48 protein-coding genes, 1 tRNA gene and 2 rRNA genes (1 of these 51 running past the window's edge) are annotated in these 57671 nt (G+C 56.6%); 25 read left to right on the top strand and 26 right to left on the bottom strand.

Annotated features, from left to right (window positions below):
- Nucleotides 1–673 carry the 5' portion of a nicotinate phosphoribosyltransferase gene (locus tag HMPREF9241_RS08350; RefSeq protein WP_006681849.1) on the bottom strand. It extends 668 nt beyond the left edge of the window, so the window shows 673 of its 1341 coding nt (coding positions 1–673); the start codon lies at nt 671–673; its stop codon lies off the left edge, out of view.
- Nucleotides 674–754: 81 nt separating this feature from the next.
- On the opposite strand from HMPREF9241_RS08350, the gene clpS reads away from it, so the two are divergent.
- Genes clpS through HMPREF9241_RS08330 form a run of 4 tightly spaced genes read left to right on the top strand, consistent with a single transcriptional unit; the run spans nt 755 to nt 3263 of the window.
- Nucleotides 755–1042: an ATP-dependent Clp protease adapter ClpS gene (gene clpS / locus HMPREF9241_RS08345; RefSeq protein ID WP_006681848.1), complete on the top strand. Its 288-nt coding sequence runs from the start codon at nt 755–757 to the stop codon at nt 1040–1042.
- Nucleotides 1039–1614, top strand: coding sequence for a DUF2017 family protein (locus HMPREF9241_RS08340; RefSeq protein ID WP_006681847.1), 576 nt, complete (start codon nt 1039–1041; stop codon nt 1612–1614). The genes clpS and HMPREF9241_RS08340 overlap by 4 nt, the downstream gene beginning before the upstream one ends.
- A gap of 9 nt (nt 1615–1623) precedes the next feature.
- Nucleotides 1624–2460, top strand: a complete 837-nt coding sequence (gene murI / locus HMPREF9241_RS08335; protein ID WP_006681846.1) for a glutamate racemase — start codon at nt 1624–1626, stop codon at nt 2458–2460.
- Nucleotides 2457–3263 carry an MBL fold metallo-hydrolase gene (locus HMPREF9241_RS08330; protein ID WP_006681845.1) on the top strand — a complete coding sequence of 269 codons (807 nt, stop codon included), beginning with the start codon at nt 2457–2459 and terminating at the stop codon, nt 3261–3263. The genes murI and HMPREF9241_RS08330 overlap by 4 nt, the downstream gene beginning before the upstream one ends.
- An 18-nt stretch (nt 3264–3281) precedes the next feature.
- On the opposite strand, the gene HMPREF9241_RS08325 is transcribed toward HMPREF9241_RS08330, so the two are convergent.
- Nucleotides 3282–4214, bottom strand: coding sequence for a LysR family transcriptional regulator (locus HMPREF9241_RS08325; RefSeq protein ID WP_006681844.1), 933 nt, complete (start codon nt 4212–4214; stop codon nt 3282–3284).
- Between the two features lie 140 nt (nt 4215–4354).
- Here HMPREF9241_RS08325 and HMPREF9241_RS08320 point away from each other — a divergent pair, with 140 nt between their 5' ends.
- On the top strand, nt 4355–4483 hold the full coding sequence (locus HMPREF9241_RS08320; RefSeq protein ID WP_006681843.1) for a hypothetical protein: 129 nt from the start codon (nt 4355–4357) through the stop codon (nt 4481–4483).
- A gap of 123 nt (nt 4484–4606) precedes the next feature.
- Here HMPREF9241_RS08320 and rdgB read toward each other — a convergent pair whose 3' ends face one another.
- The gene (gene rdgB, locus HMPREF9241_RS08315; RefSeq protein WP_006681842.1) at nt 4607–5230 is read right to left on the bottom strand and encodes an RdgB/HAM1 family non-canonical purine NTP pyrophosphatase; all 624 of its coding nucleotides are present in this window, start codon (nt 5228–5230) and stop codon (nt 4607–4609) included.
- Nucleotides 5230–5997, bottom strand: a complete 768-nt coding sequence (rph, locus tag HMPREF9241_RS08310; RefSeq protein WP_006681841.1) for a ribonuclease PH — start codon at nt 5995–5997, stop codon at nt 5230–5232. The genes rdgB and rph overlap by 1 nt, the downstream gene beginning before the upstream one ends.
- Nucleotides 5998–6052: 55 nt before the next feature.
- Here rph and nudC point away from each other — a divergent pair, with 55 nt between their 5' ends.
- Nucleotides 6053–7060, top strand: coding sequence for an NAD(+) diphosphatase (gene nudC / locus HMPREF9241_RS08305; RefSeq protein ID WP_006681840.1), 1008 nt, complete (start codon nt 6053–6055; stop codon nt 7058–7060).
- Nucleotides 7061–7100: 40 nt separating this feature from the next.
- A complete protein-coding gene (locus tag HMPREF9241_RS08300; RefSeq protein WP_006681839.1) occupies nt 7101–9137 on the top strand; it encodes an ATP-dependent DNA helicase UvrD2 in 2037 nt (678 codons plus the stop codon).
- A 15-nt stretch (nt 9138–9152) separates the two neighbouring features.
- Here HMPREF9241_RS08300 and HMPREF9241_RS08295 read toward each other — a convergent pair whose 3' ends face one another.
- Together HMPREF9241_RS08295 and HMPREF9241_RS08285 are read right to left on the bottom strand one after the other, a co-directional pair.
- Nucleotides 9153–9983, bottom strand: a complete 831-nt coding sequence (locus HMPREF9241_RS08295) for a hypothetical protein (RefSeq protein ID WP_131367672.1) — start codon at nt 9981–9983, stop codon at nt 9153–9155.
- A 218-nt stretch (nt 9984–10201) separates the two neighbouring features.
- Nucleotides 10202–11734: a zinc-dependent metalloprotease gene (locus tag HMPREF9241_RS08285; protein ID WP_006681837.1), complete on the bottom strand. Its 1533-nt coding sequence runs from the start codon at nt 11732–11734 to the stop codon at nt 10202–10204.
- Between the two features lie 132 nt (nt 11735–11866).
- Here HMPREF9241_RS08285 and HMPREF9241_RS08280 point away from each other — a divergent pair, with 132 nt between their 5' ends.
- On the top strand, nt 11867–13078 hold the full coding sequence (locus HMPREF9241_RS08280) for a YlbL family protein (RefSeq protein WP_243440797.1): 1212 nt from the start codon (nt 11867–11869) through the stop codon (nt 13076–13078).
- A gap of 16 nt (nt 13079–13094) precedes the next feature.
- Here the strand turns inward: HMPREF9241_RS08280 and HMPREF9241_RS08275 are convergent, their stop codons facing one another.
- Complete coding sequence (locus HMPREF9241_RS08275; protein ID WP_006681835.1) at nt 13095–13661, bottom strand: PPA1309 family protein; 567 nt, start codon at nt 13659–13661, stop codon at nt 13095–13097.
- A 194-nt stretch (nt 13662–13855) separates the two neighbouring features.
- Between HMPREF9241_RS08275 and HMPREF9241_RS08270 the strand changes: the two genes are divergently transcribed.
- From HMPREF9241_RS08270 to HMPREF9241_RS08820, 3 genes are all read left to right on the top strand, one after another.
- Nucleotides 13856–16903: a UPF0182 family protein gene (locus HMPREF9241_RS08270; RefSeq protein WP_050998837.1), complete on the top strand. Its 3048-nt coding sequence runs from the start codon at nt 13856–13858 to the stop codon at nt 16901–16903.
- Nucleotides 16904–17024: 121 nt separating this feature from the next.
- Nucleotides 17025–17098 (top strand) — tRNA-Met (locus HMPREF9241_RS08265).
- Nucleotides 17099–17276: 178 nt separating this feature from the next.
- Nucleotides 17277–17564: an antirestriction protein ArdA gene (locus HMPREF9241_RS08820; protein ID WP_131367671.1), complete on the top strand. Its 288-nt coding sequence runs from the start codon at nt 17277–17279 to the stop codon at nt 17562–17564.
- 50 nt (nt 17565–17614) lie between these two features.
- On the opposite strand, the gene HMPREF9241_RS08255 is transcribed toward HMPREF9241_RS08820, so the two are convergent.
- The 4 genes from HMPREF9241_RS08255 to HMPREF9241_RS08240 all read right to left on the bottom strand — a co-directional run bounded on the left by HMPREF9241_RS08255 (nt 17615) and on the right by HMPREF9241_RS08240 (nt 22124).
- On the bottom strand, nt 17615–19045 hold the full coding sequence (locus tag HMPREF9241_RS08255; protein ID WP_006681832.1) for a hypothetical protein: 1431 nt from the start codon (nt 19043–19045) through the stop codon (nt 17615–17617).
- A gap of 347 nt (nt 19046–19392) precedes the next feature.
- Complete coding sequence (locus tag HMPREF9241_RS08250) at nt 19393–19737, bottom strand: hypothetical protein (RefSeq protein ID WP_006681831.1); 345 nt, start codon at nt 19735–19737, stop codon at nt 19393–19395.
- 48 nt (nt 19738–19785) lie between these two features.
- Nucleotides 19786–21465, bottom strand: a complete 1680-nt coding sequence (locus HMPREF9241_RS08245) for a Rep family protein (RefSeq protein WP_165544439.1) — start codon at nt 21463–21465, stop codon at nt 19786–19788.
- Nucleotides 21466–21887: 422 nt separating this feature from the next.
- Entirely contained in the window at nt 21888–22124 is a 237-nt protein-coding gene (locus tag HMPREF9241_RS08240) for a helix-turn-helix transcriptional regulator (protein ID WP_006681829.1), read from the bottom strand.
- Nucleotides 22125–22387: 263 nt separating this feature from the next.
- Between HMPREF9241_RS08240 and HMPREF9241_RS08235 the strand changes: the two genes are divergently transcribed.
- Nucleotides 22388–23557 (top strand): tyrosine-type recombinase/integrase, encoded by a 1170-nt coding sequence (locus HMPREF9241_RS08235; RefSeq protein WP_040318745.1) that lies wholly within the window; start codon nt 22388–22390, stop codon nt 23555–23557.
- A gap of 160 nt (nt 23558–23717) precedes the next feature.
- On the opposite strand, the gene HMPREF9241_RS08230 is transcribed toward HMPREF9241_RS08235, so the two are convergent.
- Complete coding sequence (locus HMPREF9241_RS08230; RefSeq protein ID WP_040318744.1) at nt 23718–24020, bottom strand: hypothetical protein; 303 nt, start codon at nt 24018–24020, stop codon at nt 23718–23720.
- Between the two features lie 32 nt (nt 24021–24052).
- Between HMPREF9241_RS08230 and HMPREF9241_RS08225 the strand changes: the two genes are divergently transcribed.
- Nucleotides 24053–24868 carry a sulfite exporter TauE/SafE family protein gene (locus HMPREF9241_RS08225; protein ID WP_006681826.1) on the top strand — a complete coding sequence of 272 codons (816 nt, stop codon included), beginning with the start codon at nt 24053–24055 and terminating at the stop codon, nt 24866–24868.
- Nucleotides 24869–24998: 130 nt separating this feature from the next.
- Here HMPREF9241_RS08225 and HMPREF9241_RS08220 read toward each other — a convergent pair whose 3' ends face one another.
- The 9 genes from HMPREF9241_RS08220 to HMPREF9241_RS08185 all read right to left on the bottom strand — a co-directional run bounded on the left by HMPREF9241_RS08220 (nt 24999) and on the right by HMPREF9241_RS08185 (nt 31695).
- A complete protein-coding gene (locus HMPREF9241_RS08220) occupies nt 24999–25415 on the bottom strand; it encodes a rhodanese-like domain-containing protein (RefSeq protein WP_050998834.1) in 417 nt (138 codons plus the stop codon).
- A 237-nt stretch (nt 25416–25652) separates the two neighbouring features.
- A complete protein-coding gene (fumC, locus tag HMPREF9241_RS08215; RefSeq protein ID WP_006681824.1) occupies nt 25653–27059 on the bottom strand; it encodes a class II fumarate hydratase in 1407 nt (468 codons plus the stop codon).
- 48 nt (nt 27060–27107) lie between these two features.
- Nucleotides 27108–27704, bottom strand: a complete 597-nt coding sequence (locus HMPREF9241_RS09730; RefSeq protein ID WP_006681823.1) for an MFS transporter — start codon at nt 27702–27704, stop codon at nt 27108–27110.
- The gene (locus tag HMPREF9241_RS09725; RefSeq protein WP_006681822.1) at nt 27673–28458 is read right to left on the bottom strand and encodes an MFS transporter; all 786 of its coding nucleotides are present in this window, start codon (nt 28456–28458) and stop codon (nt 27673–27675) included. The genes HMPREF9241_RS09730 and HMPREF9241_RS09725 overlap by 32 nt, the downstream gene beginning before the upstream one ends.
- On the bottom strand, nt 28401–28931 hold the full coding sequence (locus HMPREF9241_RS08205) for a dihydrofolate reductase (protein WP_006681821.1): 531 nt from the start codon (nt 28929–28931) through the stop codon (nt 28401–28403). Before HMPREF9241_RS08205 ends, HMPREF9241_RS09725 begins: the two co-directional genes overlap by 58 nt.
- Nucleotides 28928–29686: a thymidylate synthase gene (locus tag HMPREF9241_RS08200; protein WP_050998836.1), complete on the bottom strand. Its 759-nt coding sequence runs from the start codon at nt 29684–29686 to the stop codon at nt 28928–28930. The genes HMPREF9241_RS08205 and HMPREF9241_RS08200 overlap by 4 nt, the downstream gene beginning before the upstream one ends.
- Before the next feature lie 210 nt (nt 29687–29896).
- Entirely contained in the window at nt 29897–30646 is a 750-nt protein-coding gene (locus tag HMPREF9241_RS08195) for a hypothetical protein (protein WP_006681819.1), read from the bottom strand.
- A gap of 1 nt (nt 30647) precedes the next feature.
- Nucleotides 30648–31094, bottom strand: coding sequence for an OsmC family protein (locus HMPREF9241_RS08190; protein WP_006681818.1), 447 nt, complete (start codon nt 31092–31094; stop codon nt 30648–30650).
- A gap of 121 nt (nt 31095–31215) precedes the next feature.
- Nucleotides 31216–31695, bottom strand: a complete 480-nt coding sequence (locus HMPREF9241_RS08185; RefSeq protein WP_006681817.1) for a DUF2505 domain-containing protein — start codon at nt 31693–31695, stop codon at nt 31216–31218.
- Nucleotides 31696–31739: 44 nt separating this feature from the next.
- On the opposite strand from HMPREF9241_RS08185, the gene HMPREF9241_RS08180 reads away from it, so the two are divergent.
- Nucleotides 31740–33200, top strand: coding sequence for a sensor histidine kinase (locus HMPREF9241_RS08180; RefSeq protein ID WP_006681816.1), 1461 nt, complete (start codon nt 31740–31742; stop codon nt 33198–33200).
- Nucleotides 33201–33292: 92 nt separating this feature from the next.
- On the opposite strand, the gene HMPREF9241_RS08175 is transcribed toward HMPREF9241_RS08180, so the two are convergent.
- Nucleotides 33293–33541, bottom strand: coding sequence for a WhiB family transcriptional regulator (locus HMPREF9241_RS08175; protein WP_006681815.1), 249 nt, complete (start codon nt 33539–33541; stop codon nt 33293–33295).
- A gap of 117 nt (nt 33542–33658) precedes the next feature.
- Nucleotides 33659–36826 (bottom strand): FtsK/SpoIIIE domain-containing protein, encoded by a 3168-nt coding sequence (locus HMPREF9241_RS08170; RefSeq protein WP_006681814.1) that lies wholly within the window; start codon nt 36824–36826, stop codon nt 33659–33661.
- Nucleotides 36827–36965: 139 nt separating this feature from the next.
- Here HMPREF9241_RS08170 and HMPREF9241_RS08165 point away from each other — a divergent pair, with 139 nt between their 5' ends.
- Nucleotides 36966–39524 (top strand): NAD-dependent DNA ligase LigA, encoded by a 2559-nt coding sequence (locus HMPREF9241_RS08165; RefSeq protein WP_006681813.1) that lies wholly within the window; start codon nt 36966–36968, stop codon nt 39522–39524.
- 41 nt (nt 39525–39565) lie between these two features.
- Here HMPREF9241_RS08165 and HMPREF9241_RS08160 read toward each other — a convergent pair whose 3' ends face one another.
- Nucleotides 39566–40783, bottom strand: a complete 1218-nt coding sequence (locus HMPREF9241_RS08160) for a phospholipase D-like domain-containing protein (RefSeq protein WP_424133819.1) — start codon at nt 40781–40783, stop codon at nt 39566–39568.
- Between the two features lie 129 nt (nt 40784–40912).
- Between HMPREF9241_RS08160 and gatC the strand changes: the two genes are divergently transcribed.
- The 6 genes from gatC to HMPREF9241_RS08130 all read left to right on the top strand — a co-directional run bounded on the left by gatC (nt 40913) and on the right by HMPREF9241_RS08130 (nt 48680).
- Nucleotides 40913–41209, top strand: coding sequence for an Asp-tRNA(Asn)/Glu-tRNA(Gln) amidotransferase subunit GatC (gene gatC, locus HMPREF9241_RS08155; RefSeq protein ID WP_040318742.1), 297 nt, complete (start codon nt 40913–40915; stop codon nt 41207–41209).
- On the top strand, nt 41209–42714 hold the full coding sequence (gatA, locus tag HMPREF9241_RS08150) for an Asp-tRNA(Asn)/Glu-tRNA(Gln) amidotransferase subunit GatA (RefSeq protein ID WP_006681810.1): 1506 nt from the start codon (nt 41209–41211) through the stop codon (nt 42712–42714). The genes gatC and gatA overlap by 1 nt, the downstream gene beginning before the upstream one ends.
- A complete protein-coding gene (gene gatB / locus HMPREF9241_RS08145; RefSeq protein ID WP_006681809.1) occupies nt 42714–44210 on the top strand; it encodes an Asp-tRNA(Asn)/Glu-tRNA(Gln) amidotransferase subunit GatB in 1497 nt (498 codons plus the stop codon). Before gatA ends, gatB begins: the two co-directional genes overlap by 1 nt.
- A 343-nt stretch (nt 44211–44553) precedes the next feature.
- Nucleotides 44554–46122 (top strand): sugar ABC transporter ATP-binding protein, encoded by a 1569-nt coding sequence (locus HMPREF9241_RS08140; RefSeq protein ID WP_006681808.1) that lies wholly within the window; start codon nt 44554–44556, stop codon nt 46120–46122.
- Nucleotides 46123–46139: 17 nt separating this feature from the next.
- A complete protein-coding gene (locus HMPREF9241_RS08135; protein ID WP_006681807.1) occupies nt 46140–47396 on the top strand; it encodes an ABC transporter permease subunit in 1257 nt (418 codons plus the stop codon).
- 156 nt (nt 47397–47552) lie between these two features.
- On the top strand, nt 47553–48680 hold the full coding sequence (locus HMPREF9241_RS08130; protein ID WP_006681806.1) for a substrate-binding domain-containing protein: 1128 nt from the start codon (nt 47553–47555) through the stop codon (nt 48678–48680).
- Nucleotides 48681–48862: 182 nt separating this feature from the next.
- On the opposite strand, the gene HMPREF9241_RS08125 is transcribed toward HMPREF9241_RS08130, so the two are convergent.
- Together HMPREF9241_RS08125 and HMPREF9241_RS08120 are read right to left on the bottom strand one after the other, a co-directional pair.
- The gene (locus HMPREF9241_RS08125; RefSeq protein WP_006681805.1) at nt 48863–49612 is read right to left on the bottom strand and encodes an ATP-binding cassette domain-containing protein; all 750 of its coding nucleotides are present in this window, start codon (nt 49610–49612) and stop codon (nt 48863–48865) included.
- Entirely contained in the window at nt 49609–50796 is a 1188-nt protein-coding gene (locus tag HMPREF9241_RS08120; RefSeq protein ID WP_040318749.1) for an ROK family transcriptional regulator, read from the bottom strand. The genes HMPREF9241_RS08125 and HMPREF9241_RS08120 overlap by 4 nt, the downstream gene beginning before the upstream one ends.
- A gap of 151 nt (nt 50797–50947) precedes the next feature.
- Here HMPREF9241_RS08120 and HMPREF9241_RS08115 point away from each other — a divergent pair, with 151 nt between their 5' ends.
- The 4 genes from HMPREF9241_RS08115 to HMPREF9241_RS09510 all read left to right on the top strand — a co-directional run.
- A complete protein-coding gene (locus HMPREF9241_RS08115; RefSeq protein ID WP_006681803.1) occupies nt 50948–52150 on the top strand; it encodes a sugar ABC transporter permease in 1203 nt (400 codons plus the stop codon).
- Nucleotides 52151–52471: 321 nt separating this feature from the next.
- On the top strand, nt 52472–53896 hold the full coding sequence (locus tag HMPREF9241_RS08110) for an NAD(P)-dependent malic enzyme (RefSeq protein WP_006681802.1): 1425 nt from the start codon (nt 52472–52474) through the stop codon (nt 53894–53896).
- Nucleotides 53897–54522: 626 nt separating this feature from the next.
- Nucleotides 54523–56065 (top strand): 16S ribosomal RNA (locus HMPREF9241_RS08105).
- A 334-nt stretch (nt 56066–56399) separates the two neighbouring features.
- Nucleotides 56400–57671: ribosomal RNA gene (locus tag HMPREF9241_RS09510) — 23S ribosomal RNA — on the top strand; the annotation flags it as partial.

The raw sequence follows: 57671 nt of genomic DNA, 5'->3' as shown, positions 1-57671 counted from the left end.
TCGATGGGCCAAGCAGTGCAATCTGAGCGTCGAATGCTTCGCGTTCCGAATCGTGCAGGAGTGTGAAAGAGTGGGCTGCGGTGCCAATCGCGCGGATTCCGTAGCGCTTGGCTGCTTCCAGATCGCTGGTTCCAGCAAAGCCGCCGATGATTGCTGCGCGCGCTGCGGAAACAGCGGCTCGTTCGTGGCCTCGTCGAGCTCCCATATCCATGCACGGGCGACCGTGGGCGGCGATTGTCATACGTGACGCGGCCGACGCGATCGCGCAGTCATGGTTCAGGATCGACAGAAGAAGCGTCTCGAGCATCGTGCACTCGGCGAAGGTTCCCTCGACGGTCAGCAGAGGAGAGCCTGGGAAATAGCATTCGCCTTCGGCGTAGCCACGAATCGAACCGGTGAAGTGGAAATTCTTCAGATAATCAAGTGCGTCATCGGAGACGATTTTCTCGGCGTGAAGCCAATCGATCTGAGCGGGCTCGAATTCGAAGCGTTCGAGCGCTTCGAGAATGCGACCAATACCTGCGACAACACCGAAGCGTCGGGTTGCGGGAAGACGACGCCCGAAAACCTCGAAAGTGGATGTGCGCCATGCGGTGCCGGCTTTCAAAGCAGCATCAAACATGGTCAGTTCATACATGTCCGTCAGCAGTGACGTTGAAATTGATGAGGGCATATGACAAACCTAGCGCGATATACCACAAGTTCGCGTGTTGAAACCACACCATGGTACGAAATCGTTGCTTAGGCTTGAAACATGCCAACGACTTCATCGACGCCACTTGAACGCCCGGCCCCCACCTTAGCTGGGCTCGCGCAGTGGCGTACTGTCGTTTGGGACGACCCGGTCAATCTGATGTCGTATGTGACCAACGTGTTTGTCCGTCACTTCGGCTATTCGCACGATCGCGCTGATTCCCTGATGCGTGAGGTCCACGTGCTCGGCAAAGCAACCGTATCTACGGGACTTCGCGAACGCATGGAAGCCGATGTTGTGGCGATGCACGGGTACGGTTTGCACGCGACGTTGGAACTTGACTCGTGATTGGTCCTTTTGTATACGAGGCCGGCGCTTTCAGCGCCGAATTGCACCCCCCGTATTCGACGTTGATTGCGCAGCTGATGCGTGAGATTCTTGTTGTCCTTGATGATCCAGGGGATATGCCAGCGTTCGTTGCGGCGGCAACCTCGTTGGAGAATCATCGCGAGGCTCCAGAAGAACACTCCCTGGACTATTTACTTCCAGCGATGAGCTCTGACCCTCAGGACGCAACGGGTTTGCGTGCGCTGACGGAAGATTTTTTGCGGGCAGAAAAGTCTGCTCGACTGCGTAAAGTGTGCGCGCATATTGAGCGCGCCGAAGCCCTCGGTATTCAAGAAGTCAGTTTCGATGCTGACGAGGTCTGGGATTGGCTTGGTGCGCTTAATGATGTTCGTCTCGGACTTGCCGGTGAACTTCAGATCGCTTCCGATGATGACGTGGAGCAAATCGCGAAGATTGCAAGCGAAAAACCGAATGGGACCCGTCAGCAGTCGGCAAGCGCTATCTACATGCTCCTTACCTGGTGGCAAGACTCACTGGTGTTAGCCCTGAATTCCCAAGGCGGTAGCAACTAGGGTCAAAGCATGGATAACGCGCCTATCGGTATTTTTGATTCTGGCCTCGGTGGCCTGACCGTCGCGCGTGCCGTCATTGATAAATTGCCGGACGAGGAAATCCTCTACCTCGGCGACACCGCCCACACCCCCTACGGGCCTCGTGCAATTGCAGAAGCGCGTCGCTTCACATTGGAATGCTTGGATGAACTCGCTTTCCGTGGTGTGAAAGCGCTGGTGATCGCCTGTAATACGGCAACGGCTGCAGCCCTTTCAGATGCGCGCGAACGCTACTGGATTGACGCGCATATCCCCGTCATTGAGGTCATCACTCCGGCCGCCAAGCAGGCTGTCGCGACCACGAGGAATCGTCGTATTGGCGTGATTGGTACGCAGGCAACCATCCAGTCGGAAGCATATCGAAACGCGCTTGCGGCCGTTCCAGGTCTCCATGTCTCACAGCAGGCGTGCCCTGATTTTGTTCCCTTTGTTGAGCGTGGTGTGACAACCGGAGTTGAACTGGAAGCTGTCGCGCGCGAGTATCTTCAGCCACTCAAGGACGATGGCGTCGACACTCTTATCCTGGGATGCACGCACTACCCGTTGTTGACCGGCGTTATCGGCCGTGTCATGGGCGAAGGAGTGTCCCTTGTGACCTCGTCAGAAGCGACTGCCAACGTGACGTACAACGAACTGACCGACCGCGATCTCTTACATGAACCATGGGCGGAAGGTGACGGTCCCCATCACCAGTTCATGACAACCGACTCCGGCGATACGTTCCCACGTCTGGCCCGACGTTTTCTTGGCCCCGAAGTTGGCAACGTGCAAGAAATCTCGATTGCGTCAGGAGCCAGTGCCCAATGAAACTGACAACGATCGGGTGCACCGGTTCCATGTCCGGTCCGAAGTCTCCGGCCTCGTGCTACTTGGTTCAAGCGAACGGCGTTGATCCGAGCACCGGTGAGGATCGCGTGTGGAACGTGGTTCTCGAGATGGGCCCCGGTTCTTTCGGTGCTCTCTGGCGTTGGATTAGCCCCCGCGATATTGATGCGGTGGTCCTTTCGCACTGCCACGCTGACCATATGGCTGACATCATCTCGCTACAGGTGTACCGCAAGTGGGGCCCCGGCTCTGATTTGCCTCCGCTGATGGTTGTCGGTCCCGAAGGTCTGTTGGAACGTATCCGCCAGATCGACGGCGTCGTCGAAGAAGAGCTGTATGCGAACGAATTCAATATTCGAACCGTTGAAGATGGCCAGTCCTATCAGATTGGTCCGATGACTCTGACATCGTTCAAGGGTATCCACACAATTCCCTCGTTCGGAACGCGCATTGAGGGGCCGAGTCAGTCAGATCCGTCGACCGCGGTGTCGATGTTCTTTACCGGCGATACGGATGAAAGCCCTCGTATCGATGCTGGAGCTATGAATGTGGATCTTCTTCTGAGTGAAGTTGGTTTCACTCGTGAAGATTCAGTTCGTGGAATCCACATGGATGGGGTGCGCGCAGGTAGCTTTGCGACGCGAGCACATGTTGGTCGACTGGTTGCGACGCACATTCAACCGTGGACAGAAACTGAACAGGTGCTTGCTGAACTGCGTCAGACCTGGTCTGGTCCCGTTGATTTCGCCTGCCTTGGATCTTCGTTCGTGGTGGGTGACACGTAGCGCTCATCGCTGGGACTGCTACTGAGTGGTCTCGTATGTGTTGCCACGCCAGTCATTGTGGTGGGTTGCAACCCACTGGAAGAGGGCAGCAAGGACCTGGCCGGTTGCAGTGTTCGGTGAATCTTCTCCGTTGCGGTGACGCACCAAAATGCGCCTGAAGCCCAGTGCTGGCAGAGTTGTGACACGCATACCTCCCAGTGCAATTCCTTGGATAGCCATGTAGGGCATGATCGTTGAGCCTTTACCGGCGCGAACAAGGGCGTGCGCCGCCTCGTAGTTGATGTACGAGTAGGGCACCCAGTGGATGTGTGACGTTGCAGCTGCCACACGTTGCATGGGGAGTGCGCCGATCGTGTCCGGTGCGACCCGGAGCCATTGGACGTCGGCAAGGTCGCGTTCGGATCCCACTAGCGGGGCGTTGGAGGGGCTGACCAGTACCCAGGGTTCGTCGATAAATTGGACATCGGTGAAGCCGCGTGGCGCGTTGCCGGGGGCGGTGTCACGTTCCAGCATGAGCAGGTCGAACTTGCCTGAACGCATCTTCGTCATGCCCGGGCCTTCGCCGGATTCATCGATGTGGATTTCGACGCCGGGAAGCTCTTGTTCCAGCTGGGAGGTGAGGGGGAGGAGGACGTTACGAATAACCGTGTGAAAAGCGCCGATGTGTACGACACCGGTCAGGTGTCCGGCGATGGGGCGAAGATTTCGGGCAATGTCGTTAAGGTTATTCTCGATGCGTTCGGCGCCGTTGACAAGAATGCGCCCTGCGGGGGTAAGAAGAGCGCCGGCTGGGTTGCGATCGACGAGGTCCAGACCGACTTCTTCCTCGAGTTTTTTGATTTGTTGTGACACCGCTGATGCAGAGACCCCCAGGTAGTCTGACGCGGCGACGATTCCACCTTCTCGGTGAACTTCAAGAAGAACTTGGAGTCGTTTTGGATCGAGATGCATCGGAGCTCCTATTGCTTAAGTAAAACTTAAATTACAAAAAAGAATAGTTCAATTGAACTGTATGTGAGTGGCGTGCATACTTATATGTATCGAGTCGTGAACAGTGAGGCATACGACACAGAGTTGAATGGAGAAACGTCATGATGTCATTGGTCCGTCGTCAGCTAGACCGCTTCCGTTCCTATGTCACTCGCTATCGCAGACAGCAGCGTGATGAACTGCAGTTCTGCATGGATCGCCCGATTTACGGCAATCTGGTCGCCCGCTGAATCCGGCTTGGTGATAAACACCGCTCTCGCTAGCGTGACAACTTAATAGACAAGAGAGGCGATGCCACCGGTGGCATCGCCTCTCTTGTCATGCCTGCTTACTGAAACAAGGATGAATTGAGATCACTGGCTCTGTTGGAGCGCATCGACAACCGCGGGAGTGAGGGCGCGGAATGCAATGCCTCGATGGCTGATCGCATTCTTCTGCTGGGGCGTCATTTCCGCTGTCGTCACGTTAAAGCCATCGGCAACGAAGATCGGGTCGTAGCCAAATCCGCCACTACCACGGCGCTCGTGAAGCAAAGTACCACGAACCTCTCCGCGCTGAACGAACTCGCGCCCGTCAGGCAGAACCAATACAGCAGCAGAGACGAATGCGGCACCTCGTAGCGCATCAGGCACATCGGCCAACTGAGCAAGGAGCAAATCGAGGTTTGCTGCATCGTCACCGTGGTGGCCACACCAGCGAGCAGAGAAAATGCCGGGCGCTCCACCCAGAATGTCAACGCACAAACCGGAATCGTCCGCGATCGCCGGCAACCCGGTCAGCTTCACCAAAGAACGAGCTTTGATCAGAGAGTTTTCTTCGAAAGATGCACCGTCTTCTACCGGTTCGGGCGCATCAAAGTCACTCATCTTGGCAATGATCCCGGCCTCGTACCCTGCGTATGCGGGGGCCAGAATTGCTTCCAACTCCGCGATTTTGTGGGCGTTGCCGGTGGCGAAAACCAGTTTGGGGGTCGTCATCAGAGGGTGACCGTCTCAAGTTCGCCAGCGGTCAAACAACGACGTTGCAGATCGGCCAGTTGCGCGTTGCCGATCGCTGCCAGGTCAAGCAGGTCTCCCAGTTCATCACGGTTGAAGGGCGCGTGCTCGGCAGTGCCCTGAATCTCGATGAAGTTGCCGTTGCCGGTCTGAACGATGTTCATGTCAGTTTCTGCGCGGACGTCTTCAACGTAGGGGAGGTCGAGCATCGGGGTGCTGTCGATAATGCCAACGGAGATCGCCGACACGGAGTCGGTCAGCACGGACGTGCCAGCCTTGGGTGTGATGAGACCTTTTTCGGTGCCCCAGCGGACCGCTTCAGCCAGCGCAACGTAGGCGCCGGTCACGGACGCGGTGCGAGTGCCACCGTCTGCACGCAGAACGTCGCAGTCGAGGACAATTGTGTTTTCGCCCAGAGCTGTCACGTCAATGATTGCGCGCAGGCTTCGACCAATGAGGCGTGAGATTTCCTGTGTGCGTCCACCGACCTTGCCCTTGATGGATTCGCGCTGTGAGCGTTCAGCGGTTGCGCGTGGCAGCATCGAGTATTCGGCGGTGACCCAACCTTCTCCGCTCCCTTTACGCCAGCGCGGAACACCCTCTGTCAGCGAGGCGACGCAGAGGACGCGAGTATTTCCGAACTCGACAAGGACGGAGCCTTCACCGACGCCCGCCCAACCGCGGGTCATGGAAATGGGACGGAGCTGGTCGAATGAGCGCCCATCGGCGCGAGATACATCATGAGTCATGCCTCCAGCCTAGTTCACTTCGCGAAGCGAACCCCAGGAGGGTTAGCGTTGAGGTATGACACTTCACCTTCCCCTTGTCCGGCTAACTCCTCGCGCCCTGGTTTCCGTGCGTGAGAATGTCAGCCCACGCGCGCTCCTTGAACGCGGCGTAAAGGCTTTGGGTGCAGGGGTGAGTGAAGAGGATCGCGCAGGGCTGTCGTCCGTCCGCGCAGTTGTAGTAAAGCCAAATGGCGCGATCGGCGTTATTCCAGTTCGTGATGCCTGTGCAGAGATTGAGTTGGCAACGATTTCCACCCCGGTCGCCCTCTCTCTGATCGACGAGGCCGCCCCCGCCTATTTCGTCGGTGCCACTGATGATGGGGCGGGGCAGATTGTGCTCTGCCTTGACAATGACGCTGAGCTTCCGGGCGTGCAGTGGGTTCACCTGCGATGGGGCGGGCATATGTTGAGTGCTTCGGATTCTGGGGTTGCGATAGTGGGTGTGTCTCTTGCTACTTGGCATGCCTCCTACCGTTTCTGCGCTCGTTGTGGGAAGCCTGTTCGCTCGATTCTGAGTGGCTGGGCGACGGAGTGTTCCGGGTGTGGGCACGTGGAATATCCGCGACAGGACCCGGCAGTTATTGTGCGCATCGACGATGATGAGGATCGTGTGTTGCTTGCGCACAATACGGCGTGGCGCACCACAATGTGTTCTCTGATCGCCGGCTTTGTCGAGGCCGGAGAATCGCCTGAACATGCAGTTATTCGCGAGGTTAAAGAAGAAGTTGGTCTGGATGTGGCCAGCGTTGAATATCAGGCGACGCAACCGTGGCCGTTCCCTCGTTCGCAGATGATTGGGTACACCGCGCGAGTAGCTGTTAGAACACCGGTTGTGCCGATTCCCGATGGGGAAGAGATCGAATGGGCGCGGTTCTTTAGCCGGAGTGAATTGCGCGATGCTCTTCACAGCGGTGAAGTGAGTGCGCCGGGCCCAACATCCATTGCGTATGCCCTGCTTGTGGATTGGTACGGAAGCGACTTGCCTGAGAGCCCAAGCTCGCTTGACCCGCTTCGGCGCCCATGATGCACATTGGTTTCTCCATGGTCAGTGGGACAATCGTTCTATGAATTTGCCAGACCCGAATGCTCTTCTTGACGCGCTTGACCCGGATCAGCGCGCTGTTGCCCTGCAAGTGAAAGGGCCATTGGCTGTTCTTGCTGGCGCAGGGACAGGGAAAACGCGTGCGATCACCTATCGCATTGCGTACGGTGTGGCAACGGGTGCGTTCACGCCACATTCGGTTCTTGCAGTGACGTTCACGCGTCGCGCTGCTTTTGAAATGGGGCAAAGACTTACCCAGCTTGGCGTTCCCGGAGTTCCTGCTCGAACCTTCCATTCGGCTGCACTCAGTCAGCTGAAATTCTTCTGGCCAACAGCAATTGGTGGTCAGATTCCAGAGCTCATCCCCAGTAAATCATCGCTTGTTTATCCCGTGATGTCCCGCCTTGGAATAGCGCAGGGAAATGTTGAATTCCGCGATGTTGTTGCCGAAATTGAATGGGCGAAAGTGTCGATGGTTAACGCAGAGCGCTACGGCGAAGTAGTGCGCGACGGACACCCTGTTCCAGATGGCTTAAGCGCTGATGAGATGGCAACGATACTTCGCCTGTATGAGGACGCTAAGCGCGAACGTGGTGCGATCGATTTTGAAGACGTCCTTATTTTGATGGCCGCCATCATGCAGGATCGTCCTGACGTTGCTAGGCAAGTGCGTAACCAGTACCAGAACTTCGTGGTTGATGAATTCCAGGATGTGTCACGCCTGCAACAGTCGTTGTTGGATCTATGGATCGGTGATCGTCACGACGTGTGTGTCGTTGGCGATGTTGCCCAGACAATTTATTCATTTGCAGGTGCTCAATCATCATTTCTTGTCGATTTCCCAAAGAAATTCAAGGGCGCGCACGTCCTTGAACTGACCAGAGATTATCGGTCGACCCCTCAAATTGTTGATGTCGCTAACTCGGTCATGCTGGGGGCAGGAAAAACCAGTGGCGCTGTCACGCTCAGCTCTCAACGACCTTCGGGTGCGCATGTTGAATTCGCAAGCTATTCGTCAGATAGGGAAGAAGCTGAAGCCATCGCGTCGAAGATTCAAGAGCTCATACATTGTGGAACACCTGCCCACGATATCGCTGTCCTCCTTCGTATCAACGCTCAATCCGAACTCTACGAAGAAGTGTTTTCAGCGCGTCAGATCCCGATTGCTCTTCAAGACGAGACCCCATTCTTTGATAGAGAATCAGTTCGCCGTGCAGTCAGCCATCTGATCGCGGTGTCGAAGTCTGGCCAGGATTCCCCTGGCTCTCTGCGCGACCACATAGAAGAACACTTGGGAGCCATCGGCTGGACGCCTCAAGCTCCCAATGGAGCAAATGCGCTTGAACGCTGGAATAACCTCAATACGCTGATCGCATTGGCTACTGATTCATCTGCTCCGGATCTTGCTGGGTTCATTGAAGAGCTCACGCACAAGCGCAAGGCAGCAGAAGAGCCAAATAAAGAGGGCGTGGAAGTCATGACTCTTCACTCGGCGAAGGGGCTGGAATGGTCAGCTGTTTTTATGCCGGGGCTCAGCGAAGGTCTGCTCCCTATTTCCTACGCTCAGACCCCCGAAGCAATCGAAGAAGAACGTCGCCTTCTCTACGTTGGTATCACTCGTGCGCGGGACATTCTTGAAGTGTCGTGGGCGCGAAGCCGGCGTGATGGGGATCGTTCGAAGCGTAAACGTAGTCGTCTGCTGAACAGCGTGTGGCCACATAGCCCCTCGATAAAGACGAAGAAGCCCGCTCACGCTCACGCATCATCATCGAAGCAAGCGACACGCGAGTTCCAAGCAACAGCGTCGAAAGAGACCCTCGATCTTTTCGAAGCCCTCCGCTCGTGGCGAAGTGATGTTGCAAAGCTCGCTGGTAAGCCTCCCTATACGGTTTTTTCGGATGTCACGCTTCGTGAGCTTGCGACAAGGCGTCCGAAGAACCATCGTGAGCTTCTTGGGATTTCCGGCATCGGCGAGATCAAAGCAGATGCGTTCGGATCATCCGTTTTAGCGATCCTGGACGGCGAAACAGTTGAAGTGACTAAGGACGATCTTCTTTAATACGTTCTCTTCGTACTATCGATCGGAAGTACGCTCGCTTAGACTGTTCTCCTTACACCCGCAGTTCGCTTCAGGTACAGCTTGTCGTATTGAGAAGCCACCGTGAGCATCAATATGGTGAATGCTCGATGTCATCAGGTGATCATTCCCCATAAAAGTCTGGATAAACCTGGCAATCGACCAGGCTGCGCCATGGGTGGCAAGAGGGGTGGGAGCAACCAATGGCGTCCGCATCGCTGTCTTACGGTGATCAAGAAAATCAGGATCTCTAGCGTTTTCTTGGGAGAGTAAACATGCTCCACACGCACTGAGTCCTGGGATGACAAGAGGCCCGACGTCATAGCCGTCTTCCAGTTCAGTGACCAGAAGGTGGGGGATATCTTCTTTCACGAGCATCCAGGAGTCTTCGAACGCGGGAAACCGCTGAGAGGACACAATCGTTAAAGCCTCATTTTGACCATGAGTATGAGGTACATAGCGGGGGAGTAAGTCATAGCGATTTGATAGTGACCGTTTCAGCGGCAACCCTAGAAAGCCTTCACCAATCACCCTGGCAATCCGGTCATCAACCCGACGTGGTTGCAGAGGAATGACCTCAAGATAGAAGTCATTTTTCACCAGATCCAAAACTCGCGCGGATACGTCATCGAAGACGGTGAACGTCAACGCGAGGTGTTGGGGCAGAGTGACATCTTCTAAGAATCCAGCGTGTTGCAGGCGCATCCGAAGACGAATCGGCAAAGTGCTCGGCAAAGGATCATCTTGATCGGCATCCAAAGACACAGAATGTTGACTGCACGCGATCAAGGCATTGATCTGACGATCATGCAGGCCACGAAGGACCATGTGGTGACCGTGATCTGTTCCAACCTGGACCGAATGATCCCCAACCCTCAACACCGTGACACCGGGCTTCAACTTCATCGCACACCTCTTCGTGAGAACTCGATGGCGATGAGTATGCCAGCCTTCAACCCGGCTCAGCGTTTATCCACAGGCCGAGCGTGCTCGCGCGAAAAAGTTATCCACAAGCATCAGCGCGGAGGTGATGAGGGGCTTCATCGTTAGGCCTGAGTATCCCCCGAAGAAGGATCAGAATCCTTGTCTTCAGAACCGTCAGCAGAATCATTGAACTGATCCTCGGCCTGATCGTCCGGAGCAAATCCTGCCCGCGCCAACGTTTCACTCTCGGGATCACTCTCCGGAGAAAGCCCTTCAGCCCACCCCATCGTGCCGTCCAACAGGGCATTGAGAGCAGCATCGATATCCGCGTCTTGTTCACGAGCCGCCTGGCGGATCGTCAAGAAGGTGTCGGGAGAATCAAGCTCTGCCTGCGTCGGCACCATGTCAGGATGTGACCAGAGGGCGTCGCGAGCTTCCCTCCCACCGTCGGCTGCGACAAGACTGAAGATCGATGCGGCGCCTCGTGCACGACGCGGACGCATCTGCAATCCGATCAACTGACCCAGCACCTGCTCGGCTGGGCCGCCGGTAGCGCGACGACGACGGATCATTTCGCGCAACTGATCGGCGTGAGGAAGATACGGGGCGGTCGCTTGAGCCGTCACAACTTCAACCCAGCCTTCGATCAGCGCAAGCATCGTTTCAAGACGCTCCAAACTACGCTTCTGCTCGGGCGAAATATTCATCGCAAACACGCCACCCGACAGGGCTTCCTCGATCGACTGCTGATCCGTCGGATCCAACGTGCGGGCAACATCAGAAAGAGCTTCCATGTCGATCTCGATATGAGTCGCGTAGTTTTCGACGGCTCGCATCAGATCGCCCTCAAGCCACGGAACTGAAGCAAAAAGACGACGATGAGCGCACTCGCGAACAGCAACGAACTGTAGAACCTCTTCGAAAGGAATATCCAGCCCGTCTGCGAAATCCTCAACGTTCGACACCACCAAACCAGTTGTCGGCTTCGTCAAGAGGGGAATACCCACGTCATTCGTGCCGAACGTTTCGCGCGCAAGCGCGGTCAGTGCCATTCCAAGCTGGGAAGAAAACATCATTGTCGCCAACTTCGGAGTCAGGCTCTTCATTTGGCTTGCCATAGAGGCAAAGCTCTCAGGAAGAAGCGAAGGATCGCCTGAGATCCCGCCCATCTGGTTTTCAATCACAGACGTGAGCGCACGAGAAACATTCAGCGCAATTGGTTCGCAGATTCGTTTCCACTGCTCAAGGGTGACCTCGGTCCACTCAATGCGACTCCACGCCGCGCGCTCGACCTGTCCGGGGGCAAAATCGGTGACAGTATCAAGCCACAAGTCAGCAACGCTCAACGCTTGACGTGCGCGTCCCGCCTGGGCTGCACTCACAGCTGGATCGCCCGCAGAGTAGATTTGTTGGCGTGCAGAATCATTCACGATTCGCCAATCAACGGGACCCGTGGACGTATTCATAAAGAACTGCATCTGCTTCAATGCGGCGTTCAAAGTGTTTGGATTCTGAACCTCCGGAGGCAACATTGAAGGATCGAACCCTTGTGCGTTCAGCGCCCGCATTGCTTCTTCCGCTGCGTTGGCGCCGAGCATATTGCGCAGAAAGTCTTCGAATGGATTGTCCTGGGGGAACGTTTCGTCCTCGTTCATACTGCGAGCCTACCCGCGCCACCTGTAGAATCGCGCGATGAACCATGGGCGTGCGCTGAAAGAGGAATTGGAAAACACTGAAATAGGCATCCCAGCGTGCCCTCGGGGCAAACCATGGGCGACAATGATCCGGTGAGTATTGATGAACAGCAGGATCACAGCCTCCTAACCGGCGAGCTTGAAGACGCCACGGTGCGGTCAGAAAACACGGACGACACCCCCAGCCAGCGGGTAAAGAAATGGGTGCCGAGTCGTCCCACCATCGCCGCGGTCGCCGGTGGCGTGATTCTAGGAGTCGCACTATTCGCTCTACCAATGCCGTATGTGCTGGAATCGCCGGGACCGACGTTCAACGTCGTTGGGTCATATCGAGGCACCGACCTGATCACAATCTCCGGCACCGACCCTGATTCGGGACAGTCCGTCGCTGTTGAACCTTCGACGGAAAGTGAGGACGGTGTCGGACAGCTTCGGATGGTGACAGTGTCTCAACGAGGTGGGCCGAGCGCCCGTTTGAATCTTGCTGAGCTGATCATGGGCTACTTCGATTCGAAGTCCGTCCTTGTTCCCTACGAAGAGGCATATCCCTCAGATGTCAGCCAAGAAGAGGTTGACCAAGCCCAATCAGCGATGATGTCGAATTCGCAGTCGACCGCGGAAGTTGCGGCTCTGGAATCGCTTGGCTGGGACGTGCCCGCATCAGTGCGTGTCGTCCAAGCGGTCAAAGGAACAAACGCAGAGGGTAGCGTTCAATCGGGTGACTTGCTTGTGTCACTCACTGATGCCCAAGGAGTCGTCCATCCGATTGATCGAGCCTCAACTGTTTTTGCGCTGGTCAAGACTATCCCCGCTGGCACAACACTGACATTGACCGTTGAACGCAACGGGGAACAGGTCGATATTCCGATCACGACGGTGGCCGCTCCCGAAGGACAGCAAGGCTCCCGCCTAGGCGTTTACCTGTCTGTTGAAGCCACGTTTCCGCTTGATATTCAGTTCAATCTGAAAGACGTGGGCGGTCCCAGCGCAGGCATGATGTTTGCGCTTGGAATTATCGACCGCATGACCCCTGGTGCCCTCGCAGGAACTGAGAGCATTGCCGGAACAGGGACTGTGTCCTACGACGGTGAAGTGGGTGCGATCGGTGGCATCGTGCAGAAGATGTGGGGAGCCAAGCGCGACGGGGCTTCGTGGTTCCTTGCCCCCTCTTCGAACTGCGATGAAGTTGTCGGAAACGTCCCCGAAGGCCTCAGTGTCGTCTCTGTCTCGACCCTGTCAGAAGCCAGAAGTGCCGTAGAAACAATCGCGGCCGGCCAGGGGGATACCCTGCCGACCTGCGAGTGATGTTTGGAAATAGCCGTCAGTCGACGTCCGGTTCGAGTGATGCGAGAAGAGCGTCGACGAGGTTCGGAATAAGGTTTGTTCCCTGACCAACCTTGTCGTCGGAGTCGAATGCTTTCGTGCGCAGAGCACACCAGGATTCGCCGGTGCGAAGCGCGCCAACAGCAAGACGAACATCCGCGCGTGACGGGTGGTTCGAAATGAACTGGATGGCTTCTTCGGGATCTTCGGGAGCCTGATCTTCAACCTCCGGGGGTACGACAAGACGCTCAACCGTAATCGCAGCACCAGCAACCTGCTCTGGCCAGCCAAGATGTCCGAGCACCTCTTCGAGGTCGTCTTCCCGAAGATCTTCCTGAATCACGGCAGACAGGTGTTCTTCGCTCCCATCCCACCCCTTGCGGATCTGCTGAGCAATATCCTCGGGCAAGTCCGGCTGGGCAAGAAGCTGGGACGTGTGGACAAGCGCATAGAGCGAGGGGGCATGATCCCAACCGATTCGTGCAGCGCTACGTTCAATGTCGACAACAACATTCGCAAGTGCAATCTGACGCGCGCTCGGCATCTGAGGTTCTTCGATAGTCATGGAATGTATGTTCTCACGTCAAACACGCAAAGGTGTCACCGAATTGTGAGTTCTGATGAATGCCAGTCAAGGCTAGCGTTCCAACAGGAGCCTCGTCGCGCACTCTCACGCGCACCGCGGGTAGGATGAGGGCACGATAATCAACGTAGAGGAGTGACGCTGTGAGCGCCTTTCCCATGCCCGAACCTCAGTCAATGAAGCCACAGAGGGGAGGGAACAACACTGACCGTCCGCGTTTGGGCCCAATGACTCTGACGCTGCTGATTCTGGTTGGAATTGGCGCGATCATCTATGCGGCCTCAGTCGTATGGACCGAGATCCTCTGGTTCCGCCAGATGCATTCAGTGCGTATCGTGCTGACCCAATGGATTGCTCACGCCGGCCTCTTCGTCTTTGGTTTCCTTGTCGCGGCCGGCCTGATTCTCTGGTCGCTCAACTACGCGTATAAGCACCGCGAAGCCTCCACGCGAGGTCAAGCGTCCGCAACCCTTCGCGAATACCAGAAGGCACTGGACCCGGTTCGTCGTATCGCGTTCTGGGCGGTCGCGCTGTTCCTCGGTTTCACGAACGGTGCCAATCTCGCGAATGATTGGCAGACGGTTCTGCAATTCGTGAATCAGACGCCCTTCGGGAAGACGGATCCTCAGTTTGGTTTCGATATCGCCTTCTTCGTCTTCACAATGCCGATGCTGAACCTAGTCGTCGGATTCCTGCTGAAAATCTCGATCCTCTGCTTGATTGCAGCATTCGTTGTCTCCTACGTGTACGGCACCGTTCGCCTGCTTCCGCGTCCTCACGCGTCAAAGCCCGCTCGTCTACAGACGGGAGTCTTCGCTGCACTGGTTTCTTTCTTCATTGGAGCGAACTATTGGCTCGGCCGCTATGACCTGCTTACTCAAGACGGCGCCAATATTGATGGCGCCCTCTACTCCGACATTCACGCAACGCTTCCAGCTCATTCGATCCTGGCCGTTATCTCGTTCCTGATAGCTCTGCTTTTCCTTGTCGCAGCGTTCAGGGGCTCCTGGCGTCTGCCCACGATCGGTGTCGCCGTGACCGTGATTTCTGGCGTCATCATTGGTGGCGCGTACCCCGCGCTCATCCAGCAGTTCCGCGTCACCCCGAACGAACGAGCCCTGGAATCTGAATACATTCAGCACAACATTGATGCCACCCTCGCAGCATACGGCCTCGATGATCTGGAATACACCAACTATGACGCCGCAACCAGCGCTCAGCCCGGACAGCTGCGCGAAGACTCTGAATCAACGTCGCAGATTCGTCTGCTTGACCCGCAGGTGATCACGAAGACCGTCCAGCAACTGCAACAGTCGCGTCCCTACTACGGTTTCGATTCGGGAATGTCCGTGGACCGTTACACGGTCGGTGATGAGCGTCGAGACACGGTCATCGCAGTGCGCGAAATGAACCTCGCCGGTTTGTCTGCGGAACAACAGACCTGGGTGAATACGCACACCGTATATACGCACGGCTACGGTGTTGTCGCCGCCTACGGTAATTCACTGAACTCTGATGGCCTGCCCTCATACTGGGAGCAGTCGGTGCCCTCAGTCGGCGAAATGGGGGACTACGAAGAACGCGTTTACTTCTCCCCGAACGCCCCCTATTACTCGATCGTCGGTGCTCCGGAAGGGAGCGATCCGCAAGAACTCGACTACCCGGATGACAACGTCCAAGGCGGTCAGGTTGCCACAACCTTCACTGGCGACGGTGGCCCAAGCGTCGGCAACGTTTGGAACAAGCTCCTCTACTCGATCAAGTTTGGTTCCACCGACATCTTCTTCTCGTCTCAGACCAACTCTGCTTCGCAGATCCTCTACAACCGTGATCCGTTGGACCGCGTCGCAAAGGTTGCCCCGTTCCTGACTTTGGAACAGGAAGCCTACCCGGCTGTCGTCGACATGGATGGGGACCCGTCAACCGAGAAGCGCCTGGTGTGGATTGTTGATGCCTACACGACAACAGACTCCTACCCCTACTCGCAACACCAGTCCCTGTCCAGCTCAACCGTTGACTCCCGATCCTCGCAGGTTGGCGAATATGTGCGCGCAGAGACGATTAACTACATGCGCAACTCAGTGAAGGCTGTCGTTGACGCATACGACGGGTCCGTTCACCTCTACCAGTGGGATCAGGAAGACCCGATCCTCTCGACGTGGATGAAGATCTACCCGGATCGTGTCGAACCCCTGAGTGGAATCAGCGGTGACTTGATGAGTCACATGCGCTACCCGGAGGACATGTTTAAGGTCCAGCGTGAGCTTCTTACCAGCTACCACGTCACCAATGCATCCGACTTTTACGCCGGTGGTGACCGTTGGCGCCTCGCCGAAGAAACATCAACCGCAGTGTCCGCATCCTCGAACGCATCGCAGTCGGGCGGAGTTTCTTCCGGAGTGACGGCTCAGCCTGCCTATTACCTGACAATGCAGATGCCGACCCAGGAAACCGCGGAGTTCTCACTGACCTCCGTGTTTGTTCCCGGTGGTGAATCCAAACGTGAAGCAATGGCAGGCTTCCTCGCCGTCGACTCAGAGACAGGGAACGAGGCCGGAAAGATCCGCGATGGGTATGGAAAGCTCCGGTTGCTAGCCTTGCCGTCATCGACTACCGTGCCCGGCCCAGGCCAGGTGCAGAACGCATACGACTCGAATGAGACTATCGCGCGCCAGCTCAACTTGTTGAATCAAGCGGATTCGCAGGTTATTCGAGGCAATCTCTTGACTCTGCCCGTTGGTGGCGGTCTGCTTTACGTCCAGCCTGTCTACGTCCAGGGCACCGGCTCAGCGTCCTACCCGGTTCTGCGTTCAGTCCTGACTGCCTTCGGTAATCAGGTCGGTTTCGCGCCGACTCTAGAAGAATCCTTGGATCAGACCTTCGGCGGTGACTCGGCCGCGACAGTCGCGAACAACGCAGGTGGAGAAACCGCAGAAGGTGACGATACTTCAAACACCGTCACCCAAACTGCTCAACAGCGCTTGAATCAAGCACTGACCGACGCCTCAGCGGCCATGCAAGCCGGCCAAACAGCCTTGAGTAGCGGAGATTGGAGTGCGTACGGCGAATCCCAGAAGAAGCTCAATGACGCATTGGCGCGAGCCCTTGCCGCACAAGAAGAACTTGGACAGTCCACTGGCGTCACATCCGGCTCCACCGATACGCCACAATCCGGTTCGCCCCTCGGCTCTCCGGGCGCTGACGCAACGCAGTCAAACGGCTGATCTTCCCCCGCGCACTCAGCCCTATCCTTGACGAAACCCGGGCGGTGAGCTTCTACGAGACGAAGCTCACCGCCCTCCGTTTGAAGCTCTGTCGCGAGCACGCTAGGGTAGTAACTACCGACGCGGGGTGGAGCAGTTCGGTAGCTCGCCGGGCTCATAACCCGGAGGTCGTCAGTTCAAATCTGGCCCCCGCTACGAGAAAAGCCCGGTATCTCAACGAAAAGTCGCTGAGATACCGGGCTTTGTTTTGTTCTGACGAGGCCGATTCCCTACCTTATTCCCTATGTTTCATCCCAGGCCGCTGTCGCGTCCCGAGTGAGGCTCTGGAGGTCGTCTCGTCCATGTGCGGGCTTTTCCGAGTGCCCAGCCCGAGATGGCCTCCACCTACTCGGAGGTCGATATGAACGAAAACATACAGGAAGCGCTCGAACTCTGGATTGATAGTGGCATGGCAGAGCCGGGGCGCTTCGAGGACGCCTATCAAGGCTACTGGTCCTCGTTTGGCGAGTACCTCGCTGAGGAGATCAAGTACATGCAGCGCGACTGGCCTGAGGAGGCGGTGAGGTATTTTGATTGGGACCTCTACGAGTGCGATCAACTGCACTCGTACACCGTGTGTGATGCCCCTAACGGGGGTGTGTACGTGTTTCTCGACCTGTGATGTGAGAGACCCCCTAGCCAGGTGGCTAGGGGGTCATCTTTTCGCCGGGCTCACAGGCTGTAGCCGTCGCCCTCGCGCTCGGTGTCCTGCCCGTCGCTCGGAGCAAGGTTCGCAACAACATCGCGAACGTTATGCTCGACTCTCCGTTGACGGTGCTCATGACGCTTGAGATCACGCTCGCGCACCGGATCCTTGTAAGTCGTCATCGACTTCATCTGCTCACCGAAGCCGGAAGACTTCGCAAAGGTGAGATACACCTGCCGCTTGGCCTCAATGAGCGCCTTCACGGCGGGATCGTTGATCTCCTTGACCAGGGAACTAGCGAACAACTCGACACCATCAGCGAAGAACCTGCGAGCCTGTTCCCCCGAGAGGGGGCGGGCGGTCTTGACAGAGACGAGGTGTTGCTCTGCCTCCTGCGCCGCAGTCTGCGCCCTGAGGGCCTGCTCGCGTGCGGCCTGCTGGAGGCGCTGGACCTCAGCCCGACCCTGGGCGAGACCCTCCTCATGACCTTGCTCGTAGCCCTCGTGTCGGCCTTCATCGCGAGCAGTTGCGCGGTCTTTCTCGACCTGTTTGCGAGCGAGACTGACCCGGTACTCTTCACGCTCAAGGTCCTCACCGTCGCGGATCAACTCCTCACGATCGGCCTTGAGTTGCTCGCGCTTCTCGTCGAGATCACGACGTTCGTCCCTCAATGCGCCGTACGTCGCCTTCGTCGCAGTCTTGTCGTGTCGGAGAGCATCGACCTCACGCTCGACCGGCCAACCGCGTTCGACCATGTACGCCTTGAGATCATCTTGATAGCGCTCAAGTTTCTCGCGCCCTGTGACCATTTTCCCGTCCTCACCGCGCACGTCACGGTGCGCAGCATACGCGCGCGACCACTCAGGACGCAGGTTGCCTTCATGCTTTGGGTCATCGGCGAACGTGTCCGCGAGAAGCTGGATGTGTGGCGTCGTCTCCGAATGCTGAATGTCGAACCCGAGGATCGCGCCGAACCCGCCGGGGACGACGTTGTTTCCGAGGAAACGCACAACGTCCGTAAAGTAGCGCTGGGCTTCGTCGCGATCGCGTGCGATCCAACGGGAACGGCCCTTACCATAGAAGTCGGGAACCTCCCGACACATGCTCTTCGGAAGGTGAGCGACGAACATCGAAGTCGTCACCGTGCCGCCCCGCATCTTGCCCTTCTTGTCCGGCTTGTCCTCACGCAACGGTGAACTCAAACGATCCACCCTCGATTGCCCGTAATCGAGTACCTGCTGCATCGAGGTTGCTCGAACAAACTTGCCCGTGCCGTCGTTGACGAACGCGCGGTCAAGAACCTCATCTTCAACGACGATATTCGTGTTCTCACGTGCCCAATACTCGACCGCCTTTGGGTCGAGCTCGCGCATCATTTCATGGACAATCGCGCGCCGTTCCCCAACGGGTTTCGTGTGCGTGACCCGAAAGCCGGTGCGTCCTGTTGCGTCGCTCATTTTCTTCGCCTCACTCGTTCATGTTGTTCTCTCGTTTGTCGTCGCGTTGGCGGTGCGAGCGGGGACCCCTGCTCCCTGCGGTCGCTTGCCCCTTCTCGCGCCTCCACCGCATCCGTGTGCCAAATCTTCGGGTCCCCGGTCGCGTTGCTCCCTGCCCAAAGATTTGCCCCACGGGTCACACAGCTGTAACCACGGGACCCTCGCTTTCGCTCCCCGTGTTTACACCTGTGTATTAACCCCCTAAGACACTTACGCTTCGCTCCAGTGTCCGGGGGCTGCTCCGCAGGGGCGGTACCACCCTTCAATACCTCGCTCGCTCGGTCTTTCCGGGTGGTACCAGAGGCCGGTCACCACTGTGCCGGTGGCACATCGGTTCCCGGCTGATCGTCGCCCTCGTCCGAGCCCCACCGGGACTCGTTCTCGTGCTCCTCGGGAACGTCGTTTTCGGTGCTGTTCGCATCGAAAACACGACGCAGTTCATCGGCGATTACCGGGTCATCCAGGGTACGGATGACGGCCTGAATCGCCTCTGTCGTTTCCGCAAAAACGAGGGTTGCAACGGCCTCTCCGAGGGCCTGTTTTGCGGAAAGCAATTCATCCGCGCGTGCACGCTTGAGTTGATTGCGGAGCGTCCGGGCGCGGGTGTTCGCCTGCTCCAATTCCTTCTCGATCTCGGCTGATGTCTTGGTCATGATTTTGTTCCTTTCGTTGGGTTGGTTGGTGGTCTGATTGTGGAACGGCTAGAGGTCCCACTGGTTCTTTGGACGAGGAAGTGTTGCCCGTGGTTTGCCGTCGATATACTCAATCCCCACCTTCGGGATGAGGTCGAGTTGTCCGGCGGCCGCGAGCTCGGCCTTCTTCGCCGCGAGCATCTCCCGCTCGCGCTGCTCCCGGGCCAGCTCATTGGCCTTGCGCCGCTCCTCAGCAGCCTTGTACTCGGCGGCCCTCCGGTCGGCCTCGATGATGTCTAGTGCCTGATGAGCAACAGCCCACGTCCGGGCGTTTGCCTCGGCTCGTTCGCCCGCCTCAATCTCCTCTGGCGTGGGCTCCGGCTCAATGATCTTTTGTCCGGCAGTTGCGAACTCACTCAAGATGTCGTCGACACTCACGGACTCGTCGTCCGAGCCGGTTAGCCGGGCGCGTTGTTCCAGGATCGGCGCGACGGTGCGCGCCTCGATCTGGCGAATCGCGGACTCCCGTTCGGCGGCATCGGTGATCGCCTGGCAGCGGCGGTTCAAGAGTTCGAGGTTGTGGCGTAGCCGCTCATGGCGTTCGTACTGGTCGTACTCGCGGGTGCCGTTGAGAAAGCCGAGGTTCACGTAGATCGAGAACTCACCCTCCTGCACCGGGATGATGAGGGGAAAACGGCGGTATGCCTGATCCTTGTTCTCCGAGGTCTGGACGACCTTGACCCCCATCCTGTTTGTGTAGGCGTATTCCCCAGCAAGGCCGTTGAGAAACGTCTTGTAATCGTCAGGCCCGGTGACGATGTTGACCCGGTTAACCAACTGTGTGTGAGAACCCTTGACGTTGACGATGACCTTCTCCGAGGCGTCGCGGTACGGACCCAGGACCCGGAACAACAGACCCCGGTCTCGACGACAAGCGTCAAGCATGGTCGAAGCTCGAAAATCCGACCAGATGATGACCTCCTCGCCGTCGTAGTCTTCAAATGAAACGTTCGACCCGCCCACGGTGAAGTAGGGCTTCTCCGCCGTCGGGTTGAGGGACCGAGCGAGGGCATGAGCGAGGAGGTCTTTGCCTACACCACCAGGCCCAAAAACATAAAAGTTCACGACCTCCAGGGGAGGGGCCAAACTGGCCAGATAGTCGGCCCGCAGGCCCTTGAGGTGGCTCATCACCCCCGGCGCTGACCAGAGTTCAAGGTCGTGCTTACGCACGTGATCGAGGCTCCACTCACCACCGGCAACCTTGAGAGCGGCCTCCTTGCGACGACGCTGAAGCGCCTTGCCCAGACCCTTCTCCTGGCGGGCTATCTTGTGCTCCTCCAGATCGGTACGCCAGTCCCAACCCTTCGAGGCGTGAACCTCCGAGTCGTCATAAAGATGCTTGCCTGCTGCCTGCTGCTTGGGGTTCTCGTGGGTGAGGTATTCAACAAGGTCGAGAAACGCCGACGGGGGCTTTGGCTCCACACACTGCGGTGGCACTCCAAACGCACGGGCGACCTGAGCAATTGACGCAAAAGAACTGCGTTGGATCACAACGTGGACATGCGGGGCTTTAGGTGACCCCTGGACGAGGGCGGAGTTCTTTGCGACCTCGGCAGACGTGTACACATCCTTGTCGTGCAGAATCCAGGCGAAACGCTTCACACCCTTCTTCGCGAGCGCCTTTCCCACCTGCTCCGTGGTGATAAGGGTCTGGCCTGTGGACGGATGGCTCAGGTTCTGCGTAATCATAAAAACACGACCCCCTGGCTCATTCGCGTAAGCCCACGGCCCCCCGTCTCGATAGGGATCCTCATCGGTACCGACGAGACCGAGGAACCGCAGTGCCTCGGGTGTGGATTCAGAGTAGTCGTTCCAGTCGTTTTTGGTCGTTTCACTCCCAAAAACGACTGAACCGACTGCGCGGGACACAAGCCCAGTGTCCCGCGCATTATCGTTGGAATTACAGGGAAAAGTAGGGGCCGAAGAACCCGGAACGACTAAAACGACCGGGTTTTTTGGTTGCTCTGAAATGCCCTCAAACCCCTGTTTTTCGTTCCACTCCGCCGTCGAAAGACAGTCGTTTTCACACGAGGGCGTGCCCCCTTCGGGGGCAAGCGTCGGGGCCGAAGGCCCCTCCCTCGTGGGGGAGAAGGTGGTGATGGTCGGGGAAGTCATCGCTGGCCTCCCGTCGTCTCGACACGAGTAGCCCGAAGGAACGCATCGAGGTCCTCAACGAGGTACACGATGCGCGGACGACCAACGCCTCCAAGACGCGAATACGCAGGCCCCAGACCACGAACTCGCCAGTTAGCGAGCGTTTGCCGTGACAGGCCGAGATAAGTGGCAGCTTCCTCAGCAGTGAGGGCAGCGGGGGTGACGAGGGTAGAAGTAGTAGTAGGGGTAGACATTGAGGTCTCCTAGACATGAAGCATCTAGGCGACCCGAGTGGGACCCCTCGGTTGCAACGGGTGTTGCATCGCTCGTTTTTGTGGCAACGGAGGCCACGCCTACTAGGTTTTTCGACATCCCTATCGTCTACCAAAGTAATACCACATCATACCTAACTTTGGCAACACATCAGTGTTAAATTGAACCACAGTTGCCAGTCCCTAGGTATAATCAAGGTATGCCTAGAGTTCAAATACCCTCAGGAACCAACACAATCGACTCAGTGACTCCTGTTCGTCTACCGAACGGGAAATACCGCATCCAATGGAAAATCCGCCTCCATGACGGACGCCTCCTCTCGCGTGACACGACAGGCTCGACGAAAGGCGAAGCGCGAGCAAGGGCACACACCAAGGCGGCCGAACTGCTGGCTCAGGGCGGAACAGGTGGTAACTGGAAGCCCTCATCACTGGCAACCGAGTACCTGGAGAAGGTCTCCAAACCCATCGTCACTGACTCCTCAAAACTCTCGAAGAACTCAAAGAATCGCTACAAGACCGTCCTTGCCTACCTCGATGAGGCGTTCAAGGGGTACTCGATCGCCTCGGTAACGCGACGCCGCACCATCGAAGAACTCTTGAAGAAGATCGCCGCCGAGCATGGATCGGAAAGTGGCCGTCACGCAAAAGGCGTTGCCAGCCGATACTTCTTCGAAGAACTCATCAAAGACGACGTAATCGAATACAACCCCCTCGCTGGTGCCCGGATCGACCTCGGGAACGTAAAGAAACGCGAGAGACCCGAAGGTGGGCGCGCGCTCACCAGTGCCGAATACGACCGCGTACTCACGCACCTCCTAACAGTGGACCCTGCCGAAGGCGTGGACCCACCGAAGCGGGGCAGGTACACACTCGAAGATCGTGTAGCTGTTCACCGAAACTGTATCGACCTCACGCTGCTTCAAATGGCCACGGGGTTACGCGTTAGCGAAGCGAGGACGCTTCTGTGGTCCGATGTCATTGAAGACGGCAACGGTCGCCCTGCGTGTCTCATCAGGGCTGAGAATGCGAAGACGGGCAACCCGCGTGTTGCGGCTCTCGTCGAGCCTGCGGTGTACGAGCACCTGCTTCGACGAAAGGATGAGATCGGCGGGCAATATGTTGTCGGTGCGCCGTTGAATCCCGACACCGAGTGGGACAGATTCAATGCTCAAAAGGTCCTCAAGGGCTTCTACCTAGAGATTGCCCGAGCGTGTGACGTGCCCCTGCTGGAAACGCACCGAACGCACGTCTGGCGGACAACCCTCAATACCCTGTATCGGACAGACGTTGACGTGCTATTGCGTGCTCGAACACTCGGGCACTCGCTCGATGTCAACGCGCAGGCCTACAGCGATCTATCCGACCTCACGAGCCTCTACGAGGCCGCACGGGCACGGCGCGAGGAAAGGTAGGGAGTCCCTACCTTATTCCCTATGTTTCATCGTGAATACCCCATATCGAGCAGTATCAAGCGGTAACCTAATCGGCGCACTTACCGCATGATTCCAACGAATACTTGGCTCTACCGCGCTATTTCACTGTGAAACAGTTCAGACCCCGGAGGTCGCAGGTTCAAATCCTGTCCCCGCTACCAAGTAAGGTCGGGACCTCAATCGAGGTTCCGACCTTTTTATATTCGGCCTTCAGTTTGTACATGGTTCCCTCTATCGTTAATCGTGGAATGGTCAGAGAGAAAACAACCGTGAACATCACCGCATACTTCACCCGCTCAACAGGCGGATGGAGCATTATTGTTCCATCGCCGACGGATACACAACCAAGGTCCAACGCCTCGCAGAAGCCGAACCCGCAGTCAGTGGCGCATGCGCTAACCACGGAATCGTCATCGATAATCTGACACTCATCTACGCTCACCCAAGCAACACAGCAAAGGACTGCGACGCCTTATGACTCAAACACTACAACCAGCGAAAGACCAACCAGCAGGACACTTCTCTCGCACACTCCTTGTCATCCTCACCGGGCTACTTGCCGGCTTCCTCGCCGGCCTCTTCGGCGTCGGCGGTGGACTCGTTATCGTTCCAGCACTCATGTCCGTCCTCGGGATGGATCAACGTCGTGCCTCAGCAACTTCATTGCTTGCCCTCATATTCACCGCGCTCACGGGCACAACCTCATACGCCCTCAGTAGCAACGTCTCCTGGAGCGCAGCAATCATCCTCATCGTCGGCGCACTTGTCGGTGCCCAAATCGGCGTCTGGCTCCTACGCAAACTACCAGACCGAATCCTCCCCTGGATCATCGTCGTCTTCGCACTCTTTGTGATTGTTTCTCAGCAAATCAACATCCCCGTACGCGACGCCGGACTCACCCTCGATATACCACGCGGAATAGGACTCATCTTCGTCGGCGTCCTCTCCGGAATCCTCGCCGGACTCGTCGGCATCGGTGGTGGATCAGTCCTTGTCCCTGGCATGGAACTTGTCGTCGGCCTCGGCGACCTCCTTGCCCGCGGAACCTCACTACTCGTCATGATCCCCACCGCCATCTCTGGAACCTGGACAAACGCAAAACACGGTATCGTCGACCTCAAAGCCGGTATCATCGTCGGCATCTCCGCAGCATTCAGTGCACCCGCAGGCACATTCGTCGCAGGCTGGATTTCACCCGAAACTGGCAACATTCTCTTCACGATCTTCCTGATCGTGGTCATGCTCAATACTCTGCGTAAAGCCGGAATCTTTAAACGACGCCAGAAATAGCTATCTTGTGCTCTCGGGAAGGCTCGGCTGTCCACAGCCTCGGCTCATTCTTTGTCGATTCTGATGCCCAACTGAACCATCTGAACCTCCCCGCGATTGCCTTTACGCATTGGTTGGGGGACGCGTTTGACTACTCGGTGACCAGCTCGATGCCCAGATTCTTGGACGCATCTTGAAAGCCACCAGCATTCATGACGTTCGTGAAGCCGGCTTCTTGCATCAGCTTCAGTGCCTGACCCGCACGGTTGCCGGAATGGCAGTGCAGAGTGTAGGTGCCGTTCTTATCAAGCTTCGTAATGTCATTGGCGAAAGCGTCGGAGTTGAAATCGATATTGGTCGCACCCTTGATGTGGCCGTCAGCGTATTCATCGGGAGTACGCACATCGATCACCATGCCGACCTCAGTTGCTTGAGAGGCGCTGGCCGAAGACTGCGAAGTCGTTGAAGCTCCATCTGATTCGCTGGTCAAAGCTGAAGAACAACCAGCGAGTAGTGCACCAGTAAGTCCGACGCTCAAAACGGAAGCGAAACGGCGAGTGAACAACATGGAGCCTCTTCGATCACAACTCATCTTATGGCTGCGATATCGCCTCCTTGTGAGAGGAGAAAGTCCTGTTCACCTCCGCGCAGAGAATGGCAAGGGGCCGGTGGGATTCAAATCCCACCGGCCCCTTCGCGACCGTGGTTGCGGCCTCGTCAATCAGAAACGAGAACTACACCCACTGGCTGAACGTCGCTGGTGTCGACGTCTGGCCGAGCAGGTCAGAGGCCGCCAATGCCAGGCTCACTCGCCGGCAGCGCTCGGGTGCGTCATGTCAACCGGAACAACCCAGGCATCGAACTCAGCGTCGGTGACAAAGCCGAGCTCCAAGGCAGACTCGCGTAGCGACAGGCCCTTGTGGTGAGCATTCTTCGCAATCTTCGACGCCTTGTCGTAGCCGATGTGGCGGTTGAGGGCGGTCACCTGCATGAGGTTGATGTCCAAGTTGTGCTGGATCTTCTCGTCATTCGGTTCGATGCCGTATGCGCAGTTCGTGTCGAAGGAAACGCACGCATCGCCGAGCAGGCGGATGGACTCCAGAACGTTCCATGCCATAACCGGCTTAAAAACGTTCAGCTGGAAGTTGCCCTGCGAGCCAGCGAAACCGACGGTTGCGTCATTGCCGAAGACCTGAACGGCGACCATGGTCATGGCCTCACACTGGGTCGGGTTGACCTTGCCGGGCATGATGGACGAACCGGGCTCGTTCTCGGGAATGATCAGTTCACCGATGCCGTTACGCGGGCCAGAAGCGTACCAGCGGACATCGTTGGCGATCTTCATCAGGGCATCAGCCAGGACGCGCAGGGCACCGGAGACCAGGACCAGTGCGTCGTGTGCGCCAAGGGCTGCGAACAGGTTGTCTGCCTGCTTGAACTCAATGCCGGTTTCCTCGGAAATCTTCGTGGCGCAGAGCTTGCCGAATGCCGGGTGGGCATTCAGGCCGGTGCCGACCGCAGTGCCACCGATGGCGAGCTCGCGTGCACGTGAATCTGCGTAGCGGATGCCGTCGAGGGCGAAATCAATCTGAGCAACCCAACCGGAAATGACCTGACCAAGGGTGATCGGGGTGGCGTCCTGCAGATGGGTGCGACCGACCATGACGATGTCTGTGAAGTCTTCAGCCTTCTTGGCCAGGGTATCGCGCAGCTGCATGACGCGCGGGTACATGGCCTGCAATTCGCAGACGACTGCGATGTGCATGGCGGTGGGGAAGGTGTCGTTCGAGGACTGACCACGGTTCACGTGGTCATTCGGGTGAACGGGGGTCTTGGTGCCCATCTCGCCACCGGCGAGTTCGATGGCGCGGTTGGAGATGACCTCGTTGGAGTTCATGTTCGACTGCGTACCAGAACCGGTCTGGAAAACAACCAGTGGGAAGTGATCGTCGAGCTTGCCTTCGATGACTTCGTCGCCGGCCTTGGCGATCAGGTCAGCGATCTCCTGGGGGAGTTCGCCGAGCTCAGCATTGGCCAGTGCAGCAGACTTCTTCAGGACACCCAGAGCATGGATCATGGGACGGCCCCACACGAAAGTGTTACGGCCGATGTCGAAGTTGTGCAGGGAACGCTCGGTCTGGGCGCCCCAGTAGCGGTCGGTGGCGACCTCGACGGTGCCCATTGAGTCAGATTCAGTGCGCGTTGTTGTCATGTGGGTTGTTCTCCTTTGAAGAAACGTACCGCTTCAGGTTAGGCGAACCTAATGGGTTTGTGCTACCCGAAGACGCGAGTGGAACCATGCAAAACTGACAGAAAGTGCGACGAGAGCCAGGGCTAGGACGAAAGGAACAATCGGGTGCCATCCGTAGAGTGCAGTTGCACTCACCGGAGCAAAAATCCAGGTGACGGCGCCGGTCGCGTTGATGATGCCAGCAACGCCCCCCTGTTCTTCGTCGCTGACTGCCAGCGAGGCACCCGCGCTAAAGCCTGGGCTTGCCAGACCGCTGGACGCGCCGAGCACGAAGGTGGCGACTGTGATGATCGGTCCGTGGGACGCAAACGTCAGTGTCGCTAGCGCGATAAAGCCCAAGGTCATGCCGGTGCGTAGCAGAATAACCGGCGGAAGAGACAGCCGTGGGACGACGAGGAGCTGCATGAGCATCGCGCCGGCAGCATTCGCCAGTAGCATCAATGCCGTCATGGAGACCGCGTGCGCTGGGTCAAGATGCAGGCGATCCTGAACAATGAAGCCCATCGTGATCTGAACGACGCCACTGGCAAAGAAAATACCGAAGATGCCGGTAATCCACGGCAGGATGCGCGAGTCATTCCACTTCACGCGAGGGGGAAGCACCACGGGTTCCGGGGGTCTCCTCGTCCGGGTCCTTGGTGGCAGGCGCATCCTTTGGCACTGCAACAAGCGCGATGATCAGCGCGATCGCGATGAACCACGGCGTGGCGTGCACGGGCGCGTAAATCCACCACGTGCCAAGCGCCGACGAAATCAGGGAGCCGATCATGATCGATAGGTTGATTGCTCCAGAGAACGCTGACATACCACGCACACGCGACGCTTCGTCAGGAGTGTTCTCAGCAATGAGAGCTTGTCCGGTCGGCGGAATCGCTGCGACTGCGGAGCCGAAGAAGGGGCCTCGTGCCAGCAGAATGATCGAGGCAGTCAAAACCGTGCCGGCGATACCGGCTGCGCGCAGAGCGACGACGCCGGAGAACAACGTGCCCGCAATGAATGCGAGGAAGAGGGCGGTCAGCAGAACTCGCCTGCGTCCCCACGCGATCGAGCGACGACCCCAGAACTGGCTGAGCATCGCAACCGCAACTGCTGCCAGCGATACCGCGGCGCCGACGATCCATTCCGGAATACTCATCGCCCTCGCCAGAGGCGCGATCGACACGTTGATCATGTTCTGCGCCGTGTACGTAAACAGGGCGATCGCAAGTAGCGCGCGCAGTGTCGGGTGGGCAAGCACCGACGAGGCTCTGGGTTTTTTAGTTGACGAGGCTACCACCACGTTTTCAATCTCTTCTTCTGGTTCTAGCGTCGAACGTAGGTCGTAACCTTCCAGCGGGCGTCGCCAGACTTGTCGTTCCATTCAGAATCGGAGCGCTGAGGGTCAACGGCCCACACGGTCGGGTCAATTGCTGGCGCATGAACCAGCGGAGTATCAGGATTCGAGGCCTCAATATCAAGGTCAAGGTCGGTGACAACCAGTTCATCTACCAGATCCATCGTCTGGGCATACAGATGTGCTCCACCGGTGATCCAAATGTAGGGAGCCTCGTCTGCTTCAGCCTTGTCCTGCGCGTGCTTTAAGGCAGCCTCGATGGAATACACCAAGTCGATGCCGTCGGCCTCGTACAGGTGTGAACGCGTAATCACAATGTTGGTTCGTCCCGGCAGGGGAGCGCCCAATGCCTCGAAGGAACGACGTCCCATGATGATCGGGCATCCCAACGTGGAAGCCTTGAAATGTGCGAAGTCTGCGGGCACGTGCCACACCATTGACGTTCCAGTTCCAAGAACGCCATTCTTGTCCTGCGCCCAGATCGAAGCAACGGTTGTCACACTGCCACCGGAGCCTTAATCGTCGGATGGTGTTCGTAGCCTTCAACGATCACGTCATCGAAGGTGTAGTCGAACATTGACGGAGCCTTATTCAGCTTCAAAGTCGGGAACTCGTAAGGGGTGCGCGACAGCTGTTCAGTCACCTGTTCCACGTGGTTGGAGTAGATATGACAGTCGCCGCCGGTCCAGATGAATTCGCCCACCTCAAGGCCTGCCTGCTGAGCAAACATGTGAGTGAGAAGCGAATAGGACGCGATATTAAACGGGACACCGAGGAACATGTCGGCGCTGCGCTGGTAGAGCTGCAGGGACAGGCGACCGTCGGCAACGTAGAGCTGGAAGAATGCGTGGCAGGGTTCCAGCGCCATCTTCTCTAGTTCGCCCACGTTCCATGCGGACACGATCATGCGCCTGGAATCGGGGTTTGTCTTCAACGTTTCAAGAACCGAAGAAATCTGATCGATCGTCTGGCCCTGAGCGGTGCCCCATTTGCGCCACTGCATTCCGTAGACCGGGCCGAGATCGCCGTTCTCATCCGCCCATTCGTTCCAAATACGGATGCCGTTTTCCTGAAGCCAGTGCACGTTCGAATCGCCGGAAAGGAACCAGAGAAGCTCGCCGACAACCGACTTCAGATGAACGCGCTTCGTCGTGATCAGCGGGAATCCCCTGGACAGGTCGTAGCGAAGCTGGCCACCAAACAGGGAACGCGTGCCTGTACCGGTGCGATCCCCTTTGAGAGTTCCCTCTTCCATAATCCGCGCAAGCAGATCCTCATACTGACGATCAATAGTCACAGTCAGTTGTCTCCTTAAAGGTCATCACCATATCTTGTTGCTTCCTATTGTCTGTCTTTTAACGTGCAACGGAAAGTGCGCAGGCCAGCTGCTTGTCCTTATTATCGCGTGCGTACTGTCGCACAGGCGACGACACCATGGGTAGATCAGCCAAAAATGATGGTGAAGTCAGTCGAGGACGCTTGCCTTATCATCCATCGGCAGTGCCAGGTGAGCGAAAGCATCAGACTTTTGTGCATCGCCATTCAATGAAACATCAATAATGCGAGTGTGCGAGAAATCAGCGGGAGGCGTTCCCAGCGCAATCTCCAGCCCCTCGATCGTCTTATTCGCCAATGCTGCGCCGGCCTTCCATCCGACGACCGCGCCGATTCCGAAGGGGACTAAACGTCCGACAGAAGACAGTGCAGCGTGTTTTGCAAGCTTACGCTTCGCCCACTTGACCATCATCTGATTGAACTGGGTCGCTGCCTGAGAACGAATGTCAACAAAGGAAGACGCGAACCACGATGCTGCCTGAATACCGACGGTTGCCGTGATTGCTTCAGCCCCTTCTTGCCCCGTAATTGCAGCCAATACCAGCGCGTTACGCTTCGCGGGATCCTTCACGTCAATCCCGTACAGGTGCGCGACGACCATGCAGTGGTGTGCGGCTTCAGTCAGGAACGTGCCGAATTGCAGACCGGAGGCACCAAGGCTGAGCGCAGTGCCAATTCCGGGCCACGCTGAGAAAGCCCCGGCAGCCCCAGACTCACGTTTCACGCGCGCTTTGAAACGCTGGTTGGCAATCTCAACCAGTTCGTTGGGGGTCGCTCCCGGGTGAGTATCGCGCAGTTTTTGCGCACTACGGGCAGTCGACGCATAGGGCACATCAAGCGCGCGCTGCCACACATCGACTGCCCGGTGACGCACAGACATGTCAGTCCTCTGAAAGGGATTCGTTCGTGAAGGTCTTTTCATAGGTGGCACCCTTGGTCACGGTGTGACCGATGGTGCAGTTACGCTCGATGGCGCCCGATGCGCGACGAATCATCTTCTCGCGCTCTTCCTCATCCACGCTTGAGAGGTCCTGGATCAGTTCCACATCAAAGTGGGTGAAGCGATCTTCGCCTTCGAGGTACTGCGCGGAGACAGCCACGACCTGCTCAAAGTCTTCGCCAAGGCGATCGGTCAGACGCTTGTCGGACGACATTGCGTTACAGCCTGCGACCGCAATTTTCAGAAGTTCACCGGGAGAGAAACGGCAGGGGCCCTCACCAACCAGAACTTGGGCGCCACGAGGATTAGTCGCCGAGTACTGGCGGATGCCTTCACGCTGCAAGTAGAGGGCGGGGGACAAAACAGGGGTCTCTTGTGTTTCACTCATGCCATTATTCTCACCGATTATTCGCATCCGTGCGCGTTGAGAAGGCGATGAAGATATCACGAGAAAAAGTGGAATAAATCCGTTTTCGTCGCGTTTTTACCTTCCCAGTTGACGAGGCAGGTCAGACTTCGCTACTTCCGCGCTGAAGCCAGGCGGAAGCGAGCTTCAGCTCTTCATCGAGAATCTCATCGACGTGCTTCAACACTTCACTTTCAATGCGAGCGCCAAAGAAGGGAATTGCCACTTTCACTTCACCTTCAACCTGGCGAAGCGTTTCGCTCGACCCAGAAAAATGCGAGGTCATAGTGACTGTGACGGGCGCGCCCTCAAATGAGAGCTGCGTCGAGGCAGTGAGCGCGGCCTCGTGAACAAACTCTTCACTCAACGCAAGGCGCAACTCTCCGCGAATCATCTGACGCACTTGAGCTGGCAGAACACCAGGATCAACACTGCCGTGAGCTCGAACGCCCGAGGCGAAGTGTTCAACCTGAAGATCCTGACAAAAATGCGCGAAACGCCCACGGACAAAATCGGGGTCAACGCTCATTGCTTGAAAGTCGGCAAGGGGCACCGGATACGTCAACGACTTTGAAAACTCCATGGGCACTCATCTCTTCACGTTTTCCAACGGCTACTATCAATCCTATGAGAAGCCTGACACAACTGGCAGAGGTAGCCTCGAGCGATGCCCTGACCGAGAAGGACATTGAGTGGCTCCACCTGCTCCTCGCAGACTGGCAAGTCCTTGCAGACTTGAGCGCAGCAGACCTGGTTCTCTGGCTTCCCACCGACGATGAACGTTTCATCGCAGTTGCCCACTCTCGACCGGCAACATCAACAACCGTTCACATCGATGACATCATCGGCCTCCACCTACCCGTAGCGCGCGAAATCGAATTCCGTCGCGCGATCGCAACCGGACAAGTCGTTAAATCCCCGGCTGCACGCTGGGCAGGCACCTACTCGATGATGGAAACCTGCATCCCCGTCCTTCACGATGGGCGCGTCATCGCAGTTGTCACCCGCGAATCCAACCTTTCTTCACCGCGATTCTCCCTAGGCTTTGACTCGTGGGCAGCCCAGGTCTCAGACAACCTCTGCCAGATGATCTCGCGCGGTGAATATCCCTATGACACGACCCCCGCGGTGACTGCTCGTGGCGTCCCGCGTGTCCTCGATGGTGTCATCCTGATCGACCCCGACGGCAAGGTCCTCGAAACAACGCCGAACGCCACCTCGTGTTTGCGACGCCTCGGTATCCGCAACGCAGTGCGAGGCAAGATCCTTGCCCAAGAGATCACCAATGTGATCGCCGACGAATCCATGATCGAAGAATCCATGGCGGTTGTCGTCATGGGACGTGCCTCGTGGCGAACCGAAATCTCAAGCCATGCTTCCACCATTACGATGCGCGCTCTCCCCCTCACGGAAGGCCGTACGCGTCTTGGAGCCGTCATTCTGACGCGCGACATCTCTGAAGTTCGACGTCGTGAACAGGAACTCATGACGAAAGATGCGACGATCCGCGAGATCCACCACCGCGTGAAGAACAATCTGCAGACCGTTTCGGCTCTGCTTCGACTGCAATCGCGTCGCTCGGAACGCCAAGATGTCAAGGATGCGCTCGCGGAGGCAGAACGTCGAGTTCAGGCAATCGCAACGGTCCACGCGGCCCTATCTCAGAACGTCGATGAAACTGTTGACTTTGACGAGGTCGCGCGCTCGGTTCTGCGTCTTGCGGGTGCGGTCGCTGTTACTGATCGAAGCGTGGAAGTTATTACCGACGGTTCCTTCGGGGTTATTGCCGCTGATCAAGCTCAAGCTCTAGCAACCGTTTTGAACGAACTGGTCACAAACTCTGTTGAACACGGTCTGGCAGAACGTGATGGAACGATTGTCGTGTCCGTTCAACGCGAGGGTGAAACGATGACGGTCAAGGTCGCTGATGACGGCGTCGGTTTTGAACCGGGAACCCCGATGAGTGGTCTGGGAACTCAAATTGTCAAGCAGATGGTGCGTGGTGACCTGAATGGTTCGATTGACTGGTCGTTGCGCCCCGAAGGTGGAACGGTTGTCACCTTGAAGATTCACTTGGATGAGGTCTGATTCCGAACGGATGTGTGCCTAGTAGGTAAGGGGCGTTAAAAGCGTGTGGGGGTCGGCTCTCAAGAGGGACCCCCACACGCTGAACGTTTAAATCAGGATGCGCGTCGTGCACGTGCTGCACGACGCTTGAGCGAACGACGTTCCTCTTCGCTCAAGCCACCCCACACACCAGAATCCTGGTTGTTTTCGATTGCCCACTGCAGACAGGTCGCTTCGACTGAGCAGCTGTGGCACACGGCTTTGGCTTCCGCGGCCTGAGCAATTGCCGGACCTGTATTTCCGATCGGGAAAAACAGTTCGGGGTCAACACTCAAGCAGGCAGCCTTACTCCGCCAGTCCATTTCACAGCTCCTTGGATTCGTTCACGCATTTTCGACTGCGCCCATTGGCGCGCCGAATTCCATTGATAAGTGTCGGTGAATAAATGTGCGGGGGCAAGAGGTGCAGGGCACAACCCATCAAAATTTGGTGTGCAAGTTGTCACGTCGGTGCCCAGAGCAACTCAATGCAACTCGATCGAAGTGTCCAGCGACACGAATAATGCCTGTGTTTTCCTTCCACCGTCGGGCAAAAAGTGAGGTTTGGAGCCGATTTGTCGAGTGTTTGAAAGATCGTATGAAATCTGGTGGCGGATCAATGATGAGAAGGTTCGTTTGCTCTTGGATAGCCAGTCGAGGCCATTGAGTGGGAGTCAGAGTCTCAATGTGTGGATTGTTAATGCCGAGTGAAGTGAGGTTGTGTCTCAAAATTGTCTGAATTACCTGCGACTCGTTATGCATAATTATCCAATCCGAAAGCCTCTTATCCTGTTCAGGCTGGGTGTGCGCAGTGAATAGGTGTGTGCAGACGTAGACGTCGAAGTCCTCCCACCCGGGGCCAATCAATAGCTGAGCACTATCTGGGTGGGTGAAACCTCCGTAGCAATCTTTGGTCGGTGCAACAAGCGATGCCTCCGCTCCCCGGTTTTTCTTCGCGAGGTCTGTTGAAGGAAAAAGAGCCAGAGTTCGCTGATGATCCGCTTCAACCCACCACTGGCCAGGTTCGCACGGCTCCTCGGTCGCGGACGAGGCGCGATAGTGAGGTTCGGACGTATCGGGTCGTTCAATGAGGAGCGAAGCCAGTGAACGATCGAAGCGAGTAAGAGGGTGAGTATCGAGGCTTCCCATGATGAAGACAACGCCACGTTGGGTACATTCTTCGATTCCGTTCGTCCAGATCTCTTCGGCAACAACAAGTCCGTAGATTCGTTCAAGTTCGTGGCGAGAGGCCGCGATGTCAGTGATTGCAATGATTCGAGGAGTATGGTGTTTCGCTTGCTCGAACAGGGTGGCAATATCTTGACCTTCCCGGATCGTTAGTCCACGGGTAGTGGGCGAGGGGGGTGCCTGAGCATCAATCAGGTCGATCTCCCACGATGAGCGGGTTGAAATCCGAGTTGCTATCTGGCGAACAAGCGAGCCAGTTTCGGTTGTGTGATGTGCTGGGGCACGGACGATGATGTTCCCGCTTTTCCATCTCACGGGTGTATGTGCTCCAGAATCGACACCATCGCCCAACCCAAGCGGTATTCCTGCAACGTGTGGAGCTTCTTTCGAAAGGAGGTCGAGTTCTTCCCAAGTGATGGACGGAGGAAGGAATGGAGCCCACGCCAATGGTTCCCACTGTTCGTTCTGAGTCGTCGTGCGCGGTATTGATGTGTCGCAACTCTTCGGCGCACAGTGTGGATCTGCGCGTTGCACAGCGGTCGTGCTGTTGGGGCTCCATGCGCATTGAAAAAGCCCGCGATCAGCCCACATTGCTCTTCCGGGAATCCGTTCGAGGTGAGAGGCCCTCGCATCGCCAATCACATCGATTGAATCTGAATCCGACAGGCAACGAAGCGCAATGCGGATATCGATGTTTGCTCGCATGGCAGAGCTGACGGCTCCGCCGGGACGTTGTGTAGCGATAATCAAATGCACGCCCAATGAACGTCCTTGGGCTGTAAGTCGGTTGATGATATCGCTTCCATCTTTGTGTGCGTCGACGAGGACTCTGAATTCGTCGATGACGATGATAATTCTGGGCGGTGGACAGGTGGCGGTACCGTCACGATGAGCGCGGGCCCAGGTTGCATAGTCGGGGAAACCAAGGTGCGAGAACTCTTGTTCGCGTCGCAGAAGTAGCGATGTTAATCCTCTGAGAGCCCTTCGAGTCTGGGCGGGATCGAGGTCAGTGAACACTCGGTCTACGTGTGGAGCCGACTCGAAGCGGTGAAAGGTTGCTCCTCCCTTGTAATCAATCAGGATCATGCGTATTTCTGCTGGCGTGTATGTGCTGATTAAGGCTTGAATCCAGGTGATGAGGGCTTCTGACTTCCCCGATCCCGTTGTGCCTGCCAGCAACGCGTGCGGTCCATCATTGACGAGGTCAATGGTGAGGGTGCCGGCATCATTGACTCCGATGGGGATGCTTAAATGTGTTCCATCGTGGCTGGAATTGCCGGTGGTGTGTGCAAGCAATGAACACAAATCGACGCTGGTGGGCAAGGATGAGCCGGTGGATACGGGTTCAAACTGCTCCCACCAGCGTGGAGCGCATGACATTCGTTTTTCAACGTTGAGGGTGCACCAGGGCGGAACATCTTCTAATCCCATGCCAATGGCAACGTGCCAAGGATTGTCATCGCCTTCCCGATCGCTCAGAGAGGCGGGCGCAGTATCCAAGGACGTCATGCAGTGGGGACACTGGTGGCCACGCATGATGTGGATTGTTGGTCCGCCGTTGCCAAACGCGTATTCCTCTGAGGAGTCTGTGATGACGTATCCGCCACGAGATACTGCGATGATGTTGCCAGTAATCCACGATGCGGTGGCGCGTGCGTCGTCTCCGATACACGCGATTGCACAGGGAGAATCGAGCTGGAGCGTGAGTCGACGGAGGGAGCCGGGGAAAGAAACGCGCACTCTTTGATTGATTGGATATGTATCTTGAGGTGTCCTGTTCGTTCTGCGTTGCCAGTGATCAGGATGCGAGCGTTGCCTAGCGGTGTGTCCGCCACGTGCAGATTGTCCTTGCGCTTGAAGAAAAGCCAGCATGATGGCAAGACCAGCTGGGTCGAGGCGAACGCGCTGTTTCTTTCGTCGCAGACGAATTCCCAGCGTCACCGGGACGAGTCCGACGGCCAAAGCTCCTAGTCCGTATGTAACGTAACGGAAAGATCCCAGCCGGACGCCTAAGAATAGTGCCATTGTGATGAAGGGGAAGAAAGCAAGGAAAGCGCGCATGGACACTTTTCGGCTTTCCTGCCATGTGTATTTTCGAGGCCTGCCACGCAGGACGAATGTATCGCGTCCTAAATGTAGGACCATCCGTCGCCGGAACTTTCGAGGCTTCCCTTGTACTCGACGACGCAGTAGTCCCAAGGTCAACAAGGTTCCATTTGTTGAGCCCGTATCGTAAAGGCGAAACCCTTTCTTTGCCCGAATGATGTTCGCGTGATCGCGCGATATCTGCTGGTCGACGATGAAATGATCGCGGCCTCGTCCCACGGAAGACGGAAGAGGGAAAACGAGACCAGCGTCCACTCCGCGCACACAGGCTAAATGCATGGGAGATGCCATGGCTTGTAGCGCGATGTCACTCATCATTCCTCCTTCAGTGTCAGTGTGGCGAGGGAAGAAGCGGGGAAACAAACGCAAAAGAGACGAATTGTGGATAACTTGAAAAATGTCCACAGGCATGCCTGCAAAGACATTCCTCCATGGCTAATGGAACAATGAATCCATGAGTGAAACAGAGTCTCTAAAGAAACGTCACGATGGCCTTGTCCAGGTCATCCAACGGGCGAATGCCGCCTACTACGACTCTGACTCACCCGAAATGTCAGATGCTGACTACGACATTATTTTCCGCGAGCTTGAGGAACTCGAACGCGACCACCCCAAACTTGTCACCCCGGATTCTCCCACCGCGAGTGTTGGCGGCACCGCCGACCAGACAACAACCACGATCCGTCACCTGGCTCAGATGACGTCCATTAACGACGTCTTTTCTTTCGAAGAACTCGGCGAATGGGAAGCTCGGATGCGGGCAGATTCTGGGCTCGATGAAGTTCAGATGACAACCGAGGTCAAGATTGACGGTCTTGCCATCAACCTGACATACGTAGACGGCAAACTCGTCAGCGCGGCCACCAGGGGCGACGGGTTCGTCGGTGAAGACGTGCGCTCAAACGCTGACAAGATCGCGACTATTCCGCAGTCATTGCAGGGGAAAAATATTCCGCACCGCATTGAAATCCGCGGAGAGGTCTACATCCCGATCGCTGATTTTGAAAAACTGAATGCTGATATCGAAGCCGAAAATGCCTGGCGTATCGCCGAGAACGGTCGCCGTGAAGTCGCCAACGCAACCCTGGATGCGGATAACGCGCAGATCGCCCGAAAGAACAGAGAGATTCGCGCGCAGAACAAGGATGCCCTTGGCGGGTTTAAGACTCCGCTACTTGAAAAGAAGAAGCGTCAGCGTCCCTTGACGATGCTTTCCACGTTCGTGAATCCGCGTAATGCGGCGGCTGGCACCCTTCGTTTGAAAGAAACACCCGACGAGGTCACAAAGGGCCCCGACTACGAGATTCAGCTACGCGCACGCGCGTTGCAAGACCAACGTGTTTCATCGTTGTCCATGCTTGCGCACGGTATCGGATTCGTTGAAGAGGGGGATAGTTTCTCGGCGCCTACCACTCAGTGGGAACGATACCTTCAGCTCAAAGAATGGGGTTTCACGGTTCCAGATCAGACGCGTCTGCTGACGGGGCTCGATCAGATTATTGCCCGTATTGGCGAGTTAGGGAAGCAACGCTCTCAGATGGACTACGGCATCGACGGTGTCGTCGTGAAAGTGAACGATGTTGCCCTTCAAGAAAGCATGGGGCTCACGTCGCGCGCACCCAGGTGGGCGATCGCGTACAAGTTCCCGCCCGAAGAGGTCCACACTAGGCTCCTCGATATCCGTGTCCAGGTTGGGCGCACCGGCAGGGTGACTCCGTTTGGCGTCATGGAAACAGTACTGGTTGACGGTTCCAATGTTTCGCGAGCAACGCTCCACAACGCCGAGGAAGTTCAACGTAAGGGCGTTCTGATCGGCGATATCGTTGTCCTGCGTAAAGCGGGGGATATCATTCCGGAAATCTTAGGCCCGGTGTTGGCTGCGCGAACAGGGGAAGAACGCGCTTTTGTCATGCCGACTGCGTGCCCTTCGTGCGGTAGCCCGCTCTTAGCTGAGAAGGACGGGGATGTGGACCTTCGATGTCTGAATAAGGCACACTGTCCTGCTCAGCTGACCGAACGAGTTGCCCACTTGGGTGCTCGTTCCGCGTTGGATATTGAAGGTTTGGGTGGGGAAGTCGCGATGGCTCTGACCCAACCTGAAAACCTCAGAGAAGATGTTGCTTCCGCACTTGTAGCGGGCCACGATGTGTTCTTAGAAGATGGAACGCGACTGCGTCTTGATAATGCTGACGATCTTTCTCCGGCGGATCAACTGGCCAGCGCGGAAGCTCTTCTGCCAGCCCCGCAGGCTCCGGTGCTCCACGGTGAAGCGCAAATCTTTGACCTCAAGGCCGAAGACCTTCGTGACGTGTTCGTATGGAGGGCTGTTAAAGACGATGACTCCGATGTGTCACACTACAAGCAGGTTCGCTTTTTCTGGACAAAAGCATTCATTGCCAAAAAGGACAAGGACGGGGACACAACGTATGTACCTCGTGAAACGGAAGCCTCGAAGGGAACTCTTGCCCTTCTTGACGAGCTAGAAAAAGCAAAGTCCGCTCCGCTGATGCGAGTTCTTGTTGCTCTGTCGATTCGCCACGTCGGTCCGACGGCTGCCCGTGCAATTGCAGATCATTTCGGTTCGATGGACGCCGTTCGCAACGCCTCACTTGATGAACTATCAGGAATCGAGGGCGTCGGACCGGTCATCGGCGGGGCCCTGACTGATTGGTTTAGTGTCGATTGGCATCAGGAACTGGTTGAGCAATGGAGTCACGCTGGTGTGAAGATGGCTGATCAGCCACCCCAGCAGGTGTCGCAGGTTCTTGCCGGGCTCACGATTGTTGTCTCGGGAACGATGCCCGGTTATGACCGTGAAGGCGCGAAGGAGGCAATCGTGGCGCGCGGTGGTAAGGCAGCCGGTTCTGTTTCGAAGAAGACATCGTTGGTCGTCGCAGGTCCTGGCGCAGGGGCAAAGGCTACAAAGGCCGAGGCTCTGGGTGTGCCCGTGATCGATGAGACACGCTTTAATGACCTGCTGAACGGTGGGCTTGAAGCCTTGAATCTCGGATGAAAACGTGTCTGAGCGTTGCCGGCCGGTAGCTCAGATGGGTTTTAGACCATGAATTCAAAGGGATGCAGAAGATACTCGGTGATACGAGTGAGCATATTCCGGCCTTCCCATTCGCCGATCGTGTATTGACGAGCGGTGGTGAGGTCGTTGTCGAAGATTTCTTCCATGTGCTGGGCAAGCTCGCGCGAATGGAATTGCATATTGACTTCGTGGTTGCCTCGCATGGAGAGGCGGTCGATGTTGGCAGTACCGATCGTTGACCACATGCCGTCGATGCTCATCGTCTTGGAGTGAACCATGGCGTGCTGGTAGAGCCAGATCTCGATGCCTTCGCGAAGCAGGGAGCCGTAGTAGGGGCGTGCTACCCAGTCAGCCATGATGTGGTTGGAGTATTCGGGGATCAGAACCTTGACCTTCACTCCGCGTTTTGCTGCTGCGATCAGGGCTTGAAGAATCTCTTTATCGGGGATGAAGTAGGCGGTGGTAATCAGAATGTGGCTGGTCGCGCGCTCGATCGCGTCGATGTACATTCCACGAATCGGGTAGAGGATTCGCTGGGGTGCATTGAACGCGGCGGTGACTTCTGCATGCCACTTCTTCGCTCCGGTGTCGGGCAACTGGGGCGCACGATGGGGTTTGAAGTGATTCCAGAAATCGACGAACCCGTTTTCTAGCTCCCACACGGCATCGCCTGTCACGCGAACGTGGGTATCGCGCCATTCGTTGGCGAAGGGGTTGCCGATGTTGTAGCCACCGACGAATCCAACGGTGGAATCAACAACGAGGATCTTGCGATGGTCCTGGCCCGTGTTCCGCAGATTCAAAGTCAAGAGGCCAGAACGAATCGCGGGGAAGCGACGAACCCATAGGTGTGGAATATCGGGGAAGAAATAGAAGCGTGGATCTTGATTGAGAACTCCAAAACCGTCGTACACGCAGTAGACGTTGACTCCGCGTCGGGCTGCTGCGATGAGCGCGTCTTTAAAACGCTGGCCCCATTCGTCTGCGCGCCAGATGAATGATTCAAAGTAAATATGGTTTGTTGCGTTCTGGATTGCGCGGAGCATATCCGCGTATAGGGAATGCCCTTCCGTATAGGTTCGCACCGTGCCACGTGGGATTTGTATGTCAGCTGGTTCGAGGGTCGGGAATCCGCGTCGGCCACCGGGGACACGTTGCTTACGCATATGGTCGATGGCGTGGACGGTGACGATGGCGGTTGCCTGTGCGATGGTGATGCCGATCGCCGTCTTCTTCATCAGTCCTAAGGTTTCGGCGCTGATGAGTCTTTTACGCGGGAATCTCATGAAGCTGATTCTACGGCCTCGTGTGGATTACGGCGTGGGCGCGAATCCCGCTTATTAGTGCTAGGCGCTAAGATTGCGACTATGTCACGAATCAGTACTGACGAGGTCGCCCGCGTCGCGGAGCTGGCCCGAATCGCATTGACTCCAGGCGAAATTGAACGTATTGCTGGGGAACTCGACGTTATCGCTACTTCAGTTGCCAAGGTGTCCGAGGTTGCGACCCCGGATGTTCCCGCAACCTCTCACCCGATTCCGCTGACGAATGTCTGGCGTGAAGATGTGGTCACGGAAACTCTTGACCGTGATGAAGTTCTTTCGCAGGCGCCTGCAAGCGAAGATGGGATGTTCCTTGTTCCGCAGATCCTGGGGGAGGAATGATGAACGAACTGCTGAAGAAGTCCGCGCTTGAGCTGGCTGACATGCTGGCCGCAGGTCAGATCACGTCGGTTGAACTGACAACTGCGTGCTTGGACCGTATTGAGGCACTGAATCCTAAGATCAATGCTTTCCTTTTCATCGACCGCGAGGGCGCTCTGAAGACCGCGGCCGAGGTTGATGCGAAGCGCCAGGCCGGCGAGGAACTGCACCGCCTTGCGGGTATTCCGATTGCTTTGAAGGACAACATGGTGACCCGTGGAATCCCGACGACGTGTGCGTCGAAGATTCTGGGCGATTGGTGTCCTCCGTATGACGCAACGATCGTGAAGAAGATCCACGAAGCTGGTCTGCCGGTCGTTGGTAAGACGAATATGGATGAGTTCGCAATGGGCTCGTCGACCGAGCACTCCGCGTTCGGTCCGACCCTGAACCCGTGGGATATCGAGCGTATTCCCGGTGGTTCTGGTGGCGGTTCCGCTGCTGCGGTTGCTGCTTACATGGTTCCGCTGGCGCTGGGCTCTGACACCGGTGGTTCGATCCGCCAGCCGGGTGCAGTGACGGGCACGGTTGGTGCGAAGCCGACCTATGGTGCTGTTTCGCGTTACGGCCTGATTGCCATGGCCTCGTCGCTTGATCAGATTGGTCCGGTTACCCGCACCGTCGCTGACGCTGCAGTTCTGACCGAGCTTGTGGGTGGCTATGATCCGCTCGATTCCACGTCTCTCAACGAGCCTGTTGGGAACCTCGTCGACGGCGTTGAAACTGTCGCAGGCACCAAGTCCATGGCTGGCCTGAAGGTAGGCGTGGTGAAGGAACTGTCGGGCGAAGGCTACGAAGCCGACGTTCTTAAAGCCTTCAACGCGACCGTGAAGAAGCTTGAAGAATCTGGCGCAGAGGTGAAAGAGGTGTCGTGCCCGAGCTTCGACTATGCGCTCGCGGCCTACTACCTGATCATGCCGGCTGAGGTTTCTTCGAACCTTGCTCGCTTCGATGGTATGCGTTACGGCATTCGCGTTGAGCCCTCCGAGGGGCCCGTGACTGCTGAGCGCGTGATGGCTGCAACCCGTGAAGCTGGCTTCGGCGACGAGGTCAAGCGTCGTATCATCCTCGGCACGCACGTCCTGTCGGCCGGCTACTACGACGCCTACTACGGCAGCGCTCAGAAGGTTCGTACCCTGATCCAGCGCGACTTTGCGCGTGTTTTCGAAGAGGTCGACGTTCTTGTTTCGCCGACCGCTCCGACGACGGCGTTCAAGTTCGGCGACAAGATTGACGACCCGATGGCGATGTACCTCAATGACATTGCGACGATCCCGGCGAACCTCGCCGGTGTCCCCGCGATGAGTGTTCCGAATGCGCTTTCGTCCGAAGGCCTGCCGATCGGCTTCCAGATTATTGCCCCTGCGCACCACGATCTGAAGATGTACCAAGCCGCTGCTTTGGTTGAAGCGCTCAGTGATGATGTGGCGGGCGCTTGCCCGGCGAGCTCTTGGGAGGAAAACTGATGAGTGAACTCATGGATTACGCGGATGTGACCGCGAACTTTGATCCGGTTCTTGGCATCGAGGTTCACGTTGAGCTCGGTACGAAGACGAAGATGTTCGATGCGGCGCCGAATGCCTTTGGTGGAGACCCGAACACCTACGTTACGCCGGTTTCGCTGGGTCTTCCCGGTTGTCTTCCGGTTGTGAACCACACTGCAGTTGAATACGCGATCAAGATCGGTCTTGCGCTGAACTGTGAAATCGCAGAGTACTGCCGTTTTGCGCGTAAGAACTACTTTTACCCGGACTTGACGAAGGCATTCCAGACGTCGCAGTTTGATGAGCCGATTGCTCACGATGGTTACGTGGATGTCGAGCTTGAAGACGGTAGTCTGTTCCGCGTTCAGATTGAGCGCGCACACATGGAAGAAGACGCAGGTAAGAACACGCACGTCGGTGGTGCTGAGGGTCGTATTCACGGAGCCGATCACTCGCTGGTTGACTACAACCGTGCGGGCGTTCCGCTGGTGGAGATCGTGACCCGCCCGATTGAAGGTGCGGGGGAGCGTGCTCCTGAGGTGGCTGCTGCCTACGTTCAGACTCTGCGTGATATTTTCCGTGCACTCGGTGTGTCCGAGGCTCGTATGGAGCGCGGTAATGTTCGAGCAGATATCAACGTTTCTCTTCGCGATACTCCGGAATCTCCTCTGGGTGTTCGTACGGAAACGAAGAATGTGAACTCGTTCCGCGGTATCGCTAGCGCTGTTCGCTACGAGATGCAGCGTCAGGGTGCGATCCTTTCTGCCGGTGGGTCGGTGAACCAGGAAACCCGTCACTTCCACGAGGAAGACGGTTCCACCTCGCAGGGCCGCGATAAGTCGGATGCTGAAGACTACCGTTACTTCCCCGAGCCGGACCTGGTTCCTGTTGCTCCTTCGCGCCAGTGGGTTGAGGAACTGCGTGCCTCGCTTCCTGAGCTTCCTGTTGCGAAGCGTCGTCGCCTGCGCGAAGAGTGGGGCTATGCCGATATGGAGATGCGCGATGTCATCAACGCTGGTGCGTTGGAGATTATCGAGGCCACCGTTGAGGCTGGTGCTGATCCGGCATCCGCGCGTAAGTGGTGGATGGGCGAACTCAGCCGTCGCGCGAAGGAACGCGAACTGTCGCTCGAAGATATGCCTGTCACGCCCGCTCAGATTGCTGAGTTGCAGGGCTTGATCGATTCTGGTCGCATCAATGACAAGCTTGCTCGTCAGGCGCTGGAAGGCGTTTTGGCTGGTGAAGGCTCGCCGGCCGAGGTTGTCGAGGCTCGCGGTCTTGAGGTTGTTTCTGACGACGGTGCGCTTTCGAAGGCTGTTCAGGATGCGCTGGATGCCAATCCTGATGTGGTCGAGAAGATCAAGGGTGGCAAGGTCGCAGCTGCTGGCGCACTTGTGGGTGCTGTCATGAAGGCGACACGTGGTCAGGCGGACGCAGCTCGCGTGCGTGAACTCATCATGGAGATGGTGGGAGCCTGAAGCGTCGCGCTTGATTGAAGTGTCGCTGGGCGGTGGATGATAATCCACCGCCCAGCTTTCTATTCCCTCAGGCCCGTGAGTGGCCTCGTTGATGGCGAAAACTGAGCGTATGGCGCACGAATGACATGGCTGTAATTTGGTGAAAACCCTGGATTTCTGCGGGAGATAGATATCGTGCAGTCATTGAGTTTATGTCGTGAATTCAATATAACGGTTTAGTTACAGTTCGTGTAGATAAGGCTTTTTCGCCCTCCGCACAGTGCACACTATGAGTCATGGAAATGCGCCAACGGTGGTGACTTTCCATCACACAACTATCTGTCAACAGTTCAGCGGAGAACCAATGACCAACACACGTCGTGAGCGCATCGTCCTGGAGATGCGCAATATCACGAAGGTCTTCCCGGGTGTCGTCGCACTTGATGACGTCAACCTCCAGGTACGCAACGCTGAGATCCACGCGATCTGTGGCGAGAATGGTGCTGGCAAGTCGACCCTGATGAAAGTGCTGTCGGGCGTGCACCCGCACGGCACTTACATGGGCGACATTTTCTACGAAGGCAACGAAGTTCGATTCTCGAACATTCGCGACTCTGAAAAAGCTGGCATCGTCATCATTCACCAGGAACTTGCTCTTATCCCGCAGCTCAGCGTCGCTGAGAACATGTTCATGGGCAACGAGGTCAAGAAACACGGCGTCATCGATTGGAACGAAACCAAGCAACGCGCCCTTACGTACATGGCCGAAGTTGGATTGGATGAAAACCCAGACACTCTGATTAAAGACATGGGTGTCGGTAAGCAGCAGCTTGTTGAAATTGCCAAGGCACTTGCAAAGGACGTCAAGCTCCTGATCCTCGACGAGCCCACTTCGGCACTCAACGAGGAAGAATCAGCCCACCTTCTCGACCTGATGCGCAAGCAGCGCGAACGCGGCGTCGCGATGATCATGATCTCGCACAAGCTCGACGAAGTTGCTGCCGTCTCTGATGCCATCACGGTTATTCGTGACGGCAAGACGGTCGGCTGGATGGACGCCGACAAGGAAAAGATCGACCAGGACGAGATCATTCGCCTGATGGTCGGTCGTTCCCTTGAAAACCGCTACCCGGACAAGAAGTCGCATCCGGGCGAAGTGAAGTTCGAGGTCAAGGACTGGTGGGTACGCCATCCGCTGAACTCCGAGCGTTTCGTCTGCAAGGGCTCGTCCATCAACGTCCGTGCCGGTGAAGTGGTCGGCCTTGCGGGTCTGATGGGTGCCGGTCGTACAGAGCTGGCTCGTTCCGTCTTCGGTCATTCCTACGGTATCCACGAGGGTGGCGAAGTCTTTATCGACGGCAAGAAGGTGAAAGCGAACTCCGTCCCTGAAGCTATCGACGCTGGCATTGCTTACCTTTCTGAAGACCGCAAGATGCTGGGTCTCAACCTTCTGGAACTGATCCACCAGTCGGTTGTTTCAGCCAAGCTTTCGAAGATCCGCCACCACGGCGCGTTGAACATCGAAGAGGGCAAGAAATTCGCTGAAGAATCCCGTCAGAACCTGCGTATTAAAGCGCCCTCAGTGATGACGGGCGTGGGAACGCTTTCCGGAGGTAACCAGCAGAAAGTCGTCCTTGCAAAGTGGATGTTCACTGACCCCGAGGTTCTCATCTTGGATGAGCCAACCCGCGGCATTGACGTCGGTGCGAAGTACGAGATCTACACGTTCATCCAGGAGCTTGCCGCTCAAGGAAAGGCTGTTCTGGTGATCTCGTCCGAACTCCCTGAGCTTCTGGGCATCACAGACCGCATCTACACCATTTTCGAAGGCGAAGTGACGGGGTGCGTGCCCACCGAGCAGGCAGATCAGGAAAGCCTGATGCACCTGATGACGTCCACCTCATCCACTCCCACTGGCAGCAACGAAAACTGAAAGCTAAAGGCACTTCAATGAAGAAGAATCTCACAGCACTATTCGGAGGAGACTTCCGACAAATCGGAATGATCGCTGCTCTGGCAGCGATTGCCCTGTTCTTCCAGTTCAAGACGGACGGCAAGGTCTTCCAAGCACAGAACTTGATGAACCTGGTCATGGGTAATACCTACGTCCTCGTTCTCGCCATCGGCATGGTTCTGGTCATCATTGCCGGCCACATTGACCTGTCAGTCGGTTCTGTCGCAGCAACCGTCGGCATCGTCGTTGCCGTTGCTATGCGTGATTGGGCCCTCAGCCCCGTCTTGGCCATCGTTTTGGGTATCGGCGTCGGTCTGCTCATCGGCATCTGGCAAGGCTTCTGGGTTGCAAAGTGGGGAATCCCCGCCTTCATCGTGACCCTGGGTGGCATGCTCCTCTTCCGCGGTACTAACCAGCTGATCGGCAAGTCTTTGACGGTCCCGGTTCCCGAACTGTTCCAGACCCTCGGCGCTGGCTACCTGCCCGATATCGCTCCGGATGTTATTCCCTTCAACCTGCCGACCATGATCCTGGCTGTCATCGCAGTCCTAGCGATCGTCTGGAAGGAAATCTCCGGCGTGAAGGCTCGTCAGCAGTTCGAAGCTGAGCCGGCCCCGATGTGGGTTCCGATTGTTCGCATGGTTGTCCTCGGTGGCGCAATCCTGATCGTCGCCTGGATCTTTGCAACGGGTCGCCCCGGCACCTCGTTCCCAATCCCCGGTGTTATCGTCGTCATCCTGGCTCTGATCTACTCGTTCATCGCTGACCGCACGGTCCTCGGTCGCTCGATTTACGCCATCGGTGGCAACAAGGCTGCTGCAGAACTGACCGGTGTGAAGGTCATCAAAACGAACTTCTTCGTCATCTGCAACTCCGCATTCCTCGCCGCAGTTGCGGGAATGCTGTTCATCGGCCGTTCGACGGCCTCGGGTCCTGCTGACGGTAATGCATGGGAACTCGACGCCATTGCCGCCGTGTTCATCGGCGGTGCCGCCGTTTCCGGTGGTGTTGGCACGATCATGGGCACCATGGTTGGCGCACTTGTCATGGCCTTCCTGAACAATGGCCTTCAGCTGATGGGCGTGGGCTCCGACTGGACGCAGATCATTAAGGGCCTCGTCCTCTTGATCGCAGTCGCCGTTGACGTCTACTCGAAGCGCCAGGGCAAGCGTTCCATCATTGGCACCTTCCAAAATGCCTTGAGTAATCAAAAGGCAGTTCGGCAAAGCGAAACAAAAACTCCCTCCAAGTGATGATCGGGCGGTAAGGAGAAACCGTATCGCCATGTCAACAACGGGCTCAACAAACGTTGAGTCATCCACAAAGCGTAGATATTCCCAAGCAAGCCAGCTGGGGAACATTGAATGAATCATCAAGAATCACCAAACAAACACACGAAAGAAGAGACAATGAAGACTCTGAAGAGTGCGGTTGCCATCAGCGCAGCGGCAGCGATGGCATTCTCTATGGCAGCTTGTGGTGCCCGTGATACGGGTAGCTCATCGGGCGATCAGTCCGGCGCAGCGGCCTCGGCTGACAAGATGTCGGTCGGCATCGCAATGCCACAGAAGACCTCGCAGAACTGGGTTGAGGCTGAAGACATGTTCAAGGCCAGCTGCGAAGAGCAGGGCATTGAATGCACCATTCAGTTCGCAAACGGTGGCGTTGCTGAGCAGCAGAACCAGGTTGCAGCCATGATCGAAAATGGCGTGCAGGTTCTGGTGATCGGCGCAATCGACGGTTCGCAGCTGGGTACCCAGCTGAAGGCAGCCAAGGATGCCGGCATCAAGGTCATCGCATACGATCGTCTGCTGACGAACACGACCGACCTTGACTACTACATCGCCTACGACAACTTCGGTGTTGGTCAGCTTCAGGGCAAGGCATTGCTTGAAGGTCTCGAAGCCAACGCTGGCGAGAGCCCGTGGGATATCGAGCTCTTCGGTGGCTCCCCGGATGACTCGAACTCCTTGAAGTTCTTCGGTGGCGCAATGGACGTCCTCCAACCGAAGATTGATGATGGCACGCTGGTTGTGAAGTCCGGGCAGACCGAATTCACGCAGGTCGCCACCCAGGGCTGGTTGCCGAAGAATGCTCAGGACCGCATGGCAGCACTGCTGACCTCGACCTACCAGGGCGACGCGGTTCCGGATGGCGTTCTTTCCCCGAACGACACCCTTGGCCGCGCAATCATCACCGCTGTTGAGCAGGCCGGCAAGCCGGTTCCGGTTGTGACTGGTCAGGACTCCGAAGACGAGTCGGTCACCTGGGTCACCCAGGGCAAGCAGTACTCCACCATCTTCAAGGACACTCGTCCGCTGGTGAAGGCAACTGTTGATCTTGCTATCCAGCTCGCCAAGGGCGAGGCAGCCCCGAAGGTCGACGGCGCAACCCTCGACGATTCCCAGTACGAGTCGATGGAAGGCAACCCGGTCAAGTCCTTCCTGCTGACCCCGAAGATTGTCACCAAGGACAACGCTGCAGACGTCTACAAGGATGACTCGCACCGCATGGAGCTCGTCAACGCTGCCAAGTGATTGACCCGCTAGGTATCGCCTAGTTTTCTCACCTTTGGTTTCGCCCTCGTCGGTTTTTCGGCGGGGGCGAAACTCGTGTATGCCAAGGCGCTCAAGCGTCGTTCGCGCAAACACGTTGCGCGCCGTGACAGGGGTATAACGGCCAGTTGGTCGCCGAAAAGAAGTGACGAGGCCGGGAGCGTTTACAGCGCGATATGTGAAGCGCCAGTGATAGCGGCTATGAGTTCGTCGGTTGAGGTATCACGCGAGTTGAAGGAACCGTTGTTGTGTCCGTGACGGAGAACTTCGACCCTGTCGGCACTAGCTTGAACGTCGGTCAGATTATGGGAAATGTAGATGACCCCCATTCCCATATCGCGCAGGTGCTCAATCAGGATGAGTACTTCCGCAGTTTGTGCCACGGACATAGAGGCCGTGGGCTCGTCGAGGATCACCAGACGCGGGTGAGTCACCAGGGTGCGCGCGATTGCAACGCATTGACGCTGTCCGGCGGTGAGCTGGAAAAGGGGGACTCGCACGTCGGGGATATGCGAACCCAACTGATCAAGATATTGGCGTGCTTTGAGTTCCATGCCCTCGTCATCAAGGGCGCGGTGCGAGAACACTTCACGCCCAAGGAAAATATTCGATACAACGTCCAAGTTGTCGCAGAGCGCAGTTTCTTGGAAGACGGTGGCAATACCGAGTTTCAATGCGTGCTGCGGGGAATCGATGCTGATTTCTTCCCCGTCGAGCGCGATCGTTCCCTCATCCGGAGGAAAAACTCCTGAGAGCATGCGGGCGAGCGTTGACTTCCCTGCCGCATTGTCGCCGACAAGGGCAACGACTTCGTGACGGTTCACGATGAAATCAACGTTAACGAGTGCTTCAACACCGCCGAACGTTTTTGTAAGTCCCCGTACTTCAAGAAGGGGAGCGCCTTGGATCGTCATTGGTCCTCCTGGCGGTGAGTTGAATAGCTGGGAACAAAAGCGTCTTGTGCAAGGATCATCGCGCCGATGGCTTCGGCATCAGCGCCGAGCTTCGACGGATAGGCCGTGATTCCTTCGTCGCGCAGGTAGGGGCGTTCGAAGAGAGCGTTTTGAATAGGGGACAAGAATGTGTCTCCCGCATTCATCAGCTCACCACCGACAGCGACGGCTTCGAGATCGAATACCGTGACAAGGTCAGAGATGACTCGTCCGATTGCGCTTCCTGCGTCAGAAAGAACCTGCTGGCATCCGGGGTCACCTTCATTCGCGTGTGACAGTAGGTCACGCAGTGTCATGGGACCTCGTGACAGGCGAAGAAGGTCAACAAGGTAGTCCGCCCCAACAACCGTGTTCAGACAGCCACGAGCACCGCACGTGCAGATAGGACCGTGAGGATCAACGATAACGTGCCCGATTTCCCCGGCAATACCGGTGGCACCGGAATAGGCTTTTCCGTCGACCAAAATTCCCGCGCCGGTTTGATACGAGGCTCGGATATAGGCGCACGATGAGAACCCGCGTAGCGAACCAAATCGGTTTTCAGCGGCAACAGCAGCGTTCGCGTCGTTCATCACGATCGTGTCGCGTCCAAGTCTGCGTTGGAAGACCTCAGCAATGTTGATGTCTTCCCAGCCTCGCATGATTCCCTTTCGGGTCAGAGTGCCCGTTTTCGGGTTAATAGGGGCAGGTAAAGCAACACCGATACCAGCAAGATCATCCAGCGATTGCCCTGCCTGTTCAAGAAGGTCAAGAACCAGAAGCGTTGCTCGGTCGAGCGTCGTATCAGCCTTATGGTCGACCGGTAGTGGCAGAACTTTCGTGAATTCGCTGGTGCGGGACTCGTCGGAGATGTAAATATCCAGTGCTCTGCGTCCGATTGAGATACCCGCGGTAAGAGTTGACGATTGTGTGAGCGAAACCAGTTGAGCGCGCCTGCCCGAACGAATCGTTGACGTGAGTTCAACGCTTCCTTGTGCCGAGAGCTGTTTAATGATGTTCGAAATGGTTGCGGGAGCAAGACCTGTTGCTGCCGATAGCTCGACCTGGGTGATACGCCCGTACTTTCGGATCGCGTCAAGAACGCGCGCGGAATTTGCCTCGCGGAGCGAGGATTGAGATCCGGATCGGGCGTTCAAACGTGGCACGTTTCTAGGATAGTCAGTGAAGTGGGCTGATGCGTGGATGCCCGCTGGGCGAATCGGTTCAAAAATGTGCGTTGAACTGTCAAGATGGTGCACTATAGGAAAACAACACGAGCCTTTGTGCGTTCATATTCCACTCAACGAGGAGAGCGAAGTGAGCCGACTACCCTTTGACGCTTCACGCTTAGGTCAAGCGGGAATCATGGGAATCCTCGTTCTTGCCCTGATGATCTTCTTCCAGTTCATCACGGGATCGCACATGCTGGCGTCTGCGAACTTGCAGAATATCGTCACCGGTAACGCTCATATCTTTGTCCTCGCTATCGGCATGGTCCTGGTGGTGACGATCGGTCAGCTGGATTTGTCAGTTGGCTCCGTCGCGGCGTTCTCATCAATGTCCATGGCGATCATCATTGCCAATCTTGGCTTGCCCTGGTGGGTTGGCCTTCTTCTTGGCATGCTGATCGGAACTTTTATTGGCTTGATTCAAGGCCTGTTTGTTGCGAAGGTCGGTTTGCCTGCTTTTATTGTCACCGTTGGTGGAATGATCATTCTGCGCGGTGGAGTCCAGTGGGAATCTCAGGCATTGTCGGTGCCACTTCCTCACAGATTTCAAACGCTAGGTTCGGGTTATCTGCCTTCTTGGGGGAGCATATTCGGCATCGATACGGCAACGGTGATCGTGGGTGTCATTACTGCCGTGGTAGCGGTTACCTCGATTGTTCGTACCTATTTTCGCCGGCGCGCTCGGCTAGGACTGCGGGGAGTTGATTATCGACCCTGGGTGAAGTCCGCGATTGTCGTCGTGCTGGTGGGGGTCTTCACCTGGCTGTTTGGTACGGGACGTGAAGGAACATCTTTCCCCGTTCCGGGTGTGGTGGTTCTTGTTCTGATTTTCATCTACCACTTCATGTTGACGAGGACCCAATTTGGTCGCCATCTTCAAGCTGTCGGCGGAAACATTCAGGCGGCATCCCTTTCCGGTGTGCGCGTGACGAAGATTCAATGCCTTGTCATGGTGAATATGGGGATGCTGTCGGCGCTCGCGGGCATGATGTTCGCAGGCCGGGCGACGGCTGTGGGGCCTCAAGATGGTCTCTTATGGGAGCTTGAAGCTATCGCTGCCGTGTTCATCGGCGGAGCGGCAGTTGCCGGTGGTCGCGGGTCGGTTTTCGGTGCTGTCCTTGGTGCCACGCTGATGGCGGTTCTTTCGAACGGGCTGTTGCTTGTTGGACTCGGCTCTGATCGTGCTCAGGTAGTGAAGGGCATCGTTCTTCTTGCTGCTGTGACCCTTGATGTCTACGGGAAGAAACAGTCTCCGCTCCACGAGCTTTCGCGAACGCAATTCAGCTTCTAGAGCCTGTTCGTTTATGCCTCTGTCACCTTCTCGCCTGCTATCTCTGCCAAGAGCAACGATGAACGGGCACGTGTCGGTGTCATCGATTCGTTGGTGTGCCCGGCCTCGTGAATCGAGAGTTGTGCGTGCGGAACAGTGGGAACTCCTTAGCGCCCAACTAAAACGGGACGATCGCGAAGGTAGGAAATCACGCTGGCGTTACGTAGCTAATTGTTGACAATTGTCCACCTGGTGATGCGCACTATCCGTTCTGTCGGCACGTACGTACTATGGGAACAACGATTGATCTACGGCCAGCGCCGATCGAAAAGAGAGAGCACCATGCGAACTTCTCCGTCATACACCGCCTCATACCGCGTTGAAATCGACGAAGCGAAACTATCTATTGGATCGCTTGTCGAAGCGGTATCAAAAACCGGTGCTCAGGTGAGAGGCCTCGACGTCGCCGATTCCAACCGAGGCCGAATGGTTCTCGACCTCACCTGCGACCTGCGCGATTCGGAGCACCGTCGCGAGGTTCGCAATCTGCTGAAGGGGCTGGTAGGTGTCACACTGTCGTCTACTGCAGACCAGACTTTCCTTGCTCACGTCGGTGGCAAGATCGAAATCAACTCGAAGGTTCCGCTCCGTAATCGCGACGACCTGTCTCGTGCGTACACGCCCGGCGTGGCCCGCGTCTGCACCGCAATCCATGACGTTCCTCAGAAGGCTCACCTTCTGACGATCAAGGCGAATACGGTTGCTGTCGTTTCTGATGGCACTGCGGTCCTCGGCTTAGGAGATATTGGCCCGGAAGCGGCTCTTCCTGTCATGGAAGGTAAGGCGGCTCTGTTTAAGGAATTCGGCGGTGTGGACGCATGGCCGGTCGTTCTTGACACGAAGGACACTGAAGAAATCATTTCGATTGTTAAGGCGATTGCCCCCGCATACGGTGGTATCAACCTTGAAGACATCTCCGCGCCTCGTTGCTTTGAAATCGAAGAACGCCTGCGTGCAGAACTCGATATCCCGGTCTTCCACGATGACCAGCATGGCACCGCTATCGTCGTGCTTTCCGCACTGATCAACGCGCTGAAGATTGTCAATAAGAAGATTGAAGACGTTCGCATCGTGGTGTCCGGCGTGGGTGCTGCAGGCAATGCGATTATTCGTCTACTTCTGGCGCAGGGGGCTAAAGACATCGTCGGTTACGGTCGCACGGGTGCACTTGCCGCCGACGATACTGAGGGCATGCACCCCTCGCGCAAGGCTCTTGCCGAGGCAACGAATCCGCGCCTCGTTCACGGAAATCTGAAGGAAGGTCTGAAGGATGCCGATGTCTTCATCGGTGTCTCGCACGGCGACATTTTGGATCCCGGCGATATTGCCACGATGGCTGACGGGGCAATCGTGTTCGCCCTAGCCAACCCGACGCCCGAAGTTGACCCGATTGGTGCGGGGGAGTACGCGGCGGTTGTTGCGACGGGCCGCTCCGATTACCCGAACCAGATCAACAACGTGCTGGCATTCCCAGGTTTATTCCGAGGCCTGCTGGATGCAAAGGTCAAGGAAATTACCACCGAGGTTTTGCGCGTCGCAGCAGTTGCTATCGCTGACGTCATCGAGGAAGAAGAGCTGTCATCCAGCTACATCATCCCCGGCGTTTTCGATGGACGTGTTGCTCCAGCGGTTTCGCGCGCGGTCCGCACCGCGGTTCGTGATCTGCCGACGCTGAATATTCCCGTCCAAGAGGACATAGATGCTTGAGGGCCTGCACCCTGTCGGCTGAACGTGCCTACAGCAAGGCGCTGCAACGTGGGTGTGCGTGTCACGTAGTGCGCGGCGCGTTCGCTGAATAATTGACGAGGTCCGGGTGGGCGCAGACATAAAGGCTGCGCCCACCCGGATTGTTTTCGTCTATAAACCTGCTCTGACGTGCGCAGATTACCGGATAATCTGGCGAGACCTGCGTCGCTTTTTGTCCGAATTCTTGTGTGTTGCGAAACAAACGCAGGTCACATTTTAGTGTTTTGATGCTGGTGCTGGCCTGCATTCGTTGAAATTTAGGGATTTTTTGCGGTGTGGTGTCGCTCGGATTGAAGCTTGCGCTGATTTGACGGTGTGGTGGGGGGTGGGTATTGTTTCTGTTGTTGCGCCGAGTGGTTGCAAGCTTTTGGGCCTGTTTGTGGTTTTGGGTTTGTGATTGTGGCGTGGTTGCTTCCTCCCTGTTTTTGATGGTTGCGGTTTTTTGTGGCTGTTTTGGGGTGTGTGGGTGTTGTTTGTGAACTCGATAGTGTGTTTGTTTTTATGCCTGTTTTTTGTTTTTGAGTTTGTTTTTATTGTTGGGATTGGCTGGCCGCGTTTTGGTGGTTGGTTTTTTCTGGATATGTTTTTGTTCGGAGAGTTTGATCCTGGCTCAGGACGAACGCTGGCGGCGTGCTTAACACATGCAAGTCGAACGATGATGCTCCAGCTTTGTTGGGGTGGATTAGTGGCGAACGGGTGAGTAACACGTGAGTAACCTGCCCTCTTCTTTGGGATAACGGTCGGAAACGGCTGCTAATACTGGATATTCACTCATTGGCGCATGTTGGTGGGTGGAAAGGTTTTTTCTGGTGGGGGATGGGCTCGCGGCCTATCAGCTTGTTGGTGGGGTGATGGCCTACCAAGGCTTTGACGGGTAACCGGCCTGAGAGGGTGACCGGTCACATTGGGACTGAGATACGGCCCAGACTCCTACGGGAGGCAGCAGTGGGGAATTTTGCACAATGGGCGCAAGCCTGATGCAGCGACGCCGCGTGAGGGATGAAGGCCTTCGGGTTGTAAACCTTTTTCGCTCATGGTCAAGCCGCAGCTTTGGGTTGTGGTGAGGGTAGTGGGTAAAGAAGCGCCGGCTAACTACGTGCCAGCAGCCGCGGTAATACGTAGGGCGCGAGCGTTGTCCGGAATTATTGGGCGTAAAGGGCTTGTAGGCGGTTGGCCGCGTCTGCCGTGAAATCCTCTGGCTTAACTGGGGGCGTGCGGTGGGTACGGGTTGACTTGAGTGCGGTAGGGGAGACTGGAATTCCTGGTGTAGCGGTGGAATGCGCAGATATCAGGAGGAACACCGGTGGCGAAGGCGGGTCTCTGGGCCGTTACTGACGCTGAGGAGCGAAAGCGTGGGGAGCGAACAGGATTAGATACCCTGGTAGTCCACGCTGTAAACGTTGGGCACTAGGTGTGGGGGCCACCCGTGGTTTCTGCGCCGTAGCTAACGCTTTAAGTGCCCCGCCTGGGGAGTACGGTCGCAAGGCTAAAACTCAAAGGAATTGACGGGGGCCCGCACAAGCGGCGGAGCATGCGGATTAATTCGATGCAACGCGAAGAACCTTACCAAGGCTTGACATGCACCCTGACGCTGCAGAGATGTGGTGGCATTTGGTTGGGGGTGTGCAGGTGGTGCATGGTTGTCGTCAGCTCGTGTCGTGAGATGTTGGGTTAAGTCCCGCAACGAGCGCAACCCTTGCCCTATGTTGCCAGCACGTTATGGTGGGGACTCGTGGGGGACTGCCGGGGTTAACTCGGAGGAAGGTGGGGATGACGTCAAATCATCATGCCCCTTATGTCTTGGGCTTCACGCATGCTACAATGGTTGGTACAGAGTGTTGCGATATCGTAAGGTGGAGCGAATCACTTAAAGCCAGTCTCAGTTCGGATTGGGGTCTGCAACTCGACCCCATGAAGGTGGAGTCGCTAGTAATCGCAGATCAGCAACGCTGCGGTGAATACGTTCTCGGGCCTTGTACACACCGCCCGTCACGTCACGAAAGTTGGTAACACCCGAAGCTCATGGCCTAACCGGTTTTCCGGGGGGAGTGGTCGAAGGTGGGATTGGCGATTGGGACGAAGTCGTAACAAGGTAGCCGTACCGGAAGGTGCGGCTGGATCACCTCCTTTCTAGGGAGCCCGTTTTTGGGGATGCGCATCATGGCACGTGAGTGTGTGTGGTGTGTGTTTCTTGTGCTCGCATGTGTTCACCGAGGGTTTTTCTTGGTGGGTGTGGGTGCGTGGGTGTTTTTAGTGGAAAACAGGGGTGCAAGCTCCATGGAAGCAGACACGCTGTCGGGTTCACGTTCAACACCGTTTGAGCGTTTTGGCTCGCATGTTGCCGCCTCTCTTTTTTGTTGCGCCCTGTGTTTGTGGGGTGTTTGGGGGGTGGTGGTGTGTGTGGTGGGTTGTTTGTGATTTGTATAGTGGTTGTGAGCATCTTTATTTTCTTGTTGTGTGGTTTTGTTTAGTTTTGTTGGGCATTCGGTGGATGCCTTGGCATCAAGAGCTGATGAAGGACGTTGCGGCCTGCGATATGCCTCGGGGAGTTGGCGAGCGAGCTTTGATCCGAGGGTGTCCGAATGGGGGAACCTAACCAGGGTTGTGCTTGGTTACCATCATCTGAACGTGTATAGGGTGGTGGGGGGAACGCGGGGAAGTGAAACATCTTAGTACCCGTAGGAAAAGATATTCCGTGAGTAGTGGCGAGCGAAAGCGGAGGAGGCTAAACCGTGTGCGTGTGATACTCGGCGGGGGTTGCGTGTGCGGTGTTGTGGGGCTTGTTCGTCTCTTCTCTGCCGGGGAGGGGCTTGCGTGTGTGATGGTAGTTGAACCGTGTGGGATAGCGGACCGGAGTGCGTGATAGTCGTGTAGATGGACTGTTGCATGCGTAGGTGGGATAGGTGCCCGAGTAGTGCGGGACTCGTGAAATCTCGTGTGAATCTGCCAGGACCACCTGGTAAGCCTAAATACTTCTTGATGACCGATAGTGCATAGTACCGTGAGGGAATGGTGAAAAGTACCCCGGGAGGGGAGTGAAATAGTACCTGAAACCGTGTGCCTTTAAGCCGTCAGAGCCTTGTGGGGTGATGGCGTGCCTTTTGAAGAATGAGCCTGCGAGTCAGTGATACGTGGCGTGCTTAACCCGTGTGGGGTATGCGTAGCGAAAGCGAGTCTGAAATATGGCGTTTGTCGCGTGTTCTGGACCCGAAGCGGGGTGATCTACCCATGGCCAGGTTGAAGCAGAGGTAAGACTGTGTGGAGGACCGAACCCACCAGGGTTGAAAACCTGGGGGATGAGCTGTGGGTAGGGGTGAAAGGCCAATCAAACTCCGTGATAGCTGGTTCTCCCCGAAATGCATTTAGGTGCAGCGTTGTGTGTTGCCTGGTGGAGGTAGAGCTACTGGATGGCCGATGGGCCCTATGGGTTACTGACGTCAGCCAAACTCCGAATGCCATTAGGTTGAGCATGGCAGTGAGACTGCGGGGGATAAGCTTCGTAGTCGAGAGGGAAACAGCCCAGATCATCAGCTAAGGCCCCTAAGTGTGCGCTAAGTGGGAAAGGATGTGAGATCGCGGTGACAACCAGGAGGTTGGCTTAGAAGCAGCCATCCTTGAAAGAGTGCGTAATAGCTCACTGGTCAAGTGGTTTCGCGCCGACAATGTAGCGGGGCTTAAGCGTACCGCCGAAGCTGTGGCACTCACACATGAAAGAGCCTGGGCAGGGGACCTGCCT

Source organism: Schaalia turicensis ACS-279-V-Col4, assembly GCF_000296505.1.
Classification (GTDB): domain Bacteria; phylum Actinomycetota; class Actinomycetes; order Actinomycetales; family Actinomycetaceae; genus Pauljensenia; species Pauljensenia turicensis_A.
This window is presented reverse-complemented; position numbering and strand designations above follow the sequence as displayed.

What these genes read in the sequence shown, in the direction of transcription:
- clpS (WP_006681848.1), top strand. Translation starts at nt 755, where the DNA reads ATGCCAACGACTTCATCGACGCCACTTGAACGCCCGGCCCCCACCTTA.
- murI (WP_006681846.1), top strand. Translation starts at nt 1,624, where the DNA reads ATGGATAACGCGCCTATCGGTATTTTTGATTCTGGCCTCGGTGGCCTG.
- HMPREF9241_RS08330 (WP_006681845.1), top strand. Translation starts at nt 2,457, where the DNA reads ATGAAACTGACAACGATCGGGTGCACCGGTTCCATGTCCGGTCCGAAG.
- HMPREF9241_RS08325 (WP_006681844.1), bottom strand. Translation starts at nt 4,214, where the DNA reads ATGCATCTCGATCCAAAACGACTCCAAGTTCTTCTTGAAGTTCACCGA.
- HMPREF9241_RS08320 (WP_006681843.1), top strand. Translation starts at nt 4,355, where the DNA reads ATGATGTCATTGGTCCGTCGTCAGCTAGACCGCTTCCGTTCCTATGTC.
- rdgB (WP_006681842.1), bottom strand. Translation starts at nt 5,230, where the DNA reads ATGACGACCCCCAAACTGGTTTTCGCCACCGGCAACGCCCACAAAATC.
- rph (WP_006681841.1), bottom strand. Translation starts at nt 5,997, where the DNA reads ATGACTCATGATGTATCTCGCGCCGATGGGCGCTCATTCGACCAGCTC.
- nudC (WP_006681840.1), top strand. Translation starts at nt 6,053, where the DNA reads ATGACACTTCACCTTCCCCTTGTCCGGCTAACTCCTCGCGCCCTGGTT.
- HMPREF9241_RS08300 (WP_006681839.1), top strand. Translation starts at nt 7,101, where the DNA reads ATGAATTTGCCAGACCCGAATGCTCTTCTTGACGCGCTTGACCCGGAT.
- HMPREF9241_RS08295 (WP_131367672.1), bottom strand. Translation starts at nt 9,983, where the DNA reads ATGGTCCTTCGTGGCCTGCATGATCGTCAGATCAATGCCTTGATCGCG.
- HMPREF9241_RS08285 (WP_006681837.1), bottom strand. Translation starts at nt 11,734, where the DNA reads ATGAACGAGGACGAAACGTTCCCCCAGGACAATCCATTCGAAGACTTT.
- HMPREF9241_RS08275 (WP_006681835.1), bottom strand. Translation starts at nt 13,661, where the DNA reads ATGACTATCGAAGAACCTCAGATGCCGAGCGCGCGTCAGATTGCACTT.
- HMPREF9241_RS08270 (WP_050998837.1), top strand. Translation starts at nt 13,856, where the DNA reads ATGAAGCCACAGAGGGGAGGGAACAACACTGACCGTCCGCGTTTGGGC.
- HMPREF9241_RS08820 (WP_131367671.1), top strand. Translation starts at nt 17,277, where the DNA reads ATGGCCTCCACCTACTCGGAGGTCGATATGAACGAAAACATACAGGAA.
- HMPREF9241_RS08255 (WP_006681832.1), bottom strand. Translation starts at nt 19,045, where the DNA reads ATGAGCGACGCAACAGGACGCACCGGCTTTCGGGTCACGCACACGAAA.
- HMPREF9241_RS08250 (WP_006681831.1), bottom strand. Translation starts at nt 19,737, where the DNA reads ATGACCAAGACATCAGCCGAGATCGAGAAGGAATTGGAGCAGGCGAAC.
- HMPREF9241_RS08245 (WP_165544439.1), bottom strand. Translation starts at nt 21,465, where the DNA reads ATGATTACGCAGAACCTGAGCCATCCGTCCACAGGCCAGACCCTTATC.
- HMPREF9241_RS08240 (WP_006681829.1), bottom strand. Translation starts at nt 22,124, where the DNA reads ATGTCTACCCCTACTACTACTTCTACCCTCGTCACCCCCGCTGCCCTC.
- HMPREF9241_RS08225 (WP_006681826.1), top strand. Translation starts at nt 24,053, where the DNA reads ATGACTCAAACACTACAACCAGCGAAAGACCAACCAGCAGGACACTTC.
- HMPREF9241_RS08220 (WP_050998834.1), bottom strand. Translation starts at nt 25,415, where the DNA reads ATGTTGTTCACTCGCCGTTTCGCTTCCGTTTTGAGCGTCGGACTTACT.
- fumC (WP_006681824.1), bottom strand. Translation starts at nt 27,059, where the DNA reads ATGACAACAACGCGCACTGAATCTGACTCAATGGGCACCGTCGAGGTC.
- HMPREF9241_RS09725 (WP_006681822.1), bottom strand. Translation starts at nt 28,458, where the DNA reads ATGGAACGACAAGTCTGGCGACGCCCGCTGGAAGGTTACGACCTACGT.
- HMPREF9241_RS08200 (WP_050998836.1), bottom strand. Translation starts at nt 29,686, where the DNA reads ATGGAAGAGGGAACTCTCAAAGGGGATCGCACCGGTACAGGCACGCGT.
- HMPREF9241_RS08195 (WP_006681819.1), bottom strand. Translation starts at nt 30,646, where the DNA reads ATGTCTGTGCGTCACCGGGCAGTCGATGTGTGGCAGCGCGCGCTTGAT.
- HMPREF9241_RS08190 (WP_006681818.1), bottom strand. Translation starts at nt 31,094, where the DNA reads ATGAGTGAAACACAAGAGACCCCTGTTTTGTCCCCCGCCCTCTACTTG.
- HMPREF9241_RS08185 (WP_006681817.1), bottom strand. Translation starts at nt 31,695, where the DNA reads ATGGAGTTTTCAAAGTCGTTGACGTATCCGGTGCCCCTTGCCGACTTT.
- HMPREF9241_RS08180 (WP_006681816.1), top strand. Translation starts at nt 31,740, where the DNA reads ATGAGAAGCCTGACACAACTGGCAGAGGTAGCCTCGAGCGATGCCCTG.
- HMPREF9241_RS08175 (WP_006681815.1), bottom strand. Translation starts at nt 33,541, where the DNA reads ATGGACTGGCGGAGTAAGGCTGCCTGCTTGAGTGTTGACCCCGAACTG.
- HMPREF9241_RS08170 (WP_006681814.1), bottom strand. Translation starts at nt 36,826, where the DNA reads ATGAGTGACATCGCGCTACAAGCCATGGCATCTCCCATGCATTTAGCC.
- HMPREF9241_RS08165 (WP_006681813.1), top strand. Translation starts at nt 36,966, where the DNA reads ATGAGTGAAACAGAGTCTCTAAAGAAACGTCACGATGGCCTTGTCCAG.
- HMPREF9241_RS08160 (WP_424133819.1), bottom strand. Translation starts at nt 40,783, where the DNA reads ATGAAGAAGACGGCGATCGGCATCACCATCGCACAGGCAACCGCCATC.
- gatC (WP_040318742.1), top strand. Translation starts at nt 40,913, where the DNA reads ATGTCACGAATCAGTACTGACGAGGTCGCCCGCGTCGCGGAGCTGGCC.
- gatA (WP_006681810.1), top strand. Translation starts at nt 41,209, where the DNA reads ATGAACGAACTGCTGAAGAAGTCCGCGCTTGAGCTGGCTGACATGCTG.
- gatB (WP_006681809.1), top strand. Translation starts at nt 42,714, where the DNA reads ATGAGTGAACTCATGGATTACGCGGATGTGACCGCGAACTTTGATCCG.
- HMPREF9241_RS08140 (WP_006681808.1), top strand. Translation starts at nt 44,554, where the DNA reads ATGACCAACACACGTCGTGAGCGCATCGTCCTGGAGATGCGCAATATC.
- HMPREF9241_RS08135 (WP_006681807.1), top strand. Translation starts at nt 46,140, where the DNA reads ATGAAGAAGAATCTCACAGCACTATTCGGAGGAGACTTCCGACAAATC.
- HMPREF9241_RS08130 (WP_006681806.1), top strand. Translation starts at nt 47,553, where the DNA reads ATGAAGACTCTGAAGAGTGCGGTTGCCATCAGCGCAGCGGCAGCGATG.
- HMPREF9241_RS08125 (WP_006681805.1), bottom strand. Translation starts at nt 49,612, where the DNA reads ATGACGATCCAAGGCGCTCCCCTTCTTGAAGTACGGGGACTTACAAAA.
- HMPREF9241_RS08110 (WP_006681802.1), top strand. Translation starts at nt 52,472, where the DNA reads ATGCGAACTTCTCCGTCATACACCGCCTCATACCGCGTTGAAATCGAC.